This window comes from Pseudomonas sp. PICF141 (assembly GCF_002286815.1).
Taxonomy (GTDB): domain Bacteria; phylum Pseudomonadota; class Gammaproteobacteria; order Pseudomonadales; family Pseudomonadaceae; genus Aquipseudomonas.
This window is the reverse complement of sequence record NZ_MUNM01000033.1, coordinates 54,874-112,544: the sequence shown is the minus strand read 5'-3', so window position 1 is coordinate 112,544 and position 57,671 is coordinate 54,874. Positions and strand designations below refer to the sequence as shown.

General features: G+C 59.2%; 48 protein-coding genes (2 of these 48 only partly in view). 15 read left to right on the top strand and 33 right to left on the bottom strand.

Annotated features, from left to right (window positions below; translation table 11 throughout):
- Positions 1-372: the 3' portion of a cytochrome b gene (locus BZL43_RS06795; protein WP_095631592.1), read on the top strand. It extends 174 nt beyond the left edge of the window; only the last 372 of its 546 coding nucleotides appear in the window; the start codon falls outside the window, past its left edge; it ends in the stop codon at positions 370-372.
- Between the two features lie 294 nt (positions 373-666).
- Here BZL43_RS06795 and BZL43_RS06785 read toward each other — a convergent pair whose 3' ends face one another.
- Both BZL43_RS06785 and BZL43_RS06780 read right to left on the bottom strand, forming a co-directional pair.
- Positions 667-1,818: a M14-type cytosolic carboxypeptidase gene (locus BZL43_RS06785; protein ID WP_095631590.1), complete on the bottom strand. Its 1,152-nt coding sequence runs from the start codon at positions 1,816-1,818 to the stop codon at positions 667-669.
- A gap of 492 nt (positions 1,819-2,310) precedes the next feature.
- Complete coding sequence (locus BZL43_RS06780) at positions 2,311-2,643, bottom strand: DUF6124 family protein (protein ID WP_095631589.1); 333 nt, start codon at positions 2,641-2,643, stop codon at positions 2,311-2,313.
- A 129-nt stretch (positions 2,644-2,772) separates the two neighbouring features.
- Between BZL43_RS06780 and BZL43_RS06775 the strand changes: the two genes are divergently transcribed.
- Positions 2,773-3,441 carry a LexA family transcriptional regulator gene (locus tag BZL43_RS06775; protein WP_095631588.1) on the top strand — a complete coding sequence of 223 codons (669 nt, stop codon included), beginning with the start codon at positions 2,773-2,775 and terminating at the stop codon, positions 3,439-3,441.
- A 39-nt stretch (positions 3,442-3,480) separates the two neighbouring features.
- On the opposite strand, the gene BZL43_RS06770 is transcribed toward BZL43_RS06775, so the two are convergent.
- The 4 genes from BZL43_RS06770 to BZL43_RS06755 all read right to left on the bottom strand — a co-directional run bounded on the left by BZL43_RS06770 (position 3,481) and on the right by BZL43_RS06755 (position 9,266).
- Positions 3,481-5,436, bottom strand: coding sequence for an acetyl/propionyl/methylcrotonyl-CoA carboxylase subunit alpha (locus BZL43_RS06770; RefSeq protein WP_095631587.1), 1,956 nt, complete (start codon positions 5,434-5,436; stop codon positions 3,481-3,483).
- On the bottom strand, positions 5,436-6,251 hold the full coding sequence (locus tag BZL43_RS06765) for a gamma-carboxygeranoyl-CoA hydratase (protein WP_095631586.1): 816 nt from the start codon (positions 6,249-6,251) through the stop codon (positions 5,436-5,438). Before BZL43_RS06765 ends, BZL43_RS06770 begins: the two co-directional genes overlap by 1 nt.
- Positions 6,252-6,389: 138 nt before the next feature.
- A complete protein-coding gene (locus BZL43_RS06760; RefSeq protein WP_095631585.1) occupies positions 6,390-7,994 on the bottom strand; it encodes a carboxyl transferase domain-containing protein in 1,605 nt (534 codons plus the stop codon).
- A 108-nt stretch (positions 7,995-8,102) separates the two neighbouring features.
- Positions 8,103-9,266, bottom strand: coding sequence for an isovaleryl-CoA dehydrogenase (locus BZL43_RS06755; protein ID WP_095631584.1), 1,164 nt, complete (start codon positions 9,264-9,266; stop codon positions 8,103-8,105).
- Positions 9,267-9,595: 329 nt separating this feature from the next.
- Here BZL43_RS06755 and BZL43_RS06750 point away from each other — a divergent pair, with 329 nt between their 5' ends.
- Positions 9,596-11,293 carry an AMP-binding protein gene (locus BZL43_RS06750; protein WP_095631583.1) on the top strand — a complete coding sequence of 566 codons (1,698 nt, stop codon included), beginning with the start codon at positions 9,596-9,598 and terminating at the stop codon, positions 11,291-11,293.
- 670 nt (positions 11,294-11,963) lie between these two features.
- On the opposite strand, the gene BZL43_RS06745 is transcribed toward BZL43_RS06750, so the two are convergent.
- The 3 genes from BZL43_RS06745 to BZL43_RS06735 form a co-directional block, all read right to left on the bottom strand.
- A complete protein-coding gene (locus BZL43_RS06745) occupies positions 11,964-12,863 on the bottom strand; it encodes a hydroxymethylglutaryl-CoA lyase (RefSeq protein WP_095631582.1) in 900 nt (299 codons plus the stop codon).
- Between the two features lie 65 nt (positions 12,864-12,928).
- A complete protein-coding gene (locus tag BZL43_RS06740) occupies positions 12,929-13,330 on the bottom strand; it encodes a MerR family DNA-binding transcriptional regulator (RefSeq protein ID WP_095631581.1) in 402 nt (133 codons plus the stop codon).
- Between the two features lie 182 nt (positions 13,331-13,512).
- Positions 13,513-14,442: a LysR family transcriptional regulator gene (locus BZL43_RS06735; protein WP_095631580.1), complete on the bottom strand. Its 930-nt coding sequence runs from the start codon at positions 14,440-14,442 to the stop codon at positions 13,513-13,515.
- Between the two features lie 165 nt (positions 14,443-14,607).
- Between BZL43_RS06735 and BZL43_RS06730 the strand changes: the two genes are divergently transcribed.
- The gene (locus BZL43_RS06730) at positions 14,608-15,837 is read left to right on the top strand and encodes an acyl-CoA dehydrogenase (RefSeq protein ID WP_095631579.1); all 1,230 of its coding nucleotides are present in this window, start codon (positions 14,608-14,610) and stop codon (positions 15,835-15,837) included.
- Positions 15,838-15,979: 142 nt separating this feature from the next.
- On the opposite strand, the gene BZL43_RS06725 is transcribed toward BZL43_RS06730, so the two are convergent.
- Positions 15,980-17,320: a substrate-binding domain-containing protein gene (locus BZL43_RS06725; protein ID WP_095631578.1), complete on the bottom strand. Its 1,341-nt coding sequence runs from the start codon at positions 17,318-17,320 to the stop codon at positions 15,980-15,982.
- Positions 17,321-17,526: 206 nt separating this feature from the next.
- The gene (gene xthA, locus BZL43_RS06720; protein WP_095631577.1) at positions 17,527-18,339 is read right to left on the bottom strand and encodes an exodeoxyribonuclease III; all 813 of its coding nucleotides are present in this window, start codon (positions 18,337-18,339) and stop codon (positions 17,527-17,529) included.
- 332 nt (positions 18,340-18,671) lie between these two features.
- Between xthA and BZL43_RS06715 the strand changes: the two genes are divergently transcribed.
- The 3 genes from BZL43_RS06715 (at position 18,672) to BZL43_RS06705 (ending at position 24,779) form a co-directional block, all read left to right on the top strand.
- Positions 18,672-19,322 (top strand): N-acetyltransferase, encoded by a 651-nt coding sequence (locus BZL43_RS06715; protein WP_095631576.1) that lies wholly within the window; start codon positions 18,672-18,674, stop codon positions 19,320-19,322.
- A 64-nt stretch (positions 19,323-19,386) separates the two neighbouring features.
- Positions 19,387-21,114 (top strand): autotransporter assembly complex family protein, encoded by a 1,728-nt coding sequence (locus BZL43_RS06710; protein WP_095631575.1) that lies wholly within the window; start codon positions 19,387-19,389, stop codon positions 21,112-21,114.
- Complete coding sequence (locus BZL43_RS06705; RefSeq protein ID WP_095631574.1) at positions 21,111-24,779, top strand: translocation/assembly module TamB domain-containing protein; 3,669 nt, start codon at positions 21,111-21,113, stop codon at positions 24,777-24,779. The genes BZL43_RS06710 and BZL43_RS06705 overlap by 4 nt, the downstream gene beginning before the upstream one ends.
- Positions 24,780-24,896: 117 nt before the next feature.
- Here the strand turns inward: BZL43_RS06705 and lpxH are convergent, their stop codons facing one another.
- On the bottom strand, positions 24,897-25,625 hold the full coding sequence (gene lpxH / locus BZL43_RS06700; RefSeq protein WP_095631573.1) for a UDP-2,3-diacylglucosamine diphosphatase: 729 nt from the start codon (positions 25,623-25,625) through the stop codon (positions 24,897-24,899).
- Positions 25,622-26,125, bottom strand: a complete 504-nt coding sequence (locus BZL43_RS06695; protein WP_095631572.1) for a peptidylprolyl isomerase — start codon at positions 26,123-26,125, stop codon at positions 25,622-25,624. The genes lpxH and BZL43_RS06695 overlap by 4 nt, the downstream gene beginning before the upstream one ends.
- A gap of 262 nt (positions 26,126-26,387) precedes the next feature.
- Here BZL43_RS06695 and BZL43_RS06690 point away from each other — a divergent pair, with 262 nt between their 5' ends.
- Positions 26,388-28,085 carry a glutamine--tRNA ligase/YqeY domain fusion protein gene (locus BZL43_RS06690; RefSeq protein WP_095631571.1) on the top strand — a complete coding sequence of 566 codons (1,698 nt, stop codon included), beginning with the start codon at positions 26,388-26,390 and terminating at the stop codon, positions 28,083-28,085.
- Positions 28,086-28,103: 18 nt separating this feature from the next.
- Positions 28,104-29,486 (top strand): cysteine--tRNA ligase, encoded by a 1,383-nt coding sequence (gene cysS / locus BZL43_RS06685; RefSeq protein WP_095631570.1) that lies wholly within the window; start codon positions 28,104-28,106, stop codon positions 29,484-29,486.
- Between the two features lie 111 nt (positions 29,487-29,597).
- Here cysS and BZL43_RS06680 read toward each other — a convergent pair whose 3' ends face one another.
- Positions 29,598-31,448, bottom strand: a complete 1,851-nt coding sequence (locus BZL43_RS06680) for a sigma-54-dependent Fis family transcriptional regulator (RefSeq protein ID WP_095631569.1) — start codon at positions 31,446-31,448, stop codon at positions 29,598-29,600.
- Positions 31,449-31,832: 384 nt separating this feature from the next.
- On the opposite strand from BZL43_RS06680, the gene BZL43_RS06675 reads away from it, so the two are divergent.
- The 6 genes from BZL43_RS06675 to BZL43_RS06650 are packed head-to-tail and all read left to right on the top strand — an operon-like array spanning position 31,833 to position 37,770.
- Positions 31,833-32,927 carry an ABC transporter ATP-binding protein gene (locus BZL43_RS06675; protein ID WP_095631568.1) on the top strand — a complete coding sequence of 365 codons (1,095 nt, stop codon included), beginning with the start codon at positions 31,833-31,835 and terminating at the stop codon, positions 32,925-32,927.
- Positions 32,927-34,024 (top strand): ABC transporter ATP-binding protein, encoded by a 1,098-nt coding sequence (locus tag BZL43_RS06670; protein WP_095631567.1) that lies wholly within the window; start codon positions 32,927-32,929, stop codon positions 34,022-34,024. The genes BZL43_RS06675 and BZL43_RS06670 overlap by 1 nt, the downstream gene beginning before the upstream one ends.
- Positions 34,021-34,887: a carbohydrate ABC transporter permease gene (locus BZL43_RS06665; protein ID WP_095631566.1), complete on the top strand. Its 867-nt coding sequence runs from the start codon at positions 34,021-34,023 to the stop codon at positions 34,885-34,887. The genes BZL43_RS06670 and BZL43_RS06665 overlap by 4 nt, the downstream gene beginning before the upstream one ends.
- A gap of 8 nt (positions 34,888-34,895) precedes the next feature.
- Positions 34,896-35,696: a carbohydrate ABC transporter permease gene (locus tag BZL43_RS06660; RefSeq protein ID WP_095631565.1), complete on the top strand. Its 801-nt coding sequence runs from the start codon at positions 34,896-34,898 to the stop codon at positions 35,694-35,696.
- A 10-nt stretch (positions 35,697-35,706) separates the two neighbouring features.
- Positions 35,707-35,979, top strand: a complete 273-nt coding sequence (locus tag BZL43_RS06655; protein ID WP_095631564.1) for a DUF2160 domain-containing protein — start codon at positions 35,707-35,709, stop codon at positions 35,977-35,979.
- Between the two features lie 48 nt (positions 35,980-36,027).
- Positions 36,028-37,770, top strand: coding sequence for an ABC transporter substrate-binding protein (locus tag BZL43_RS06650; RefSeq protein WP_095631563.1), 1,743 nt, complete (start codon positions 36,028-36,030; stop codon positions 37,768-37,770).
- A gap of 180 nt (positions 37,771-37,950) precedes the next feature.
- Here the strand turns inward: BZL43_RS06650 and BZL43_RS06645 are convergent, their stop codons facing one another.
- From BZL43_RS06645 to BZL43_RS06555, 19 genes are all read right to left on the bottom strand, one after another.
- Positions 37,951-38,265: a DNA-binding transcriptional regulator gene (locus tag BZL43_RS06645; RefSeq protein ID WP_095631562.1), complete on the bottom strand. Its 315-nt coding sequence runs from the start codon at positions 38,263-38,265 to the stop codon at positions 37,951-37,953.
- A complete protein-coding gene (locus BZL43_RS06640; protein WP_095631561.1) occupies positions 38,255-38,605 on the bottom strand; it encodes a toxin in 351 nt (116 codons plus the stop codon). Before BZL43_RS06640 ends, BZL43_RS06645 begins: the two co-directional genes overlap by 11 nt.
- Positions 38,606-38,910: 305 nt before the next feature.
- Positions 38,911-40,374: an NADH-quinone oxidoreductase subunit NuoN gene (gene nuoN / locus BZL43_RS06635; RefSeq protein ID WP_095631560.1), complete on the bottom strand. Its 1,464-nt coding sequence runs from the start codon at positions 40,372-40,374 to the stop codon at positions 38,911-38,913.
- Positions 40,375-40,381: 7 nt separating this feature from the next.
- A complete protein-coding gene (nuoM, locus tag BZL43_RS06630) occupies positions 40,382-41,914 on the bottom strand; it encodes an NADH-quinone oxidoreductase subunit M (protein WP_095631559.1) in 1,533 nt (510 codons plus the stop codon).
- A gap of 39 nt (positions 41,915-41,953) precedes the next feature.
- Entirely contained in the window at positions 41,954-43,807 is a 1,854-nt protein-coding gene (gene nuoL / locus BZL43_RS06625; protein ID WP_095631558.1) for an NADH-quinone oxidoreductase subunit L, read from the bottom strand.
- The gene (nuoK, locus tag BZL43_RS06620) at positions 43,804-44,112 is read right to left on the bottom strand and encodes an NADH-quinone oxidoreductase subunit NuoK (RefSeq protein ID WP_007905077.1); all 309 of its coding nucleotides are present in this window, start codon (positions 44,110-44,112) and stop codon (positions 43,804-43,806) included. Before nuoK ends, nuoL begins: the two co-directional genes overlap by 4 nt.
- A 2-nt stretch (positions 44,113-44,114) precedes the next feature.
- Complete coding sequence (nuoJ, locus tag BZL43_RS06615; protein WP_095631557.1) at positions 44,115-44,618, bottom strand: NADH-quinone oxidoreductase subunit J; 504 nt, start codon at positions 44,616-44,618, stop codon at positions 44,115-44,117.
- Positions 44,619-44,627: 9 nt separating this feature from the next.
- Entirely contained in the window at positions 44,628-45,173 is a 546-nt protein-coding gene (gene nuoI / locus BZL43_RS06610; protein WP_218228028.1) for an NADH-quinone oxidoreductase subunit NuoI, read from the bottom strand.
- A gap of 12 nt (positions 45,174-45,185) precedes the next feature.
- The gene (nuoH, locus tag BZL43_RS06605) at positions 45,186-46,193 is read right to left on the bottom strand and encodes an NADH-quinone oxidoreductase subunit NuoH (protein WP_095631555.1); all 1,008 of its coding nucleotides are present in this window, start codon (positions 46,191-46,193) and stop codon (positions 45,186-45,188) included.
- Complete coding sequence (nuoG, locus tag BZL43_RS06600) at positions 46,190-48,904, bottom strand: NADH-quinone oxidoreductase subunit NuoG (protein ID WP_095631554.1); 2,715 nt, start codon at positions 48,902-48,904, stop codon at positions 46,190-46,192. The genes nuoH and nuoG overlap by 4 nt, the downstream gene beginning before the upstream one ends.
- A gap of 137 nt (positions 48,905-49,041) precedes the next feature.
- Positions 49,042-50,397: an NADH-quinone oxidoreductase subunit NuoF gene (gene nuoF, locus BZL43_RS06595; RefSeq protein WP_095631553.1), complete on the bottom strand. Its 1,356-nt coding sequence runs from the start codon at positions 50,395-50,397 to the stop codon at positions 49,042-49,044.
- Entirely contained in the window at positions 50,394-50,891 is a 498-nt protein-coding gene (gene nuoE, locus BZL43_RS06590) for an NADH-quinone oxidoreductase subunit NuoE (protein WP_007905058.1), read from the bottom strand. The genes nuoF and nuoE overlap by 4 nt, the downstream gene beginning before the upstream one ends.
- Positions 50,892-50,893: 2 nt before the next feature.
- Positions 50,894-52,678: an NADH-quinone oxidoreductase subunit C/D gene (gene nuoC / locus BZL43_RS06585; protein WP_095631552.1), complete on the bottom strand. Its 1,785-nt coding sequence runs from the start codon at positions 52,676-52,678 to the stop codon at positions 50,894-50,896.
- A 72-nt stretch (positions 52,679-52,750) separates the two neighbouring features.
- Entirely contained in the window at positions 52,751-53,425 is a 675-nt protein-coding gene (locus BZL43_RS06580) for an NADH-quinone oxidoreductase subunit B family protein (protein ID WP_007905053.1), read from the bottom strand.
- Positions 53,426-53,435: 10 nt separating this feature from the next.
- The gene (locus tag BZL43_RS06575) at positions 53,436-53,849 is read right to left on the bottom strand and encodes an NADH-quinone oxidoreductase subunit A (protein WP_007905050.1); all 414 of its coding nucleotides are present in this window, start codon (positions 53,847-53,849) and stop codon (positions 53,436-53,438) included.
- A gap of 624 nt (positions 53,850-54,473) precedes the next feature.
- A complete protein-coding gene (gene aceA / locus BZL43_RS06570) occupies positions 54,474-55,799 on the bottom strand; it encodes an isocitrate lyase (RefSeq protein ID WP_095631551.1) in 1,326 nt (441 codons plus the stop codon).
- Between the two features lie 511 nt (positions 55,800-56,310).
- Positions 56,311-57,072: a secretin N-terminal domain-containing protein gene (locus BZL43_RS06565; RefSeq protein WP_095631550.1), complete on the bottom strand. Its 762-nt coding sequence runs from the start codon at positions 57,070-57,072 to the stop codon at positions 56,311-56,313.
- A 133-nt stretch (positions 57,073-57,205) separates the two neighbouring features.
- On the bottom strand, positions 57,206-57,631 hold the full coding sequence (locus tag BZL43_RS06560) for a GNAT family N-acetyltransferase (protein ID WP_095631549.1): 426 nt from the start codon (positions 57,629-57,631) through the stop codon (positions 57,206-57,208).
- Positions 57,624-57,671 carry the end of a cupin domain-containing protein gene (locus tag BZL43_RS06555; protein WP_095631548.1) on the bottom strand. Its footprint extends 1,122 nt past the window's final position, so the window shows 48 of its 1,170 coding nt (coding positions 1,123-1,170); the start codon falls outside the window, past its right edge; its stop codon occupies positions 57,624-57,626. The genes BZL43_RS06560 and BZL43_RS06555 overlap by 8 nt, the downstream gene beginning before the upstream one ends.

The window sequence follows — 57,671 nt, the reverse complement described above, 5'->3', positions numbered from 1 at the left end:
GTGATCGTGCGCTTGGCCGTGCGTTTTTCGACCCGCCAACCACCGCTGCCGGCAGACCTGCCAGCCTGGCAAGCGTTCGCGGCCAAGGCTTCGCATGCGCTGCTGTATGCCTTGATGCTGATTTTGCCGCTACTGGGCTGGGCAATGATTTCGGCCGCTGGCGATCCGGTAATGCTCAGTAGTTCGTTGCAGTTGCCGTCGATTCTGCCAGCGAATGCGCAGGTGTTTGCGTTCCTGCGCAAGGCGCATGGGTACCTGGCGTACCTGCTGTTTCTGACCGTGTTGCTGCATTTGGCGGCGGCGTTGTTTCACGGTTGGGTGCGTCGGGATGATGTGCTGAACAGCATGCTGCGGGGTAAGGATCGCGGGTGATCCGGGTTGCTGAAAAATGTGGCGAGGGGGCTTGCCCCCGTTGGGCTGCGAAGCAGCCCTAAATGCGACAGGTCAGGCATACCGCGTTTAATCGGTTTACGACTGCTGCGCAGCCGAACGGGGGCAAGCCCCCTCGCCACAGGTGTTGGGTGTTTTGGTGGCGAGTGTCATCCACCAATAAATCAGCGCCACCGCATTGATGCCCGGAAGATTGTGTGCGGATCGCTGCCCAGTGAAAACTTCAAAAGATCGCAGCTCTCGGCACAAGCCTGCGATCTTTTGACCCAAGGACATTCAGCGCAGGATATCGACCATGTCGGCGATGGTTGTCAGCACATCCTTGCCCAATTGCTTGGAGCGTTTGCCGGACCAGCCGGTCAGTGGGTTCGGTGCGTCATTGTGGTCTTTGAAGGGCATTTCCAGGGTCAGCGACAGGCAGTCGAACTTCTGACCGACGCTGTTACAGGCCAGGGTCATGTTGGCTTTGCCCGGCTCGTCGCGGGTGTAGCCGTGTTTGGTCTGGAAGTCTTTGGTCTGATGTTTCAGATGACTGCGGAAATGCTCTTCGAGTTTTTCGATGCGCGGCGTATAGCCCGGGTTGCCTTCGCAACCGGCGGTGAACACGTAGGGGATTTCTTCATCGCCATGGATGTCGAGGAACAGGTCGACGCCGTATTTTTCCATCTGCTGCTGAACGAACAGTACTTCCGGGGTAGCTTCCTGGCTGGCGCTCTGCCAGGCGCGGTTCAGGTCCTGGCCCATGGCGTTGGTACGCAAATGACCGTGGAAGGCGCCGTCCGGGTTCATGTTCGGCACCAGGTACAGGTCGGCGCTGGCCAGGAATTTTTTCAGCACCGGATCGTCGTGTTTTTCCAGACGCTCGAAAACCCCTTCCATGAACCACTCGGCCATGTGTTCGCCGGGGTGTTGCTGGGCAATGATCCAGACCTTGCGCTGACCTTCGGCACCCGTACCTTTGCGCAATAACTGGATGTCGCGACCTTCAACGCTTTTGCCGGTGGCGAGCAATTCGGCGCCGGCTTTGGTCAATGCCTGTTCGATCAGCCAGTCATGACGGCTCCGGCTGTAAGGTTCGAAATAGGCGAACCAGGCATGGGTGGCATTGGCTTCGAGACTGAAACGCAGGCAGTCACCTTCGAAGATGGTTGGTACTCGGAACCAGTTGACGTGGTCATAGGACGCCACCGCCTGATAGCCATCCCAGGCTTTGTTGTACGAGGACTTACTGGCGTTGTTCAGGCGAAACCAATGCTCTTCACCGACATGCAGACCGCTGGCCTTGAAGTGAAACCACTGGAAATGCTGGCTGCGAGTGTCTGGCTTGATCGCCAGCAGCGCTTGCAGAGGATTGCTGATGTCCAGCACTTCGATGTTGCCACTGTCGAAGTTCGCGCTAATGTCGAAAGAAGATCTAGCCACGGCCATAACCAATTCCTGAATATGATTTTTATGGCTGCTACTTTACACGCAAGGGAGTGAGAAACCGGGGGAAATTGCGAGGGTAAAAAGGGGGGGGCGTCCTCCTTGACGCCGATGCAGCTTAGAGACTGTGCAAGTGATTCTCAAGTGCTATTTTTCGTTAGTTTGGCCCAATGCTGCCGGGCTTCTCTTGCCAACAGATATTCTTTTGATATCATCCGCGCCAATCGAATTTGCAGCACCCACAGACTTCATTAGCCTGAAGCCATAAGCCAGAAAACTGGCAAAAAAAAGACCCGGCAAAAAGCCGGGTCAAAAACCGTGATTAGCCTGATGAGGAGATAGTCCAGGAGACCGACCTAAGGTCCCTGGTCCATCGACTGATCTCGCGACCAGCTGCATGCAATAATAATCATTATCATTTGCAAGTCAAATGTTTTTATCTGCGTGATTGGAAAATTCTTTCCTTTCTCCTCCAGCGTATTCGCCTCAGTCCTGCTATGCCCCTTCCAGGGATCGGTCGACCATCGCCTTGGCCATGTCGATCATGTGCACCGTCGAAAATGCCAGATCCCGGCTTGCGCCCTGCAGCTGGTTGGCTGATTCATGCGCGGTGGCAGCGGCACAGCGCAACAGATCCGAAGCATGGACCAACGCCTCTTCGCTGCTGATGTTACGGTTCACATCGAAGAAACGTTCTTCGCTGGCCTCTTCTGACACAGCTGGTTTCAAGTAATAGTCCAGTGCCCGCTGCGCGGCGGCCGAGCCTTTTGGCGAATTGAGTGTGGTGTCGAATTGCATGTCGGGCAGGGTAATGCTGGGAATGGTCATGACGATGGCAAGCTCCGTGAGAGATTCAAATCCGTGAGCCCAGCTTAGTACTTACTGTATTTGTGTCTTTAATTTAAATACTACAATTTGTGTTTTGTTGGTCGGAGTCCCCCACGTATCGTGCCGCACATGGATAAATGGATTGAATTGGTCAAGGCCAAAATGAGTGAACTCAAAGTCACTCAAGAAATACTCGCCGAGCGCATCGGAATGTCCCAGGGCGGTGTCGGCCATTGGCTGAATAAACGTCGCCAGCCCGGCATTCAAGAGATGAACCGTGTCTTGCAGGCGCTGGGAATGGACTACCTTGAAGTCGCGATGGTGATCCGTGAACCGCAAGCCTCTCAGGATGATGAGCAAATCCCCCTGACGCAAAAGTACAACCCGTACTTTCGCTACCCGGTCAGTGACTGGCGGGAAACCGGGGAGGTGCGCGATGGCGAACTATCGGCTTACGGCGCCTCATCGACTGCCAGCACGCCGCGCTTCGAGCTGTCCGATTACCATGCCCAGGGCGCGGCGTTCTGGTTGGTGGTGGTCGGTGATGCGATGACTGCACCCACGGGGGTGAGCATTGCCGCGGACATGTTGATTCTGGTGGACCCGGCCATCGTGCCCGAGCCCGGCAAACTGGTGATCGCCCAATGGCCCGGCAGCGCCGAGGCGGTTTTTCGCAAGCTGATCGAAGAGGGCGGGCAGCGTTACCTGGTCCCGCTCAATCCGACCTATCCGAAAGCCCTTTTCACCGAGGAATGCCGAATTATCGGCGTAGTGGTTCAGGCGACTGCCAAATTCTAATCAGATCGGTCCTCGCAACGCGTAGGACCGATCTTCATTTCACGCCGGTTCCAACTCCACCAATGCACTGCCTTCGCTGACCATTTCGCCTTCCTGGCAATACAACGCTTTGATAATCCCAGCGTGAGGCGCGCGAATGCTGTGCTCCATTTTCATCGCTTCCAGCACCACCAATTGCGCCCCGGCGTCGACCGTTTGCCCGGCCTCCACCAGCACTCGCACGATGCTGCCGTTCATGGGCGCGGTGAGTCCGCCCTGATGGCTGTGACTGGCTTCGACGGCACTGATCGGGTCATACGGCTCGATGCGGCGCAGCTCACCATCCCATTGCAGATACAGCGTATCGCCCCGGCGGATTGCCCGATGCTGGCGGCGCAAACCGTTGTGTTCGGTCAGCAGGGATTCACCCTTGAGTTGCGCGGTATGAGCATCGGCATCACCCAAAGTCAGCGCCCGGTCTTGCTCTTCGCAACTCAAATGCAGGGTGAATTCTGTAGGCAGCCCAATTCGCAAACCATTGTTAATCGCCCAAGGCGAACTCAAGTCATCGGCGCGTGAAACAGTCGGCTGGCTTTGCGCGAACGCCTGGGCGGCGGCTTGCCAGAATTCATCGCTGAGGTCTGAAGGTGTTGGCAGCAGCTGTTCCTGATATCGCGGAATAAAACCGGTATCCAGTTCTGCCGCGGCAAATGCCGGGTGGCCGATGATCCGGCGCAGGAAGTTGATGTTGGTCTTCAATCCGCCGATGGCAAACTCATCGAGCATGCTCAGCAAACGCAGCCGCGCCTGCTCACGGTCTTCACCCCAGGCGATCAGCTTGCCGAGCATCGGGTCGTAGAACGGCGAAATTTCGTCGCCTTCTTCGACGCCACTATCGACGCGACGCCCCGGCCCTGCGGCGGATTCGCGATACAACGCCAGACGCCCGGTGGCTGGCAGAAAATCGTTGCCCGGGTCTTCGGCATACAGCCGCACTTCGATCGCATGACCGATCAGCGGTACCTGATCCTGGGTTATCGGCAACGCTTCACCACGCGCTACGCGGATCTGCCAGGCCACCAGATCGAGGCCGGTGATGGCTTCTGTCACCGGGTGCTCCACTTGCAGGCGCGTGTTCATCTCCATGAAGAAGAACTCACCGCGCGCATCCAGCAAAAACTCCACAGTGCCGGCGCCGACGTAACCGATGGCCTGTGCCGAGCGCACAGCGGCTTCGCCCATGGCGCGACGCAGTTCCGGGCTCAGGCCTGGGGCGGGCGCTTCCTCGACGACTTTCTGATGCCGGCGCTGGATCGAGCAATCACGTTCATTGAGGTACAGACAGTTGCCATGCTGGTCGGCGAATACCTGGATTTCCACGTGACGTGGCTTGAGCAGGTATTTCTCCACCAGCATCCGCGAGTCGCCAAATGACGACAGCGCTTCACGTTGCGCCGAGGCCAGGGCTTCAGCCAGTTGGCTGACGTCCTCGACGACTTTCATGCCTTTACCGCCGCCGCCCGCCGTGGCTTTGAGCAGCACCGGATAACCGATGCGTGCGCAAGCATCGCGGAAGGTGTCGAGGTCTTGGGCTTCGCCGTGATAGCCGGGAACCAGTGGCACGCCTGCAGTTTCCATCAGGGCCTTGGCCGCGGACTTGCTGCCCATCGCGTCGATGGCCGAGGCGGGCGGGCCGAGGAAGATCAGGCCGGCCGCTTCAATTGCGCGGGCGAACCCGGCGTTTTCCGAGAGAAAACCATAACCGGGATGAATCGCCTGAGCGCCGCTGGCTTTCGCGGCGGCGATCAGCTTGTCGATTTGCAGGTAACTGTCGGCGGCTTTGCTGCCGCCCAGATCAACGCGGATATCGGCTTCGCGACTGTGCCGGGCATCGCGGTCGGTGGCGCTGTGCACGGCCACGGTGGTCATGCCCAGGGCTTTGGCGGTGCGCATCACCCGGCAAGCGATTTCGCCGCGGTTGGCCACCAGCAAGGTGGTGAGTACAGGTGCGCTCATCAACGCGGCTCCTTGAGGGTGGTTTCGGCTTGCCAGGTTGGCGAGCGTTTTTGCAGGAAGGCGCGCAGGCCTTCCTGGCCTTCGGGGCTGACGCGGATTCGGGCGATGGCGTTTTCGGTGTAGCGCCGCAGCGCCGGGGTCAGCGCGCCGTGGCCGACTTCACGCAGCAAATCCTTGCTGGCGCGCATGGCCGCCGGACTGTTGAGCAGCAGGTTGTCGACCCATTGATCGACTTTCTGCTCCAGTTCAGCCATCGGGTAGCTCTCCGACAACAAGCCGATTTCCCGGGCCCGCTGCCCGCCGAACCGTTCGGCGGTCAAGGCATAGCGGCGTGCTGCGCGCTCGCCGATGGCTTGCACCACGAACGGGCTGATGACCGCTGGTGCCAGGCCGATACGGACTTCCGACAGGCAGAACTGCGCGTCGTCGGTACCGATGGCCATGTCGCAGCAACTGATCAGGCCCAGCGCGCCGCCATAGGCCGCGCCTTGCACCACGGCCAGCGTCGGGATTTTCAGCTTGGCGAGGTTGTACATCAATTCCGCCAGTTCCCGGGCGTCGTCGAGGTTGGTGTGGTAATCGAGTTCGGCCGATTGCTGCATCCAGGCCAGATCGGCGCCGGCGCTGAAATGCTTGCCACGCCCACGGATCAGCAGAAAACGCAGGCTGGCATCGCTCGATACTTTGTCCAGCGCGAGGATCAGTTCGCGGATCATTTCGGCATTGAAGGCGTTGTTCTTTTCTTCACGGCTGAGCCACAAGGTCGCAAAACCTCTTGGATCGCTCAGCAGTTCGAGGGTGTTGAAGTCGCTCATGTTTGTCCGTCTCCACAACTCTATTGTGTAGGAGCGAGGCTTGCCCGCGAAGCAAGCGCCGCGGTGTACCTGTTGCACCGCGTCATACCGGTTCGCGGGCAAGTCGGAACACCGCCCGCTCGCTCCTACAAGGTCGGATCACATCCGGAACACGCCGAAGCGGCTCGGTTCGATTGGTGCGTTCAGCGACGCCGACAAGGCCAGGGCCAACACATCGCGGGTCTGCGCCGGGTCGATGACACCGTCATCCCACAACCGGGCGCTGGAATAGTAGGGGTGACCCTGCTCTTCGTATTGATCGAGAATCGGTTGCTTGATCTCGGCTTCCTGCTCGGCGCTGAAACCATGGCCACCGCGCTCGGCTTGCTCACGCTTGACCTGCACCAGCACGCCCGCCGCCTGTTCGGCCCCCATCACGCCAATCCGCGCGTTTGGCCACATCCACAGGAAGCGCGGATCGTAAGCCCGTCCACACATGCCGTAGTTACCGGCGCCGAAGCTGCCGCCGATGATCACGGTGAATTTTGGCACTTTGGCGCAGGCCACGGCGGTCACTAGTTTCGCGCCGTGCTTGGCGATGCCGCCGGCTTCGTATTTCTGGCCGACCATGAAACCGGTGATGTTTTGCAGGAACAGCAATGGAATGCCGCGCTGGCAGGCCAGTTCGATGAAGTGCGCGCCTTTCTGCGCGGCTTCGGCGAAGAGGATGCCGTTATTGGCGAGTATCGCGATCGGGTAACCGTGCAGGTGGGCAAAGCCGCATACTAATGTCGTGCCGAACAATGCCTTGAATTCATCGAACACCGAGCCGTCCACCAGACGCGCAATCACTTCGCGCACGTCGAACGGTTGCTTGGCATCCGCCGACACAACGCCATACAACTCGTCACTGCTGTACAACGGCGCGATTGGCGTGCGTTGTTGCAGTTCGCCCAGCTTGCGCCAATTGAGGTTGGCGACGCTGCGTCGGGCCAAGGCGATGGCGTGTTCGTCGCTCTCGGCGTAGTGATCGGCGACGCCGGAAATCTTGCAGTGGACATCGGCCCCGCCGAGGTCTTCGGCGCTGACCACTTCACCCGTCGCGGCCTTCACCAGCGGTGGGCCGGCGAGGAAAATCGTTGCCTGCTGACGGACCATGATTGCTTCATCGGCCATCGCGGGGACATAAGCACCACCGGCGGTGCACGAGCCCATGACCACCGCAATCTGCGCAATGCCCATAGCGCTCATGTTGGCCTGGTTGAAGAAGATCCGCCCGAAGTGTTCGCGGTCCGGGAACACTTCATCCTGACGCGGCAAGTTGGCGCCGCCGGAGTCCACCAGATAGATGCAGGGCAGGCGATTTTGCTGGGCGATGGTTTGCGCGCGCAGGTGTTTTTTCACGGTCAGCGGGTAATACGAGCCGCCTTTCACAGTGGCATCGTTGGCGACGATCATGCATTCGACGCCTTCCACCCGGCCGATTCCGGCAATTACGCCAGCGGCCGGAACGTCTTCGCCATAGACCGCGTAGGCCGCCAGTTGGCAGATTTCCAGAAACGGCGAACCCGGATCGAGCAGACGATTGATCCGTTCACGCGGCAGCAATTTGCCTCGCGATGTGTGGCGTTCTTGAGCCTTCGGGCCGCCACCTTGCTGCACTTGGGCGAGCAGGGTATGCAGGGCGTCGACCTGTTTGAGCATCGCCGCGCTGTTGGTTGCGAACTCCGCTGAACGAGGGTTGAGCTGGGTATGCAAAATCATGGGGCTACTCCGTAGCAGCTTCAAGTTGCAAGCTACAAGCTACAAGTTCAAAGCATGAGCACGTTTCCCTCTTGCCGCTTGAAGCTTGTCGCTTGCCGCTGACGAAATTCATTTCGTCTCGTTGAACAGTTCGCGACCGATGAGCATGCGACGGATCTCACTGGTGCCGGCGCCGATTTCGTACAGCTTGGCATCACGCAGCAGACGACCGGCCGGGAATTCGTTGATGTAGCCGTTGCCACCGAGAATCTGGATCGCGTCGAGGGCCATCCGGGTCGCGCATTCGGCGCTGTAGAGGATGACGCCGGCGGCGTCCTTGCGCGCGGTTTCGCCGCGCTCGCAGGCCTGGGCCACCGCGTAGAGGTAAGCGCGACTTGCGTTGAGTTGGGTGTACATGTCGGCGACTTTGCCCTGGATCAGCTGGAATTCGCCGATGCTCTGGCCGAACTGTTTGCGGTCATGGATGTACGGAACAATCAGGTCCATGCAAGCCTGCATGATCCCGGTCGGGCCACCCGACAACACAACGCGCTCGTAGTCGAGGCCGCTCATCAGCACTTTCACGCCACCGTTGAGCACGCCGAGGATGTTTTCTTCCGGCACTTCGACGTCATCGAAAAACAGCTCGCAGGTGTTCGAACCGCGCATGCCGAGCTTGTCGAATTTGTTGCTGCGGCTGAAGCCTTTGGAATCACGTTCAACGATGAACGCGGTGATGCCGTGGGGGCCTTTTTCCAGGTCAGTCTTGGCGTAGATGACGTAGGTGTTGGCGTCAGGGCCGTTGGTGATCCAGGTTTTGCTGCCGTTGAGTACGTAATGGTCGCCACGTTTGTCGGCGCGCAGTTTCATCGACACCACGTCGGAACCGGCATTCGGTTCGCTCATGGCCAAGGCGCCGATGTGCTCGCCGCTGATCAGTTTCGGCAGGTATTTGCTTTTCTGTTCGTGAGTGCCGTTACGGTTGATCTGGTTGACGCAAAGGTTGGAATGAGCGCCGTAAGACAGCGCGACCGAGGCCGAACCGCGGCTGATTTCTTCCATGGCGACAACATGGGCCAGATAGCCCAGGCCCGCACCGCCGTACTCTTCCGGCACGGTAATACCCAGCAGGCCCATGTCGCCGAATTTGCGCCACAGGTCAGCGGGGAACAGGTTGTCGATGTCGATCTGAGCAGCGCGCGGGGCGATCTCTTTGGCGACGAAGGACTGAACCTGATCGCGCAGCATGTCGATGGTTTCACCGAGGGCAAAGTTCAGGGATGGGTAGCTCATGGGGCACCTTTTGGCTTTTTTGTAGGGTGGGGAGGGCAGTGATTCGGCTCTCACCTTTACGTTAACGTAAGCCTGTGACGAATGGCTGTCAATCACCCTTTACGTTAACGTCAACTTGAGCGAGAGTAGAGCCAGTTTCGACACGGTAAAGCGGACCGACTCTGTGGGAGCGGGCTTATGTGGCGAGGGGGCTTGCCCCCGTTGGGCCGCGCAGCGGACCCAGGATCTGCGAGCGCTGCGCACTCTAACGGGGGCAAGCCCCCTCGCCACACAAGCCCGCTCCCACTGGTCGCCGGTAAAGCCCACTAATAAAGACAATAGGGGTCATCATGGATCAACCCAGTGCAAGCCCGCAGCGCAGCTATACCCGTGGTTCCCAGGATAAAGCCTTGCTGGCGATAACCATCGGGCAGGCGTTTGATAATACGGTCGCGCAATACCCGAACGGGGAGGCGCTGGTCGTGCGCCATCAGCAATTGCGCTACACCTGGCAGCAGCTGTCAGAAGCCGTCGACCTGCACGCCCGGGCATTTTTGGCGTTGGGCTTGCAGGCCGGTGACCGGCTCGGCATCTGGGCGCCGAACTGTGCCCAGTGGTGCATCAGCCAGTTCGCCAGTGCGAAAATCGGCGTGATCCTGGTCAACATCAATCCGGCTTACCGCAGTTCCGAACTCGAATACGTGTTGAAGCAATCCGGTTGCCAATGGCTGGTCTGTGCCGGGGCCTTCAAAACCTCCGACTATCACGGCATGTTGCAAGGATTGGCACCGGAACTGGCAGAGCAAGCCATCGGCCAGTTACAGAGCGAACGCCTGCCGGAACTGCGCGGCGTGATCAGCCTGGATGCACAGCCGCCATCGGGTTTCCTGCCGTGGTCGCAACTGACCGATCTGGCGGCCAGCGTGTCGGTCGAGCAATTGCGGGAACGCCAGGACAGCCTGCATTTCGACCAGGCAGTGAACATTCAGTACACCTCAGGCACCACCGGTTTCCCCAAGGGCGCGACCCTCAGCCACTACAACATTCTCAACAACGGCTACATGGTCGGCGAAAGCCTCGGGCTGACGGCCAATGATCGGCTGGTGATCCCGGTGCCGCTGTATCACTGCTTCGGCATGGTCATGGGCAACCTCGGCTGCATCACCCACGCCAGCACCATGATTTACCCCAACGACGCCTTCGATCCATTGCTGACGCTGAGCACCGTCGCCGAAGAAAAAGCCACCGCGCTTTACGGCGTGCCGACCATGTTCATCGCCATGCTCGATCAACCCCAGCGCGCCGAGTTTGATTTGTCGAGCCTGCGCACCGGGATCATGGCCGGGGCGACCTGTCCGATCGAAGTGATGCGTCGGGTCATCAATGAAATGCACATGAGCGAAGTGCAGATTGCCTACGGCATGACGGAAACCAGCCCCGTGTCTTTGCAGACCGGTCCGTCAGACGAGCTGGAATTGCGCGTCACCACTGTTGGCCGAACCCAGCCGCAACTGGAAAGCAAAATCATCGACGAGGCGGGCAACCTGGTACCGCGCGGCACCATCGGTGAGCTGTGTACTCGAGGTTACAGCGTGATGCTCGGCTACTGGAATAACCCGCAGGGCACCGCCGAGGCTATCGATGAGGCGGGCTGGATGCACACCGGCGATCTGGCGAGCATGAACGACGAAGGTTATGTGTGCATCGCCGGGCGTAACAAAGACATGATCATCCGCGGCGGTGAGAATATTTACCCACGGGAGCTGGAAGAGTTCTTCTTCACCCACCCGGCGATAGCCGACGTACAAGTGATCGGTATTCCTTGTTCCCGTTATGGCGAAGAGATCGTTGCCTGGATCAAATTCCACCCCGGCCACAGCGCTACCGAACAGGAACTGCAAGCCTGGTGCAAGGAGCGCATTGCGCACTTCAAGACACCGCGTTACTTCAAATTCGTCGAGGAATTTCCGATGACCGTGACCGGGAAGATCCAGAAATTCCGGATGCGTGAGATCAGTATCGAGGAGCTCAGGGTAAACGAACGGTAACCCAATCCCTGTGGGACCGGGCTTGCCCGCGATGGCGTCAGACCAGTCGACATCAATGTTGAATGTTCCGGCCTCATCGCGGGCAAGCCCGCTCCCACAGGAGACGTGGAAACCTGAACGACAGAAAGCACAAAGGGGAGCCGAAGCTCCCCTTTAATTTTGTCGTACGTGCTCTTTTTTTATTATTGAGGGGCGGTCTGTTGTTGTTTTTGGTAACCGTGGCCCTTTACCGCTGTTTTTGTCGATCCCCATCCGGGATCAAGAGCAAACGTATTTTTTTGAGCGCTGATCTACTTTTTCGCCAAGCGATCCAACCAGTTCGGGAGCTACCTGAAGGTAGTTTTATTGTTCTCTGCCCGGTTGCGGGTAACTTCGAAAAGCACCCTGAAAAGCACATCTTCTCCAAAAAAATCTGTTAGCTGCGTCTCTGCCGTGTTGTTCTTGTTATGTCAGAGTCGTTACGTCTTATTTTTATTGGTTTGCAGTTTTTATTCTTGTTATGCCATAGAGATAGCAGAAGCCGTGCCAACTTTTTAAAACCCTTTGAAATCAATGGTTTGAGTTTTTCATGAGGGTTTTTATCCGAGCCAAACCTGACAATTTGTTTCCGTGTTACTCGTTTCCGCCCACGTTTCAGCACACGTGGTAACACCTGGACACATCCACCTTGTCACTGCGCACTGCGGGCTTTGGCCACGCGTGAACCGGTAGGGCGCCCCAGCACTGTGCAAATCTGTTGGCCGGCGCGGATCAAGGCGTCCAGGTCGATTCCGGTTTCGATACCCAGGCCGTTGAGCAGGTAAACCACATCTTCGGTCGCGACATTCCCGCTGGCGCCCTTGGCGTAGGGGCAGCCGCCAAGGCCGGCGACGGAGCTGTCGAACACCGCGATGCCTTCCAGCAGGCTGGCGTAAATGTTGGCCATGGCCTGGCCATAGGTATCGTGAAAGTGCCCGGCCAGTTTTTCACGTGGCACATCGGCCGACACCACTTCGAACATCTTGCGGGTGGCGCCAGCGGTGCCGGTGCCGATGGTGTCCCCTAGCGAAACCTCGTAGCAGCCCATCGCATAGAGCTCACGAGCAACCCGGGCGACGTGTTCCGGTGCAATGTCACCTTCATAAGGGCAGCCCAGCACGCAAGACACGTAACCGCGCACGCTGACGCCGTGTTGTCTAGCGGCGTCCATGATTGGCACGAAGCGTTCCAGGCTTTCGCTGATCGAACAATTGATGTTGCGTTGGGAAAACGATTCGGACGCAGCGGCGAACACCGCGACTTCCTTGACCCCGGCGGCGATGGCATCTTCAAAGCCCCGCAGGTTGGGGGCGAGGGCGCCATAGGTCACGCCCGGTTTGCGCTGGATCTGCGCGAAGACTTCGGCGGAACCGGCCATTTGCGGCACCCATTTGGGCGAGACGAAACTGCCGACTTCTATGTAACCCAGGCCGGCAGCGGTCAGTGCATCGACCAGTTGCACCTTGTCTGCAACGCTGATGGGTTGGGCTTCGTTTTGCAGACCGTCGCGGGGGCCGACTTCGACCAGGCGTACGTGGCTGGGTAGGGACATGGCAATGGACCTGTGCTGATTGTCTGAATGCTGGGAAAACCCTGTGGGAGCGGGCTTGTGTAGACCTATTGGACGGCCTGCTGGCTTTTGATCGTTTGCTCCAAGGCCTGAGTACAGCGCTCTTCGGCCGTATCGAGCTCAAGTTTCATCTGTTCGATGTCCAGCAGTTGCTGTTCGAGTTGTTCCCGACGCTCGGCGATTTTCGCCAGCATGCTGTGCAGTTGCTTGGTGTTACCGCTGGAGGGGTCATAGAGCTCGATCAGCTCGCGGCATTCGGCCAGGGAAAAACCTATGCGTTTGCCCCGCAGGATCAGCTTCAGGCTGACCTTGTCACGGGGCGAGTAAATGCGTTCCTGGCCGCGACGCTCGGGGCAGAGCAGGCCTTGCTCTTCATAGAAGCGAATGGCCCGGGTGGTGATGTCGAGCTCGCGGGCGAGGTCGGAAATGCTATAGGTCTGGCTGCTCATGGAAGCGCTCGAAAAAGGTCATGGCGCTAAGCTAATGGCAGGTTGACGTTTACGTCAAGGGGCATGAATTTATGGTGCTGCTGACGACCTCTTCGCGGGCAAGCCTCGCTCCTACAGGGGAATGCATTTCAACCGTAGGAGCGAGGCTTGCCCGCGAAGAACGATGACGCGGCGCAAAGGCCCTACACCTTGTCCAGCTTCTTCTCATGCGCCGTAACCTGCTGGCACAACTCGATTATTTGCTCGCGCATCCAGCGGTTGGCCGGATCCTGGTCAGTGCTTTCGTGCCAGTAGAGGTGAGTTTCCACCGGCGGAACTTCCTTGACCGGCAGGTTCACCGCGTACAAGTCATGGCGACGGGCGAAGCGTTCCGGCACGGTCATGACCATGTCGGTCTGTTGCAGCACTTGGGAGGCCATCAAGTAGTGCTGGGAGCGCAGGGCGATCTTGCGCTGGATGCCCATTTTGCCCAGGGCCAGGTCGACATAACCCAGACCGCTGCGCCGGCTGGAAATATGGATGTGGGTCAGGGACAGATAATCGTCGAGGGTGAATTTCTCTTTGCCCGCCAAGGGATGGCCCTTGCGCATGGCGCACACGTAACGGTCCTCCATCAACTTGACGTGACGCACCTGGGGGTCAGTGTTGAGTGGCGCATCCACCGCGAAATCAAGACGCCCGGCCGCCAATTCCTTGGTGGTCTCGCGACGTTTGGACAGGAAACTCTCGATGATCACCGTCGGCGCCAGGCGTCGCAGGCGCTGGAACAGCGGCGGCAGGATCACCGCTTCAGTGAGGTCGGTCATGCTGATGCGGTAAGTCTTGACCGCCTGCAACGGATTGAAAATACGGCTTTCCTGCACCGACACCCGCAGCAAGGAGAGGGCGTTGCGCACGGGGCCGATGATGTTCTGCGCCATCGGCGTGGGCACCATGCCTTGGGCGGTACGCACGAAAAGCGGATCGTTGAAGGTCTCGCGCAGGCGGGCCAGAGCGTTCGACACCGCGGGTTGAGTAATGCCGACAATCTGCCCGGCGCGCGTCAGGTTGGCTTCGGTGTAGATCGCGTCGAAGACGATGAAAAGGTTGAGGTCGACCTTGCTCAGATTCATTGCGCTGCGCTCTCTGTTCTTGTTATCAGGAAGGGGGCTCGATCAGTCGATCATATATCGGTGATGAATGTTAATACACGCCGAGAATAGGCTAGGTAAATTATCAATGCTGTTCTAGCATCGATTGCATCACCTGAACAACCTCCCTTCAGAAGGTAACCGCCCATGGATTTCGCTTATTCGCCCAAAGTGCAAGAACTGCGTGAGCGCGTGACCGCGTTCATGGATACCTACGTTTACCCCGCCGAAGCGGTGTTCGAACGCCAGGTCGCCGAGGGCGATCGCTGGCAGCCGACAGCGATCATGGAGGAACTCAAACTCAAGGCCAAAGCTGAAGGTTTGTGGAATTTGTTCCTGCCCGAATCCGAACTCGGCGCCGGCCTGAGCAACCTCGAATATGCGCCATTGGCGGAAATCATGGGCCGCTCGCTGCTGGGTCCTGAGCCGTTCAACTGCTCCGCGCCAGACACCGGCAACATGGAAGTGCTGGTGCGTTACGCCAATGAAGAACAGAAGCAACGTTGGCTCGAACCGCTGTTACGCGGCGAGATTCGCTCGGCGTTCGCCATGACCGAGCCGGACGTGGCCTCGTCCGACGCCACCAATATGGCCGCCCGCGCTGTGCGTGATGGCGACGAGTGGGTGATCAACGGCAAGAAATGGTGGACCTCTGGCGCCTGCGATCCGCGCTGCAAAATCCTGATCTTCATGGGCCTGAGCAACCCGGATGCACCGCGTCATGCGCAGCACTCGATGATTCTGGTGCCGGTGGATACCCCGGGCGTGAAAATCGTGCGGCCGCTGCCGGTGTTCGGTTACGACGATGCGCCTCACGGCCACGCCGAAGTACTGTTCGAAAACGTTCGGGTGCCGTACGAAAACGTCCTGTTGGGTGAAGGACGCGGCTTCGAAATTGCGCAGGGTCGCCTCGGCCCAGGCCGAATTCACCACTGCATGCGTTCGATCGGCATGGCCGAGCGTGCGTTGGAGCTGATGTGCAAACGTGCGGTCAACCGCACTGCGTTCGGTAAACCCCTGGCGCGTCTGGGCGGTAACATCGACAAAATCGCCGACTCGCGGATGGAGATCGACATGGCGCGCCTGCTGACATTGAAAGCGGCGTACATGATGGACACCGTCGGCAACAAGGTGGCCAAGAGCGAGATCGCGCAGATCAAAGTCGTGGCGCCGAACGTCGCATTGCGGGTGATCGACCGGGCGATCCAGATCCATGGCGGGGCAGGGGTTTCCAACGATTTCCCGCTGGCCTACATGTACGCCATGCAACGCACCTTGCGCCTGGCCGACGGCCCGGACGAAGTGCACCGCGCGGCGATCGGCAAGTTCGAGATCGGCAAATATGTGCCGAAAGAGATGATGCGTAGCGGGCACTGACAGGCACCGCGTCATCGTTCATCGCGGGCAAGCCCGCTCCCACAGTTGCAGTGGTGTTCACAGATTTTGTGTACGACACGGACACTGTGGGAGCGGGCTTGCCCGCGATGGGGTCAGCCGACTCACTACATCAGTATCTGATTCAATACACCCAAACCTCCACCCGCCGATTTTTGATCCGTCCCTCATCCCCGCTGTTGGTCGCCACCGGCATCTGGGCGCCGAACCCGCGAATCTCGCGAAACACCACGCCGCTTTTCACCAGTTCTCGCCGCACCGCCATGGCCCGCAGTTTCGACAGCAGATCGGCCCGCGCGGGGTCGCTCTTGGCGTCGCCAAACCCCACCAGTGTCACCTGTCGATTGGTTTTGTGGTGCTGCTTTATATAGTCGAGCACCCGCGACAGGTCTTGTCGGGCCTTGTTATCCAGCGTCGCGCTGCCTTCTTCGAAGCGAAAATTCACGGTCAGGCGCTGGGCATGACGGCTCAGTGCCTGATACCCCTCAGGCATCAGCGCATTCGGCGTGACGGCCATGGCCTGAACCGTTTGTGCAACAAAGCCATTGGCCGCGACGATCGCCTGGCCTTTGCTGCTCTGGGCAAACTTCACCAAGGCCTTGGCCCAAGGGTTTTTCACAGTCGGCGGCAGGTAAAGGAACAGCCGCCGGGACAGCGGGTAGTCTTCCGTCGCGATCAGGCTATTGACCGGCAGCATGGCCTGGGAGTCGCCATCGACAATGGCCACGGCTTTGGCCTGGCGCACATAGGGCAAACCGATGAAGCCAATGCCTTGCGGGTCCAGACTGACCGCGTCGGACAATTGCTCGCTGGATTCGAAGCGTTTCGCGTTGCCGCTCAGGGTTTTCCCACGGGGGCTGAGGACCAGTTCCTTGAATGTGTCATAGGTGCCCGATTGGTCATCTCGCGCGTAAAGATGAATCGTCCCACCGCTGCTGCCGAGTGCCTCCCAGGTTTTCGCTTCGCCGCTGAAGATTCGCGCCAGTTGTTCGGTGTCGAGTTGCTTCAGCGGATGGTGCGGATGAAGGATGATCGCCAGCCCGTCAATGGCGATGACTTGCTCGGCAACCGGGCTTTTCAGATCGCCCAGTGGCTCAAGATTCAGTCGTTCGCTGTCCTTTATCGGGCGCGACGAAGCCGCGAGATCGGCAGAGGCGATTCTCAGGGCTTTGAACCCGGTGCTGGAACCATGGGCCGCGACCTCCACCTCCACTCGGCGTCCCTGAACGGTTTCGCCGACGATGCGTTGTTCGTTGGCTTTGTCCGGGGCTTGCCTGTGAACCTTGAGCAGGCCCTGTTCACGCATCAAGCCCTCGACCAGCGCTGGGCCCAATGCTGCGCCGATGGTGTTGGAGCCCTGGATGCGCAACACCGGGCCCTGTTCGGGCGTCGGCAAATCGCCGGCCGACACTTTTAACGGCACCAGGGCGACGAGTATCGACACAAACAACACGCGCAGCGTCATGCCGGCACCTTATAAGCCTGGGAAAGTGCCGGGAGAATAAGTCAGTAAGGTTTCTGAACGATGACAGTGATCGTTCCCATGCTCTGCGTGGGAACGCCGCCGAGGACGCTCCGCGTTCCGCTCTTGAATGTGACGCAGAGCGTTACGGGATGCATTCCCACGCAGAGCGTGGGAATGATCATTCTGTAGGCTGCGATCTGTTGCTTTTAGCTCAACTCAAGCCAGATCGGTGCGTGGTCGGAGGGCTTTTCCATTGCGCGCAAATCGTAATCCACGCCGGCATCCTTCACGCGCGGCAACAACCCATGGGATGCCATGATCAGGTCAATCCGCAGCCCGCGCTTGGGCTCATCTTCAAACCCGCGGCTGCGGTAGTCGAACCAACTGAAACGGTCGGCAATATCAGGGTTCAGGTGACGGAAACTGTCGACCAGGCCCCAATTTTTCAGGCGGGCCATCCATTCGCGCTCTTCGGGCAGGAAGCTGCATTTGCCGGTTTTCAGCCAGCGCTTCATGTTGTCCGGGCCAATGCCGATGTCACAGTCTTCCGGGGAAATGTTCACATCGCCCATCACCACAATCGGCTGGTCGTTGCTGAACCGGCTTTCCAGCAATTGTTGCAAATCGCTGTAGAAACGTTCCTTGGCCGGGAATTTGGTGGGGTGATTACGGCTTTCGCCCTGTGGGAAATAGCCGTTCATGATGGTCACCGGCACGCCATTGGCGTCGGCGAACGTGCCCCAGATGAAGCGCCGTTGGGCATCTTCTTCGTCAGTAGCGAAACCTTTATGCAGTGCAATCGGTTCCTGGCGCGAGAGCAGGGCCACGCCGTAATGGCCTTTTTGCCCGTGGAAATGCACGTGATAACCCAGAGCCTGAATCTCGTCCAGGGGGAACTGGTCGTCGTGAACTTTGGTTTCCTGCAACCCGATCACGTCCGGATTATGCTTTTCAATCAGCGCCGCCAGCTGATGCGGGCGAGCGCGCAGCCCGTTGATGTTGAAGGAAACGATCTTCATTGGTCGGCAGTCCTGGCAAAAGTGCGATGCTAGCTGACATGTAGGAATGGGGCCAGCCTTGGGGTAAGGCGATTCGTGGTGTTCTGTCAGAGATGTGTTGGCAGATCGGGCCTCTTTGCGGGCAAGTCTCGCTCCTACAAATTGGGTGTTGATCATTTAATCGTGGCTCGACGCGAACCTTGTAGGAGCGAGGCTTGCCCGCGAAGGCGTCAGCCCGGTCGATGAAGCTCCCGGCTTGGTCTATACCTGTCTGGGGAACTGTGAAGCCACCCAAAGGCTCGTACCAATAAGAACGTGGCCTTCTGAGCCGCGCCCAGGGGAGAACGACCGTTATGCCCGAAACCTCGACCGCCATTGCCGATATCCACATGCTCGACAGCGGCTATTCCCGCGAAGCACGCTCCTTGTTGTATCAGGCGTACCGGCACGAGCCGACATTCGGCTATCTGTTCGAGGCCGAGCGCCCCGGTTACGAACAGCGAGTACGGGCGACGGTGCGCGAACTGGTCAAGCAACACTTTCTTCAGGAGTTGCCAGCCATCGGCCTGCTGGTCAATGACCGTTTGATCGGCATCGCCCTGATCGCACCGCCGCAACGCCGCCTGGGCATCACCGAAAGCTGGGCCTGGCGCTTGCGAATGGTGCTCAGCACCGGATTTCGCTGTACCCGACGCTACCTCGATTACCATGCCGCCGTCATGGCGTGCGTGCCGTCCGATGCGGTGCATGTTTTGCCATTGCTGGGGGTTCACCCGCAATTCCAGGGCAAGCATTTCGGCGAACAACTGCTGCAAGCGGTGCACAACTGGTGCGCCGTCGATGAACACTCCCAAGGCGTGATCCTCGACACCGGGAATCCTCGTTATCTGGAGTTCTATAAACGACAAGGCTATGAGGAAATCGGTGAAGTAGCAGTCGGCCCGATTCTTGAGCACGTGTTTTTCCATGCGAATCCGCAGGTGTTACAAACGGCAACGGCATAACAGTAGAACTTTCGCGGCAGGTCAGGCTCTATCAGGCCCCCAGGCTCGTGATAGCATCCGCGCTATGAAGTTTTCCGGAAGATTTACCAGTGGCGTGCTGATGCTGATCTTCAGCGGTGCGGCGCTGGCGCAAAGTGAATTGGATGTGCGGATCAAACCGTCCAACGATGAACTGAAGGCCAATATAGAAGGCTATATCGGTAGCCTCGGCGATCGCGATGAAGAAGCCTTGCTGCGCTTCAGTCGCGGCGCCGAAGAACAGGCGCGCAAGGCCGCCCAGGCCTTGGGTTATTACCAGCCGCAAATCGACAGCGACGTGAAGGGCGGCAAGACGCCACGCCTGGTGCTGAACATCGAACCCGGTGAGCCGATCCATTTGCGCAACGTCACGATGCGCGTCGACGGCCCGGCGGCCTCCCTCAAGTCCTTTCGAATGCCCAAAAGCGATCTGCTCAAACCCGGTGCGGTGCTTAACCATGGCCGTTATGAGGACGCCAAGCGGCTGATCCAGAACCAGGCTTCGCGTTATGGCTTTTTCAATGGGCGCTTCACCCGCCAGAAACTCCTGGTGGACCCGCGCGCCGGTGTCGCCGACATCGAATTGATCTACGACAGCGGCCCGCGCTATGCGCTGGGTAAAGTCAGTTTTGAAGGTGACACGCCATTCGATGAAGACCTGCTGCAACGCATGGTGCCGTTCAAGGCTGGTACGCCCTACGACTCCGAACTGATCGCCGAACTCAATCAGGCGCTGCAATCGAGCGGCTATTTCGAGGGCGTGCGCGTCGACGCGGCGCCGACCGCATCCAAGGACGACGTGATCCCGGTGGCGGTCAAACTCCAAACCCGCAAGCCACGGACCATGGGCCTCGGTCTGGGCTTTTCCACGGATGTCGGTCCACGGGCCAAAGCCAACTGGACCCGGCATTGGGTCAATCCCCAAGGGCACAGTTATGGCTGGGAGGCCGAGATTTCGGCGCCACGGCAGAACGTCGGGCTGTTTTACGACGTGCCGCTGGATCCACCGCTGACCGACAAACTGCGCTTTGCCGGTGGTTATCAGAACGAAGAGATCGCCGGCACTGATACCCTCAGCAAATTGCTGACCCTCGGCCCCGAATGGCACAGCAAGTTGCCCAGCGGCTGGCAGCGGGTGGTGTCCCTCAAATGGCAGCACGAGGAATACAAACTCGGTGACGATTCGGGGCTCAGCACGTTGCTGATGCCCGGTGTGAGTTATTCCTATCTGAAAAGCGACAACCGCATCGATCCGCACAACGGTTATCGCCTGCAATTCGAAACCAAAGTCGCCAAGGAAGGATTGGGTTCGGACACCAACTTGCTCTACGGCACGGCGCTGGTCAAAGGCCTGACCACAGTCTTCGACAAACACCGTTTTCTCGGTCGGGTGCAGGTCGGCGGCAGCGCCACCAACGGGTACAAATCGGTGCCGCCGTCCTTGCGCTTCTTCGCCGGTGGCGATCAGAGCGTGCGCGGTTACGACTACCAGAGCCTGTCCCCGGAAAACTCCGATGGCGACCGTATCGGTGGCCGCTACATGGTGGCCGGCAGCGTCGAGTATCAATACTCCGTCGCCGAAAAATGGCGGGTCGCCACCTTCATCGACCAGGGCAACTCCTTCAACACACTTGAACTGCCGAACCTCAAGACCGGCGTCGGTATTGGTGTGCGCTGGGTCTCGCCGGTAGGGCCGATTCGCCTCGACCTGGCCCACGCGATGGACGACGACGGCGGCATTCGACTGCACTTTTCCATGGGGCCTGAGCTGTGAATCGTGGTTTGAAAATAACGCTGCTGGCGATTCCGGCGCTGCTGATGCTGATCGTGCTGACACTGGTCTGCGTGCTGGGCACTCCGGCGGGCAGTCGTTGGGCGCTCGGGTTTGTGCCGGGTTTGACCGTAGAGAATTTCCAGGGCCGTTTGGGCGGGCAGTGGAGCGCCGATCATCTGGTATGGAAGCAGGACAGCAGCCGGGTTGAACTGGACAAGGCGATTTTCGCCTGGTCGCCGTTGTGCCTGATGCGCATGACGTTGTGCATCGAACAATTGCAGGTCGAGCAGGTCAGCCTGCAATTTCCGCCGGGCGTGGAGGAGGAAAGCAGCGGGCCGATCAGCCTGCCGGACTTGCAATTACCGCTGGCCATTGAATTGGGCGACGTCAAAATCGGCCGCGTGCTGTTCAACGGCAGTGAAGAGCTCAAGGGGCTGCAACTGGCGGCACACTGGACCGAGAAGGGTTTGCAGATCGACTCGGTGCATTTGCAACGTGATGAACTGAGCCTGAACCTGTCCGGCCTGTTGCAACCGAGCGGTAACTGGCCGCTGACCGCCGAAGGCAAACTGACGCTGCCGGCGCCCCAGCCTTGGACACTGGCCCTGAAAGTAGATGGCGATCTGCTGAAAACCCTGAACCTGAAAGCCGACAGCAGCGGCTACCTGAACGGCCAACTCACTGGTGAACTGCAACCGCTGGCGGAAAACCTGCCGGCAAAAGTGCGCATCACCGCCGACGGCTTCAAACCCGCCGCCGATCTACCCGATACCCTGCAACTCAATCAACTGGAACTCACGGGCGACGGCGACCTGAAAAACGGTTACCAGTTGCTCGGCAAAGCCACGTTACCCGCAGAGCAAGGCCCGGTTGCGCTGTTGCTGCAAGGCAAGGTCGACGCTAGGGGCGCGCAGATCGCCGGCCTCGACCTGACGGCCAACGACAAACAAAGCCTCAAACTCTCCGGGCAAATGGACTGGAGCAAAGGCCTGAGTGCTGATGCAAAAATCGACTGGCTGGATTTCCCGTGGCATCGCCTCTATCCGCTGATCGACGAGCCGCAAGTGGCGCTGCGCAGCTTCAACGGTGAAGTCTCCTACACTGACGGCAACTACATCGGTAACTTCAAAGCCGCACTGGATGGCCCGGCCGGGGCGTTCAGTCTGAACAGCCCGTTCAGCGGCGATCTGAGCAAAATCCACCTGCCGCAATTCAAACTCGAAGCCGGGCAGGGCAAGGCCGAAGGACACCTGAATCTGCAGTTCGCCGACGGTGTCGCCTGGGATACGGCGCTGGACCTCTCGGCAATCAACCCGGCGTATTGGCTCGCGGAGTTGCCAGGTACCTTGGCTGGGCCATTGCGCAGCAAAGGCGAGATGAAAAATGAACAACTCAGTCTGACTGCCGACCTGGACCTCAAAGGCAAGCTGCGCGGGCAACCGGCGGTGTTGCAAGCCAAGGCCGAGGGTGGCGGCGAGCAATGGAACCTCAGCGCGTTGCAGATTCGCCTTGGCGACAACAGCATCATCGGTCAGGGCAGCCTGCAACAGAAACTCACCGGCCAGATCGACATCAAGATGCCGCGTCTGGCCCAGCTCTGGCCGCAACTGCGCGGTCAGCTCAATGGTCGGGTCGATGTCGCCGGCACGCTCAAGGCGCCACAAGGCAAGCTCGGTCTGCAAGGCACGCAACTGGCCTTCGAAGACCATCGCCTGAAAAGCCTCAATCTGGACGCTACCCTCGACAGCGCCCAGCGGGCAAAAATCGACCTCAAGGGCAGCGGCATTCAGACCGGCGACACGTCACTGGGCACATTGACCGCCAGCGGTCAGGGCGACATCAAAAACCAGAAACTCGCCCTCGATCTGCAAGGACCGAAGCTGAAATTGGCGCTTGGTCTCGACGGCGCGCTGGACAAGGGCAATTGGCGCGGGCGTCTGGCCAGTGGGCTGGTCCAGGCCGGTGGCCAGGACTGGAAACTGCAAAATCCGGCGAAGCTTGAGCGACTGGCGGACGGCAAAATCAACTTCGGCGCTCATTGCTGGATCTCCGGCCCGGCGAGCCTGTGCGGCGAAGATCAGCGCTTGATGCCCGAGCCGAAGCTGCGTTATCACCTCAAACAGTTCCCCATCGACAGCCTCGCCCAATGGTTGCCGAAGGATTTCGCCTGGCAAGGCAAGCTCAACGCCGACCTGCAACTGGACTTGCCGGCCAGCGGCCCGAACGGCCTGGTCAGCATCGACGCCAGTGGCGGCACCTTGCGTATGCGCGAGAAGGAACAATGGCTGGATTTCCCGTACCAGACCCTGAAACTCACCAGCAAACTCACGCCAAAGCGCATCGACACCGACCTCAACTTTGTCGGCGGCAAACTCGGTGAACTGATGGTTCAGGCGCAGATCAACCCGCTGGCGAAGAACAAACCACTGACCGGTTCATTCCGCCTCAGTGGCCTGGACTTGTCGGTGGCGCGGCCGTTTGTGCCAATGGTCGAGAAACTCACCGGGCATTTGAGCGGCAGCGGCACCTTGTCCGGCGGACTGCTGGCGCCGCTGGTCAATGGCAACCTTGAGCTGCGCGACGGCGAAGTCTCCGGGCCTGAACTGCCCATGGCCCTCGAAGCCTTGCAACTTCAAGCGGTGATTGCCGGCGAAACCGTGCAACTGAACGGCGGCTGGAAAAGCGGCAAGACCGGGCAGGGCAGCCTCAATGGCAACATTGCCTGGGGCCAGGCGTTGGTGGTGGACCTGGCGCTCAAGGGCTCGCAATTGCCAGTCACCGTCGAGCCCTACGCCGCGCTGGAAGTTGCCCCGGACCTGAAGATCTCCGTAAAGGACGACAGATTGGCAATCGTCGGCAAAGTGCTGGTGCCCAAGGGCGAGATCATCGTGCGCGAGTTGCCGCCATCGACTGTCAAGGTCTCCGATGACACGGTGATCGTCGGCCAGCAGACCGAAGAGGGCAAACCGCCGATGGCCATGGCAATGGACATCGACGTCGTGGTGGGCCAGGACAAACTGAGTTTTGCCGGCTTCGGCCTGACCGCCAACCTGCAAGGCCAGGTGCATATCGGCGACAACATGGATACCCGTGGCGAGCTGTGGCTCAACGAGGGGCGTTATCGCGCCTACGGTCAGCGACTGACGGTGCGCCGGGCACGATTGTTGTTCGCAGGTCCCATCGATCAGCCGTACCTCGACATCGAAGCGATTCGTCAGACCGACGATGTCATCGCCGGCATCCGCTTGAGTGGCAGTGCCGAGCAGCCGACCACGCAGATCTTTTCCGAACCGGCGATGAGTCAGGAGCAGGCGTTGTCTTATCTGGTGCTGGGGCGTCCGCTGAGCACTACCGGTGAAGACAACAACATGCTCGCCCAGGCTGCCCTCGGGTTAGGTTTGATGGGCAGTTCGGGGGTGACCAGCGGCTTGGCCAAGAACCTGGGCATTCAGGACTTTCAGCTCGATACCGAAGGCAGCGGCGCCAACACCGCCGTGGTGGCTAGCGGCAACATTTCGGAAAAACTCAGCCTGCGTTATGGCGTCGGGGTATTCGAACCGGCCAACACCATCGCCTTGCGCTACAAACTGAGCAAAAAGGTCTACCTCGAAGCCGCCAGCGGCGTGGCCAGTTCGCTGGACATCTTCTACAAGCGGGATTTCTAACTCCCCAAGATCAAAAGATCGCAGCCTTCGGCAGCTCCTGCAAAGGCCGCGTACATCCATATTCATGGGCGTACGCAATACCGTAGGAGCTGCCGAAGGCTGCGATCTTTTTGGTTTTTAGGGCGTAACGAAATCAAACGGCGCCAACGCAAACCCTTGTTCATCCACCTGCAACGCCCAGCCCTGACGATCCCAATCCCCCAACACGATGCGTTTGGCCGCCTGTTCGCCAATCTGCAACTTGTGGATGGCGGGGCGATGGGTGTGGCCGTGGATCAAGGTTTTCACGCCATAGGCCTGCATGACCCGCGGCACTTCTTCCGGCGTGACATCGACAATGTCATTGGCCTTCATCCGCGTCTGCGCCCGGCTTTCACTGCGCAACTTGCGCGCCAGTTTATGACGAGTGCGCAAGGGCAGGTGCCGCAGGATGAACAGGGTGATCGGGTTACGCAGGTAGCGTCGTAGCTTCATATAAGCTTCGTCGCGGGTGCAGAGGCTGTCGCCGTGCATCAACAGCACCGGCTCGCCGTAAAACTGCACGACACTCGGGTCTTTCAACAACGTGCAGCCGGCCTGTTTGCAGAAGGCCTGGCCAAGCATGAAGTCGCGATTGCCGTGCATCAGAAAAATGGCCGTGCCGCTGTCGCTCAAATCCCGCAGGGCCTGGCAGATGGAACGCTGGAAGGGCGTCATGGCATCGTCGCCAATCCACGCCTCGAAAAAGTCGCCCAGAATGTACAACGCACTCGCTGAGCGGGCACGTTCAGCGAGCAAATCCAGAAACGCCCGGGTAATGTCCGGGCGCTCCTCTTCCAGATGCAAGTCTGAAATCAGCAGTATCACTCAATGATCTCGGCTTTCTCGATGATCACGTCTTCTGCGGGTACGTCCTGGTGGCCGGCTTTGGATGTAGTCGCCACGCCTTTGATCTTGTCGACCACGTCAGTACCGGCAACCACTTCTGCGAATACGGCGTAGCCCCAGCCCTGAACGGTCTTGGCGCTGTGGTTCAGGAAGCTGTTGTCAGCCACGTTGATGAAGAACTGGGCGGAAGCCGAATGCGGTTCCATGGTACGGGCCATGGCGACGCTGTACTTCTTGTTCGGCAGGCCGTTGTCGGCTTCGTTCTGGATGCTTGGGCGCTTGTCTTTCTTTTCTTTCATGCCTGGCTCGAAACCACCGCCCTGGATCATGAAGTTGCCGATGACACGGTGGAAAATGGTGTTTTCGTAGTGACCGGCTTTGACGTATTCGATGAAGTTGGCAACAGTCAGTGGTGCCTTTTCAGCGTTCAGCTCCAGGACGATGTCGCCGAAGTTGGTGGACAGTTTGACTTGGGTCATGATGAGTACTCATTCTAGGAATTCGTGGGTTTCGGGGCTCTACAGCCCTCAACCGGTCCGGCCAGTGTCGGCCAAGGTGCGCAGTTTAGCGTGCCGGGCGCGAATTTCGAGGCTGTTTTTCATTGGCAACCGATTAAATGCAACCGATTGCCGGCCTGCTCTGTCAGCCACTTGACAGCATCGGCTATGATAAGCCCCTTTGATTTATAACAGCCGCTTTGATTTGGCCAACTGGCCGCGCACTTGTACGTTCAAGGATCCTATGAGCAAGCCCACTGTCGACCCGACCTCGAATTCCAAGACCGGTCCTGCCGTACCGGTCAATTTCCTGCGCCCGATCATCCAGGCGGACCTGGATTCGGGTAAGCACACGCAGATCGTCACCCGTTTCCCGCCTGAGCCCAACGGCTACCTGCACATCGGTCACGCCAAGTCGATCTGTGTGAACTTCGGCCTGGCCCAGGAATTCGGCGGCGTCACGCACCTGCGTTTCGACGACACCAACCCGGCCAAGGAAGACCAGGAATACATCGACGCAATCGAAAGCGACGTCAAATGGCTGGGCTTCGAATGGTCCGGTGAAGTGCGCTATGCCTCGCAGTATTTCGACCAGTTGCACGACTGGGCGGTAGAGCTGATCAAGGCCGGCAAGGCCTACGTCGACGACCTGACCCCCGAGCAAGCCAAGGAATACCGTGGCAGCCTGACCGAACCGGGCAAAAACAGCCCGTTCCGTGACCGCTCGGTTGAAGAAAACCTCGACCTGTTCGCCCGCATGAAGGCCGGCGAATTCAAGGACGGCGCACGCGTGCTGCGAGCCAAAATCGACATGGCTTCGCCGAACATGAACCTGCGCGACCCGATCATGTATCGCATTCGTCACGCGCATCACCACCAGACCGGCGACAAGTGGTGCATCTACCCGAACTACGACTTCACCCACGGTCAGTCGGATGCCATCGAAGGCATCACGCACTCGATCTGCACCCTGGAGTTCGAAAGCCACCGTCCGCTGTACGAATGGTTCCTCGACAATCTGCCCGTGCCGGCGAAGCCGCGTCAGTATGAGTTCAGCCGCCTGAACCTGAACTACACCATTACCAGCAAGCGCAAGCTCAAGCAGCTCGTGGACGAGAAACACGTCAATGGCTGGGACGATCCGCGCATGTCCACGCTGTCGGGCTTCCGCCGCCGTGGCTACACGCCGAAATCGATCCGCAACTTCTGCGAAATGATCGGCACCAACCGTTCCGACGGCGTGGTCGATTTCGGCATGCTCGAATTCAGCATCCGTGACGACCTCGACCACAGCGCCCCACGTGCCATGTGCGTGTTGCGTCCGCTGAAAGTCGTGATCACCAATTACCCGGAAGGCCAGGTCGAAAACCTCGAATTGGCGTGTCACCCGAAAGAAGACATGGGCGTGCGCGTTCTGCCGTTCGCCCGTGAAATCTACATCGACCGTGAAGACTTCATGGAAGAGCCGCCGAAGGGCTACAAGCGCCTGGAGCCAAACGGCGAAGTGCGTCTGCGCGGCAGCTACGTGATCCGTGCCGACGAAGCGATCAAGGACGCCGATGGCAATATCGTCGAACTGCGTTGCTCCTACGATCCTGAAACCCTGGGCAAGAACCCGGAAGGCCGCAAGGTCAAAGGCGTGGTGCATTGGGTGCCGGCCGCCGCCAGCGTCGAGTGCGAAGTGCGTCTGTACGATCGTCTGTTCCGTTCGGCCAACCCTGAAAAGGCCGAAGACAGCGCCAGTTTCCTGGACAACATCAACCCTGACTCGCTGCAAGTTCTCACTGGTTGTCGTGCCGAGCCTTCGCTGGGCAATGCACAACCGGAAGACCGTTTCCAGTTCGAGCGCGAAGGCTACTTCGTCGCGGATATCAAGGACTCGAAACCGGGCGCTCCGGTATTCAACCGTACCGTGACCTTGCGTGATTCGTGGGGCCAGTGATTCAAGGAACAACATAAAGTGCTAACGATCTACAACACGCTCACCAAGAGCAAAGAAGTTTTCAAGCCGCTGGATGGCAATAAGGTGCGCATGTACGTCTGCGGGATGACCGTGTACGACTACTGCCACCTGGGCCATGGCCGCAGCATGGTCGCATTCGACCTGGTGACCCGCTGGTTGCGGTTCAGCGGTTACGACCTGACGTACGTGCGTAACATCACCGATATCGAAGACAAGATCATCAATCGGGCCAAGGAGAACGGCGAGCCGTTCAACGTGCTGACCGAGCGCATGATCACCGCGATGCATGAGGATGAGGCGCGCCTCAACATCCTCAAACCGGACATGGAGCCGCGGGCCACCGATTACATCGCTGGCATGCAAAGCATGATCCAGACCCTGATCGACAAGGGCTACGCCTACGCCCCAGGCAATGGCGACGTGTACTACCGCGTCGCCAAGTTCATGGGCTACGGCAAGCTGTCGCGCAAGAAGATCGAAGACCTGCGCATCGGCGCGCGCATCGAAGTCGACGAGTCCAAGCAGGACCCGCTGGACTTCGTGCTGTGGAAAGGCGCCAAGCCGGGCGAGCCGAGCTGGCCTTCGCCGTGGGGTGACGGTCGTCCGGGCTGGCACATCGAGTGCTCGGTGATGTCCACCTGCTGCCTGGGTGAGACTTTCGACATTCATGGCGGCGGCAGCGACCTCGAGTTCCCGCACCATGAAAACGAAATCGCCCAGAGCGAAGCGGCCACCGGCAAGACCTACGCTAACGCGTGGATGCATTGCGGCATGATTCGCATCAATGGCGAGAAGATGTCCAAGTCCTTGAACAACTTCTTCACCATTCGCGACGTGCTGGAAAAGTACCACCCGGAAGTCGTGCGTTACCTGTTGGTATCGAGCCACTACCGCAGCGCGATCAACTACTCGGAAGACAACCTCAAGGACGCCAAAGGTGCGCTCGAGCGTTTCTACCATGCGTTGAAAGGCCTGCCGAACGTGGCGCCTGCTGGCGGCGAAGCCTTTGTCGAGCGTTTCACTCAGGTGATGAACGACGACTTCGGTACGCCGGAAGCCTGCGCGGTGCTGTTCGAGATGGTCCGCGAGATCAACCGTCTGCGCGAGAGCGATCTGGATGCGGCGGCCGGTCTGGCGGCTCGTTTGAAAGAATTGGCGAGCGTGCTGGGTGTGTTGCAGCTTGAGGCCGATGATTTCCTGCAGGCCGGTGCTGAAGGGCGGGTCGATGCGGCTGAGGTTGAGGCTTTGATCCAGGCGCGGCTGTCGGCTCGTGCCAACAAGGACTGGGCCGAATCCGACCGCATCCGCGACCAGCTCACCGCCATGGGCGTGGTGCTGGAAGACGGCAAGGGCGGCACGACCTGGCGATTGGCTGACTGATGATCGCTCCCACGCTCTGCGTGGGAATGCAGCCCGGGGCGCTCTGCGTCTCTTTCGAGAGCCAAACGCGGAGCGTCCGTTGAGGCATTCCCACGCGGAGCGTGGGAATGATCAGTCACCTGCCTGGCGCAATCGCTTGTAAAGGGTATTACGACTAACCCCAAGTCTGCGGGCTAAATGGGAAATATTCCCTCCAGCCGCCTGCAACTGCCGATTCAATTCCTCGGCATCATTGAGGTCGACGATTATCGGCTCCGGCGAATCCACCGGCTCCATCTCCAGATCGACAAAAAAATCATCCGGCAAATGCTCCGGCCGCACGGGTTGTTCCTCGGCCATGGCCAATGCCACCTGCATCACACTGCTGACCTGGCGCAAATTCCCCGGCCACGGATGACGACTGAACAGCGCCATTACTTCACGGCTCAAGCCGGCCCATTGGCTCGGTTCGCGGTGCTGTTCCCACAGCCGTTTGAACAACGCTTCCTTATCGCTGCGTTCCCGCAGTGGCGGCAGTTCCAGGGTCAATCCGCCGATGCGGTAATACAGATCCTCACGAAACCGCCCCAGCTGAACCTGTTCGCGTAGCGAGCGGTTGGTCGCTGAAATGATTCGAATGTCCACCGGGAACAACTCGCTGCTGCCCACCGGTTGCACACAACGCTCTTGCAATACCCGCAGCAGCCGGGCCTGGGTCGGCAGCGGCATGTCGCCGATTTCATCGAGGAACAGGGTGCCTTTGTCGGCCTTGCGGATCAGTCCGATGCTGCCTTTCTGATTGGCACCGGTGAACGCGCCTTTTTCATAGCCAAACAATTCGGACTCCACCAGTTCGGCGGGGATCGCTGCACAGTTGACGGCTATGAACGGTTGTTTACTGCGCGAGCTGGCCTGATGCAGCGCTTTGACGAAGACTTCCTTGCCAACCCCGGTTTCCCCATGAATGAGCAGCGGAATGTCCTTTTCCAGCAAGCGCTCGGCCTGGCGCACGGCTTTTTCCACGCGGCTGTCGCCAAAATGCAGGGTGTTGAGGCTGATGGCGGCGGGCGCGGGTACCGTGGGTTCAGCCCGCTCAGGTTCAGAAAACAGACGGGCCCGAATCGGCGCCTGTTTCGGCCGTTTCAGCAGGCACTGGAACCGGTTACGTCCCGAGGCTTGCAGGGCAAATGGCACATCGTCCGGTTGGTTCAGCAATTCCAGCAATGAGACTTTGAACAGGCTTTCGACACTGACCCGCGACAGGCTGATGCCCAGCAGATTGTCGGCCCGGCGATTGGCCGACAGCACCTGACCGGTTTCGTCGAAGATCAGCAACCCGGCCCATTGGCTGTCGAGGTTGTTCAACCCGGTGTTGAAGGTCAACTGGAAATGCTGGCCGTGGAACAGGTTGAGGATCAGCCGGTTCTCCACGGTCTGGCTCATCATCTTGACCATGCCCAAGGTATGCGACGGCGGCAGATAGCTGTCGCTGGACACATCCAGCACCGCGATCACCTTGCGCTCGGCATCGAAAATCGGCGCGGCGGACCCAGTCATGAAGCGGTTGGCCTTGAGAAAATGTTCATCGTGCTCGATGTGCACTGCCTGTTCGCACGCCAACGCGGTGCCGATCGCATTGGTCCCGCTGCAACGCTCCATCCAGCTGGCGCCGGCGCTGAAACCGCGAGTCAGGCTCGGCTCGATGAAACGCTGGGTACCCCAGGACGTCAGCACCTGGCCCTGATTGTCGGCGAGCATGATCAGGCAATTGGAGTTGCTGAGGATGTTCTCGTAATACGGCAGCACTTCCTGATGGGTGGTCTGCACCAGTGCATGCTGGCTCTCCAGCAACTGGGCGATGCCATCGGCGGGTAGCTGATCGAACGCTGGCGTACTTTGGTGATCGAGCCCGAACGCGCGGCAGCGTGACCAGGAATCCTGGATGATGGCGTCGTGGGAGAGCGGCGGGGCAGGTGCGGCCATGGCAGTCGATCTCTGAGCAAGCTTTTATTGTTTTTATGGGTTTCACGCACAAGAGCACATTTCGCACGTGTTTCTGGCACGACGCATACCTGTAGGAGACAGGCTTGCCGGCGAAGGCGATTTCGACGACGCCTTCGCCGGCAAGCCTGGCTCCTACAGGGCAATGTGTGGCTGAAACGTCTGTAGAGTGTTGTTCACTATTGTTCATTGTCAATCTTTGAACTGTTCAATTGTTCAGTCGCGGTTGTTCATTTCTGTTCAGCTACGAACGCGGTTGTTCCTCCATTTGAAGGATTTTCAAGCCAGATCAATCGCTTGGGATTTCTGGCACGAATGTCGCTGTAGTGCACCGGTCGCTTGACTCAATAATAAAAAGGCCGAGCCATGTCACTAGTCCTGGAGCACGTCAGCCGTACCGTCGAAGGGCAAACCTGGATCGACGATGCGTGCCTTAACTTCGAACCCGGATCGTTCAATGTTTTGCTCGGTCGCACCCTGTCCGGCAAAACCAGCCTCATGCGCCTGATGGCAGGTCTGGACAAGCCCGACAGCGGTCGCATCCTGATGAACGGCGTCGACGTCACTCAACGTCCGGTGCGTTTACGTAATGTGTCGATGGTCTATCAGCAGTTCATCAATTACCCGACCATGACGGTGTTCGAGAACATCGCCTCGCCGCTGCGCCAGTCCGGCGTTTCCAACGAGCTGATCCAGAGCAAAGTGCTGGACACCGCGAAGATGCTGCGTATCGAGAAGTTCCTGCAGCGGTATCCTTTGGAACTTTCTGGCGGTCAGCAACAGCGCACGGCCATGGCCCGGGCGCTGGTCAAGGATGCCGAGCTGATTCTGTTCGACGAGCCGCTGGTCAACCTCGACTACAAGCTGCGCGAAGAGCTGCGCCAGGAAATGCGCGAGCTGTTCAAGGCCCGGCAGACCATTGCGATTTATGCCACCACGGAACCCAATGAAGCTCTGGCGCTGGGCGGCACCACCACGATTCTTCACGAAGGTCGGGTGATTCAGAGCGGCAAGTCCTCCGAGGTGTACCACCAGCCGCAAACCGTGCTGGCGGCGGAGCTGTTTTCCGAGCCGCCGATCAATCTGATGCCGGGGCGCATCGCCGGCAATGAAGTGAGTTTCGCAAATTTCGTGCACTTCCCGTTGAACGTCGATCTGCGACCGGTGGGCGAGGGCGAGTTCCGTTTCGGTGTGCGCCCCAGCCACATTTCACTGGTGCCGAGCAACGACGACGATCTGGAATTGGCGGTGACCGTCGAGGTGGCCGAGATCAGCGGTTCGGAAACTTTCTTGCACGTGCGCAACGAGTATTTCCTGCTGGTGCTGCACTTGCCGGGTGTTCACGAATACGACGTCGATGCGCCGATTCGCATCTATATCCCGACCCATAAACTGTTTGTGTTCGATAGTCAGGGGCGGCTGGTCCAGGCGCCTGGTCGACGCATTGCGAGGGTTGCCTGATGGCCGAGATCCGTTTGCAGAACCTTGCCCACAGCTACACAGCGACGCCGGCCGGCCCTGAGGATTACGCGATTCGCGAGATGGACCACGTCTGGGAGCAGGGCGGTGCCTATGCGCTGCTAGGGCCTTCGGGGTGCGGCAAATCGACCTTGCTCAACATCATTTCCGGGTTGCTCAGCCCGTCTCAGGGCCAGGTGCTGTTTGACCGTAAAGTGGTCAACGAGCTGACTCCGGAAAAGCGCAACATTGCTCAGGTTTTCCAGTTTCCGGTGGTCTACGACACCATGACGGTGTTCGATAACCTGGCCTTCCCGTTGCGCAATCAAGGCATGGCGGAAGCGAAAATTCACACCAAGGTGCAGGAAATCGCCGAAGTCCTCGACCTTCAGGCACTGCTGTACAAAAAGGCGCGCAACCTTACCGCCGATGAAAAACAGAAAGTCTCCATGGGCCGTGGGCTGGTGCGCGATGACGTGTCGGCGATCCTGTTCGATGAACCGCTGACGGTGATCGACCCACACCTGAAATGGAAGCTGCGGCGCAAGCTCAAGCAGATCCACGAGCAGTTCAATATCACCATGGTCTACGTCACCCATGATCAGCTCGAAGCTTCGACCTTCGCTGACAAGATCGCGGTGATGTATGGCGGCCAGATCGTGCAGTTCGGTACGCCACGGGAATTGTTCGAGCGACCGAGCCATACCTTTGTCGGTTATTTCATCGGCAGCCCGGGAATGAACCTGATCGAGGTCCAGTCACAAACCGGCGGTGTCGGTTTTGCCGGGACTCATTTGCCATTGTCCGACGCGATGCAGAAACGAATCGCCGAGTCCGAATGGAAAACCCTGAAGGTCGGCATTCGTCCGGAGTTCGTTCACGTGTGGGACGAACCCTGTGATGACGCGATGCAGACACAGGTCGTACACGTCGAGGACCTTGGCACCTACAAGATCATGACCCTGAATCTCGACGGCGCTGCGCTCAAAGTTCGCCTGGCTGAAGACAAACCCGTGCCCGAAGGCACGGCGTACATCAGTTTTCCGGCGCAATGGCTGATGGTCTATGCCGATGATTACCTGTTGGAGGTGCGGCCATGAACAAGGTGCAGAACAACAAGGCTTGGTGGCTGGTGTTGCCGGTGTTCCTGTTGGTGGCGTTCAGTGCGGTGATCCCGATGATGACCGTGGTCAACTACTCGGTGCAGGATATCTTCGATCAGTCCAGCCGCTACTTCGTCGGTGCCGACTGGTACAGGCAGGTGCTGCTCGATCCACGGTTGCATGACTCGCTGCTGCGTCAGTTCATCTACTCCGGCTGCGTGTTGTTGATCGAAATCCCGTTGGGTATCGCCATCGCCCTGACCATGCCGACCAAGGGCCGCTGGTCGTCGCTGGTGCTGATCATTCTGGCGATCCCGCTGCTGATTCCGTGGAACGTGGTTGGCACCATCTGGCAGATTTTCGGCCGGGCCGACATCGGTTTGCTCGGCTCGAGCCTAAACGCCATGGGCATCAACTACAACTATGCGGCCAACACCATGGATGCCTGGGTCACGGTGTTGGTGATGGACGTCTGGCACTGGACGTCGCTGGTGGCGCTGTTGTGTTTCTCCGGTTTGCGGGCGATTCCGGACGTGTATTACCAGGCGGCGCGGATTGATCGGGCGTCGGCCTGGGCGGTGTTCCGACACATTCAATTGCCCAAGCTCAAAAGCGTGCTGCTGATCGCGGTGATGCTGCGGTTCATGGACAGCTTCATGATCTACACCGAACCCTTCGTGCTGACGGGGGGCGGTCCGGGTAATGCCACGACCTTCCTGAGTCAGACGCTGACCCAAATGGCCATCGGGCAATTCGACCTCGGCCCGGCGGCTGCATTCTCGCTGGTGTACTTCCTGATCATCCTGTTGGTGTCGTGGCTGTTCTATACCGCCATGACTCACGCTGACGCCAATCGGTGAGGCCTGCCATGAGCAAGAGAAAGCTTATCCCGTTGCTGATCTACATCCTGTTCCTGCTGGTGCCGATCTACTGGCTGCTGAACATGTCCTTCAAGAGCAACACCGAAATCCTCGGCGGTCTGACCCTGTTTCCCCGGGATTTCACCTTCGCCAACTACACGGTGATCTTCACTGACCCGAGCTGGTACACCGGTTATCTCAACTCGCTGTATTACGTGAGCCTCAATACGGTGATCTCCCTGAGCGTGGCGCTGCCAGCGGCGTATGCGTTTTCGCGCTATCGTTTCCTCGGCGACAAGCACCTGTTCTTCTGGCTGCTGACCAACCGCATGGCACCACCGGCGGTGTTCCTGTTGCCATTTTTTCAGCTGTATTCCTCGATCGGGTTGTTCGATACCCACATCGCGGTGGCGTTGGCGCACTGTCTGTTCAACGTGCCGTTGGCGGTGTGGATTCTTGAAGGCTTCATGTCCGGCGTTCCCAAGGAAATTGACGAAACCGCCTACATCGACGGCTACAGTTTCCCCAAGTTCTTCGTGAAGATCTTCGTCCCGCTGATCGGCTCCGGGATCGGTGTCACGGCGTTTTTCTGCTTCATGTTTTCCTGGGTCGAGCTGCTGCTGGCGCGAACCCTGACCTCGGTGAACGCCAAACCCATCGCGGCGGTGATGACCCGCACGGTCTCGGCGTCCGGCATCGACTGGGGCGTGCTGGCGGCGGCGGGAGTGTTGACCATCCTGCCGGGCATGCTGGTGATCTGGTTTGTTCGCAACCACGTGGCCAAGGGCTTTGCCTTGGGCCGGGTATGAGGAACTGATGATGGAATGGATGAGTTGGACTGGCCCCACGGCGGCATTCTTCAGCGTCATTGCCTTGATCCTGGCGGGTATGACGACCTGGGAATTGCGTTCGCCGAGCATCCCTCGGCGTGGTTTTTTGCCGATTGCCACGACCCGTGGCGATCGATTGTTTATCGGTCTTCTCGGCAGCGCCTACCTGCATTTGCTGGTAATCGGCGTCACCGACTGGAGCATCTGGGTGGCGTTCGCGTTGTCCCTGGTGTGGCTGTTGGCTGTGATGCGTTGGGGCTAGTCGAAATCGATCGGCATGCATGTCCCGAAACCTAAACAGGAGGTCTCTATGTTCGACAAGAACAATAAGCTGCGACATAGCGTTTCATTGGCAGCCATGCTGGCACTCAGTGGTTTGAGTGCTGCGGCCTGGGCCGATGCCTATGAAGACGCCGCCAAGAAATGGATTGGCAGCGAATTCAAACCGTCCACCCTGACCCCGGAACAGCAGCTCGAAGAGTTGAAATGGTTTATCAAGGCGTCCGAGCCGTTTCGCGGGATGAGCATCAAGGTGGTTTCGGAAACCATCGCGACCCACGAATATGAATCCAAAACGCTGGCCAAGGCCTTTACCGAGATCACCGGGATCAAGCTGACCCACGACCTGCTGCAGGAAGGCGACGTGGTGGAAAAGCTGCAGACCCAGATGCAATCGGACAAGAATATCTATGACGGCTGGGTCAACGACTCCGACCTGATCGGTACGCATTTTCGCTACGGCAAGACCGAATCGATCACCGACCTGATGGCCAACGAAGGCAAGGCCTACACCTCACCGACCCTGGACCTCAAAGACTTCATCGGTATCTCGTTCACCACCGCGCCGGATGGCAAAGTTTATCAACTGCCCGACCAGCAGTTCGCCAACCTCTACTGGTTTCGCGCCGACTGGTTCGAGCGGGCGGATCTGAAAGCGAAATTCAAAGAAAAATACGGTTATGAACTGGGCGTACCGGTGAACTGGTCGGCCTATGAAGACATCGCCAAATTCTTCAGCGAAGACGTCAAGGAAATCGACGGCAAGCGTATCTATGGGCACATGGACTACGGCAAGAAAGACCCGTCCCTGGGCTGGCGCTTTACCGATGCCTGGTTCTCCATGGCGGGTGCCGGCGATAAAGGCATTCCCAACGGCTTGCCGGTAGATGAGTGGGGCATCCGTGTCGAGGATTGTCATCCGGTGGGCTCCAGCGTGACCCGCGGCGGCGATACCAACGGCCCGGCGGCGGTGTATGCGACCACCAAGTACGTGGACTGGATGAAAAAATACGCGCCACCGGAAGCGGCGGGCATGACCTTCTCCGAATCCGGGCCGGTGCCGTCCCAGGGCAACATCGCCCAGCAGATCTTCTGGTACACCGCGTTTACCGCCGACATGACCAAACCGGGCCTGCCGGTGATGAACGCCGACGGCACGCCGAAATGGCGCATGGCACCCTCGCCGAAAGGCCCGTACTGGGAGGAGGGCATGAAGCTCGGTTATCAGGACGCCGGTTCCTGGACCTTCCTCAAGTCCACGCCTGAAAAGCAAAAACTCGCAGCCTGGCTGTACGCGCAGTTCGTGACCTCGAAAACCGTATCCCTGAAGAAAACCATCGTCGGCCTGACGCCGATCCGCGAGTCGGACATCAACTCGCAAGCCATGACCGACCTGGCACCGAAACTGGGTGGTCTGGTGGAGTTCTATCGCAGCCCGGCCCGCGTGCAATGGACCCCGACCGGGACCAACGTGCCGGACTATCCACGTTTGGCCCAACTGTGGTGGAGCCACATTGCTGAAGCGGCCAGTGGCGAGAAAACACCGCAACAGGCACTGGACGGTCTGGCCAAGGATCAGGATGCAATCCTGACCCGTCTGGAGCGCTCCAAGGTACAACCGACCTGTGGGCCGAAAATGAATCCTGAGCGGGATGCCCAGTACTGGTTCGATCAGCCGGGTGCGCCGAAAGCGAAACTGGCGAACGAGAAGCCGAAGGGCGAAACCGTGAGCTATGCCGAACTGCTGAAATCGTGGGAGGCGGCGCGTAAGTAAACAGCGGGACCGCGTGAGGCAAAACGGCACCGCAACAGGTGCCGTTTTTATTTGTCTCTGTGCCACCGCCATCGCGAGCAGGCTCGCCCCCACATTGAACCGCATTCTTTCTGACAGAACGTCGTCCCCTGTGGGAGCGAGCCTGCTCGCGATGGCGTCATTGAATACGCCGCAAACACTTCAGGTCAGCGCCGCCAGTTGTTGAACCGTGTCCGGAAAACGCTCAACCAGCCGGATCAGCGTTGTCGCCTGAGCATTAGGTTTCGCCCGCCCTTGCTCCCAGTTCTCCAGCGTCCGGGTGTTGGTGCGCAAGTACATCGCGAATACCGAACGGGAAAGGTTGAGCTGTTGGCGTATAGCTACCACTTCCTCGGCAGTGATTGGCACCAGTTTTGGCAGTTTGACCTTGTGGGTTCGCAGCGTGACCTTGCCTTGGCGCTCGTCGGCCAAGGCTTCAAGGCCTTCCATCAGTTCGGCAAAAATGTCACGTTTCATAGTGGGATCTCGTGTTGATTTCGCTATATAGAGTTTGTCTGAAAAGTTTCTTCTGGGAAGGCGACAAGTCGTTTTGCTCGTGTTTGCTATATACGGTGAACAGCCAGAATTGATCAAAACCCGACCACCAGTAATAAATCACCCTTAGTCCACTGCGCTTGCCTTTGCCTCGTCGCTGGTCGGAGAAACGGACCTTTCGCAACCCGCCCATACCTTCCACCAGGTCGCCGGTTTCCGGGTTTTTCAGCAGCTCCAGTTGAAAGCTGCGAAACAGTTCGTCGTCCAGGTAGTCATTTCGATGCTTTTGAAATGCGGGTAATTCGATAAAAAGAGCGTCCATGTTCTGTACGTTACCTGCGTATATTTCTATCACAAGAATCGAATAGGTCAAGGCTTCTGTGCCTGCCAATTCGGTCAAGCCATTACATTAAAGTCAAAGGCGGGATCGGGATGTAGGACGCGGCTGATTCATCCGCGAGGCGATTCTGGATATCGGGGAGGAGAGGGGCGAGCAATAAGGATCAAAAGTTTACGCAATACCCTGTAGGAGCTGCCGAAGGCTGCGATCTTTTGATCTTGTCCCCAAAACGCAAAAACGGCACCCGAAGGTGCCGTTTCTGTTTTCTACCGAGTGTCGCTAAGCGATCAACCCGCCAACCCCGATTGCTGAACCAGGTTCAGCAGCGGCTGTGGATACAGGCCGAGGAAGAACGCCAGTACGGCAATCGCCAGCAGCATCACGCCGCCTGCACGTTGTTCCCAGTGCAGTTGCGCATCGTGGCGACGCAGGTTCGGTTCGATCAGGTACAGGGTGACCATCACTCGCAGGTAGTAGAAGACGCCAATGGCGCTACCCAGTACCAGGGAGCCGACCAGCCACCATTGCTGCGACTCGACACCGGTGGCGATGATGTAGAACTTGCCGATGAAGCCCGCGGTCAGCGGGATACCGGCCAGGGACAGCATCATCACGGTCAGGACGGCGGTCAGGTACGGACGGCGCCAGAACAGGCCGCGGTATTCGTACAGGGCGTCCGCGTCACGGCCGTTGTATGGCGAGGACATCAGGGTGATCACACCGAACGCACCAAGGCTGGTGATCACGTAGGTGACCAGGTACACGCCGATGGCTTCCACGGCCAGGCCTTTGCTCGCCACCAGGGCGATCAGCAGGTAACCGAAGTGAGCGATGGACGAATAACCCAGCAGACGCTTGAGGTTGCTCTGGGTCAGTGCCAGCAGGTTACCGAACAGGATCGAGGCGATGGCGATGAGGGTCAGCACGTCGCTCAGCACGCCACTGCTCGCCGCTGGCGAGATCTGGAACAGACGCACCATCACCGCGAACACAGCGACTTTCGAGGCGGTGGCCAGGAACGCTGCCACCGGCGCCGGAGCACCTTCGTAAACGTCCGGGGTCCAGAGGTGGAACGGTACCAGCGACAACTTGAACGCCAGGCCGATCAGCATCATGCCCAGGCCCAGTTGAGCCAGCGAACTTGGCAGGCCGGTGGCCGCCAGGGCCTGACCGATGCCGTTGAAGCTCAGGCTGCCGGAATCGGCGTAGAGCAGGGCCATGCCGAACAACAGGAACGCGGAACCGGCAGCCGACAGCACCATGTACTTGATGCCGGCTTCCAGCGAACGCTTGTTGAAGAAGGCATACGCCACCAGACCGTAAACCGGTACCGAGAGCAGTTCCAGACCGACGAACAAGCCGGCCAGATGCTGCGCGCTGACCAACACCAGGCCACCGGCGGCGGACATCAGGATCAGCAGGTAAAGTTCTTCACGGTTGCCCGGGTAACCCGAACCGCCATCGCCCAAATAGGCGTGGGCGAGGGTCACACAGGCGAGGGTGGCGACCAGGATCAGCGCCATGTACAGGCAAGCGAAGGTGTCGATCTGCAGCAATGGCGTCACGGCCAGTGGCGCGACTTTCAGGGCTGGCAGGATCGACAGCAGCGCCAGGTTCAGACCTGCCACCGACAGCAGGAAGGTCTGTGAGTGGTTGCGGCGCCATGCGATAGCCAGCATCACCACGATGATCGTGGCGCTGGTGATCAACAACGGCGCAAGCGCGATAAAGTGTTGAGTCGTGAATTCCATAGCGCTCTTACCGGGCCGAAGCGAGTTGAGTGAAGGCGGTGCCGAGCCACTGCTGCACGCCATGCATCGTCGCGGCAGAGGTATCGAGGAACGGTTGCGGGTACACGCCGATGTAAATCAGCAGCGCCGCAAGCCCGACCACCATGATCAGTTCGCGACCGTCCATGCCATGCAGCACCGCGTCCGATTTGGACGGGCCGAAGAAGGCACGGTGGACCATGATCAGCGAGTAGACCGAACCGAACACCAGCCCGGACGTCGCAATCACGGTAATCCATGGGGCGCTGGCGAAGGTGCCGATCAGGATCAGGAACTCACCGACGAAGTTACCGGTCGCCGGCAAGCCCAGGGACGCGGCGGCGAAGAACAGGCTCAGAGCCGGCAGGTAGGCAATCTTCGACCACAGGCCACCCATTTCACGCATATCGCGGGTGTGGGTACGCTCGTACAGCTGACCGGAGAGGATAAAGAGTGCCGCGGCCGACAGACCGTGCGCCAGCATCTGCATCACTGCGCCCTGCAGCGCCAGTTGGCTGCCGGAGTAGATGCCGATCAGTACGAAGCCCATGTGGGAAACGGACGAGAAGGCAATCAGACGCTTGATGTCGGTTTGTGCGAAAGCCAGGAACGCGCCGTAGAAGATCCCGATCAGACCCAGGGTCATCGCGAACGGCGCGAATTCGGCCGAGGCGTTCGGGAACAGCGGCAAGGCGAAACGCAGCAGGCCATAGGCCGCAGTCTTCAACAAGATACCGGCCAGGTCCACGGAACCCGCGGTCGGCGCCTGGGCGTGAGCGTCAGGCAACCAGGAGTGAAACGGTACGACTGGCAGCTTGACCGCGAAGGCGATGAAGAAGCCGAGCATCAGGATGTACTCGGTGGTCGTCGACATCTTGGTTTTCAACAGGTCGGCGTAGTTGAAGGTAATCACGCCGGTGTCGTTGAAGTTGACCAGTACCAGACCCAGGATCGCCACCAACATGATCAGGCCGGAAGCCTGGGTGAAGATGAAGAACTTGGTTGCCGCGTAGATCCGGGTTTTCTTGCCGTCCGAAGAACTGTGACCCCAGAGCGCGATGAGGAAATACATCGGCACCAGCATCATTTCCCAGAAGAAGAAGAACATGAACAGGTCGAGGGCGAGGAACACGCCGACGACGCCGCCCAAAATCCACATCAGGTTCAGGTGGAAGAAGCCCACGTGACGCTGGATCTCTTTCCACGAGCAGAGTACCGAGAGGACACCCAGCAGGCCGGTCAGCAGGATCATCAACAGCGACAAGCCGTCGAGGGCCAGGTGCACGTTGATGCCGAAACGCTGGATCCAGACGTGTTTGAACTCAATCACCCAGGTCGGATCGGCGCCAGGCGCCGGTGCAAATGAATAGTCACCGTTGGCCCACAGCCAGAGGCCAAGGGAGAGCAGCAGGGACATGGTGATCAGCGCAATCCAGCGGGGGAGGGTGGCGCCGAAGCGCTCACCCATCCAGCACAGCAGGCCGCCGATGAAGGGGATCAGGATTAGCCAGGGCAGAATCATGACGGGCTCGTTTCCTTTCGCAAGTTCGCAAGGTTCATATCAGACCGCTACCAGCACGACGGCGCCGACTACCAGCACGGCACCAGCAGCCATCGAGGCGGCATACCAACGCAATTGACCGGTCTCGGTACGGCTCAGGGCGGTGTGACCGCCTTTGGCCATACGCGGGATCAGACCGATGGTCTGGTCGAGCGGGTCTTTGCGCAGAATGTGGCTGATCGCAAGGTAAGGCTTGACGAACAGTTTGTCGTAGATCCAGTCGAAGCCCCAGGCAGCGAACCACCAGGCCGAAAGGAAGCGGCCGACGCCGCTGTTGGCGATGGCGGTGACGAAGCGACGCTTGCCGAGGAACAGCAGCGCGGCCAGCAGGATACCGGCCAGGGCGATGGCGCCCGAGGCGATTTCCAGACTGTGCTTGGCGTCGCCGCCGGCATGGCCGACGCTTTGTGGCAGTACACCGTGCAGCGGCGGAACGATCATCGCGCCGACGAACGTCGACAGTACGATCAGCACCGACAGTGGCAGCCAGTGAGCAATGCCGTGACCGGCGTGCGCTTCGGTCTTCGCTTCACCGTGGAACGCGATGAAGATCAGGCGGAAGGTGTACAGCGAGGTCATGAAGGCACCGACCAGACCGGCATAAAGCAGACCCTGGTTACCGCTGGCGAACGCTTCCCAGAGGATTTCATCCTTGGAATAGAAGCCCGCGGTCACCAGAGGCAAGGCCGCCAGGGCCGCGCCGCCGACGATGAAACTGGCGTAGGCCAGTGGCAGCTTCTTCCACAGGCCGCCCATCTTGAAGATGTTCTGCTCGTGGTGGCAGGCAACGATCACCGAACCGGACGCGAGGAACAACAGCGCCTTGAAGAAGGCGTGGGTCATCAGGTGGAAGATCGCGCCTTCCCACGCACCTACGCCCAAGGCCAGGAACATGTAGCCGATCTGGCTCATGGTCGAGTAGGCGAGGATACGTTTGATGTCGGTCTGAACCAGTGCGGCAAAACCTGCCAGTACCAGCGTCACACCACCCACGACACCGACCAGGTGCAGAATGTCCGGCGCCAGGGCGAACAGGCCGTGGGTACGGGCAATCAGGTAGACACCGGCGGTCACCATGGTCGCGGCGTGGATCAGTGCCGAAACCGGGGTCGGGCCGGCCATCGCATCCGCCAGCCAGGTTTGCAGCGGCAGTTGCGCGGATTTACCGACAGCGCCACCCAGCAGCATCAGGGTCGCCAGCACGATCCAGAAGTCGCCGGCCTTGAAATGCTCAGGCGCCTTGACCAGCAGTTCCTGAATGTTCAGCGTGCCCAACTGCTGGAACAGGATGAACAGGCCGATGGCCATGAACACGTCGCCAACGCGGGTCACGATGAAGGCTTTGAGTGCCGCGTTACCGTTGTTGCGGTTGCTGTAGTAGAAACCGATCAACAGGTAGGAGCACAGGCCCACGCCTTCCCAGCCGAAGTACACGAACAGCAGGTTATCGGCCAGGACCAGGAACAGCATGCTGGCGATAAACAGGTTGGTGTAGGCGAAGAAGCGCGAGTAACCGGCTTCACCGCGCATGTACCAGGATGCGAACAGATGGATCAGGAAGCCAACGCCGACCACCACACCCAGCATGGTCAGGGACAGACCATCCAGGTACAGCGCGAAGTTAGGCGTGAAGCCTTCCACCGCCATCCACTGCCACAACACTTGGGTGTAGTGACCGCCTTCAGGGGGCGCAACGTTGAACTGCCAGATGATGTAAGCCGTGACGATTGCCGACAGGCCAATGGAGCCGACGCCGATCAGCGCCGAAAGGTTTTCCGAGAGGCGTCCACGGGAGAACGACAGCAGCAGGAAACCGATGAGAGGGAATACGAAAGTCAGATAGAGAAGGTTCATCCGCGCATCTCGCTGGCAGCGTCGATATCGAGAGTGTGGAAGCGGCGATACAGCTGCAACAGAATCGCCAGGCCAATACTGGCCTCGGCGGCTGCCAGGCTGATCACCAGGATGAACATGATCTGTCCATCCGGCTGTCCCCAGCGGCTACCGGCAACGATGAACGCCAACGCGGAGGCATTCATCATGACCTCCAGGCTCATCAGCACGAAGAGAATGTTGCGCCGGACCATCAGGCCGACCAGACCGAGGCAGAACAGGATGCCGGCGACCGCCAGACCATGCTCCAAAGGGATAGCAGGCATCGTCATTGCTCCTTGGCTTCGTTGCGGCCCAAGTGGAACGCCGTGACGGCTGCGGCGAGCAGCAGCATCGAGGCGAGTTCGACCACCAGCAGATACGGGCCGAACAGGCTGATGCCCACGGCCTTGGCGTCTACGGTGGTGTGGCCGATGGCCTGACCGCTGGCATCGCTGAACAGTACGTACAGCAGTTCAACCAGCAGCAGGGCGCCGAGGGCGACGGGGCCCAGCCAAATGCCGGGCTTGAGCCAGACGCGCTCTTGCTGAACCGAGGCCGGGCCCAGGTTCAGCATCATCACCACGAACACGAACAGCACCATGATGGCGCCGGCGTAGGCGATCACTTCCAGGACACCGGCAAACGGTGCGCCGAGGGCGAAGAACGTCATGGCCACGGCGATCAGCGAAATGATCAGGTAGAGCAGGGCGTGCACGGGGTTGGTGTTGGTGATCACGCGAAGCGTGGACACAACAGCGATACCCGATGCGAAATAGAAAGCGAATTCCATCTTTCTTCCTTAAGGCAGCAAGCTCTTCACGTTGATCGGCTGGGCTTCATTCTGCGCGGCGCCTTTAGGCTTACCGGCAATCGCCATACCTGCAACACGATAGAAGTTGTAATCAGGGTTTTTGCCGGGGCCGGAGATCAAAAGATCTTCTTTCTCGTACACCAGGTCCTGACGTTTGAACTCGGCCATTTCGAAATCCGGTGTCAGCTGGATCGCGGTGGTCGGGCAGGCTTCCTCGCAGAGGCCGCAGAAAATGCAGCGCGAGAAGTTGATGCGGAAGAAGTCCGGGTACCAGCGACCGTCTTCGGTTTCAGCTTTCTGCAGCGAGATGCAACCCACCGGGCACGCCACGGCGCACAGGTTGCAGGCTACACAACGCTCTTCGCCGTCGGGGTCGCGGGTCAGCACGATACGCCCACGGAAGCGCGGCGGCAGGTACACGGGTTCTTCCGGGTATTGCAGCGTGTCGCGCTTGCGAAAGGCATGGCCGAAGATCATCACCAGGCTGCGAAGCTGGGTGAAGAAGCCATGCACGATGTCAAAAATGTACTTCATGATTCTCTATCCTCACTGAGCCGCGACGGCGGGCGTGTTGAGCAACACGACCGCAGCGGTCACCAGCATGTTGACGAGGGTCAGCGGCAGGCAGAACTTCCAGCTGAAATCCATCACTTGGTCATACCGTGGGCGCGGAATCGAGGCGCGCAACAGGATGAAGAACATGATGAAGAACGCGGTTTTCAGCGCGAACCAGATGAACGGGATCTGCGGCAGAATGCCGAACGGACCGTGCCAGCCACCGAAGAACAAGGTCACCAGCAGCGCCGAAATCAGCACGATGCCGATGTACTCACCGACGAAGAACATCCCCCATTTCATGCCGGCGTATTCAATGTGGTAACCGTCGGCCAGTTCCTGTTCCGCTTCCGGCTGGTCGAACGGGTGACGGTGAGTCACGGCGACACCAGCGATGAAAAAGGTCAGGAAACCGAAGATCTGCGGAATGATGAGCCACATGTTCTGCGCTTGGTATTCAACGATGTCGCGCATGTTGAACGAGCCGACCTGGATCACGATGCCCATCAGCGACAGGCCCATGAACACTTCGTACGACACGGTTTGTGCCGAGGCCCGCAAGCTGCCCAACAGGGCGAACTTGTTGTTACTCGACCAGCCGGCGAACAGCACCGCGTAGACCGACAGACCGGCCATGGCGAAGAAGAACAGGATGCCGATGTTGATGTCCGCCACGCCCCAGGTCGGGGTGATCGGGATAATCGCGAAGGCCATCAGCAAGGCGCTCATGGCCACGACCGGCGCCAACGTGAAGATCACTTTGTCGGCGAACGGCGGGGTCCAGTCTTCCTTGAAGAACATCTTGATCATGTCCGCGGCGATCTGGAATGCGCCGAACGGGCCGACGCGGTTCGGACCGTAACGGTCCTGCCAGAGGGCGAGCAGACGACGCTCGACCCAGCTCAACAGCGCGCCGCACACCACCACGGCGAGCAGAATCACGATGGCCTTGAGGACCGCGATGATTACGTCGATCACTTCAGGAGTGAACCAGGTCATAGCGCTGCCTCCTGCAGACCGTCAACGGATTGGCCAAAGATCGCTGGCGGGATGCCGGCGATACCGGCCGGCAATGCGACCAGACCGGCGCCCAGCTCCTCATTGATACGCAGTGGCAGACGCAGGGTCTGGCCGGCCACGTTCAGGCTCAGCAGGGCACCATCATTGACGCCCAGACGATCGGCTTCGGACTTGGCCAGCGACAGGTAAGGGGCTGGAATGCGTTCCTGGACCGGCGCGGCTTTGGAAGAGTTTTCTTCGCTGCCGAACAGGTGGAAGAACGGCACGACCTGCCAGGTGCCCGGAGCCGGGTTGAACGCGCGCGGAACACTGGCGAACCAGTTCAGCGAATCACCGGTGCTTTCGATCAGGCGAATGCCCGGGTCGCCGGCGCGGAGGTGACCACCGACTTCGTCCTGGAACTTGTTCCAGGCTTGCGGCGAGTTCCAGCCCGGAGACCAGGCGAATGGCACTTGCTGACGCGGTTCGGCCGAGCCCGAGTAACCTTCCATGGAGAACGAGAACGCCGTGTCGTTGTCTTGGGACGTACGCGGTTCATGCACGCTGATATCGGCGCGCATGGCGGTCCGGCCGCTGTAACGCAGCGGTTCGCGAGCCAGTTTCAGGCCCTTGATACGGAACGCGGCAGACGGTGCGGCCTCGACGATGCGCGCCAGTTGCGGTTTGCTCGCAGCAACGGCAGCGGTGACGTGGTCCAGTTGGGTCCAGTCGATCGGCTGGTTCAGCAGGGTCGAACGCAGGGCATGCAGCCAGCGCCAGCCTTCGTGAACCAGAATGCTTGCGTCGAGGTAAGTCGGGTCGAAGACCTGGAAGAAACGCTGGGCGCGGCCTTCCTGGCTGACCAGCGTACCGTCGCCTTCAGCGAAGCTGGCCGCTGGCAGCACCAGGTGCGCGCGATCGCTGGTGGCGGTCTTCTGATGGTCGGCCACGATCACCACTTTTGCGGCGTTCAGGGCAGCATCGACACGGGCTTTGTCGGTACGGGTGTACAGATCGTTTTCCAGCACGACGATGGCGTCGGCCTTACCGTCGATCACCGCTTGCAGGGCCGCGTCGACCGAGTCACCACCGAGCATGGCCAGGCCGAGGCTGTTGGCTTCTGGCACGATCAGGCTGATGGAGCCGTTCTTCTCGCGCAGCTTCAGGGCTTTGGCAATGTTTGCAGCAGCTTCGATCAACGCCTTGGAACCCAGCGAGGTGCCGGCAATGATCAACGGACGCTTGGCAGCGAGCAGGGCGTTGGCGATGCGCTGAGCCAGTTCGAGGGCTTCAGCGTCCAGGCCTTCAACGGCCGGCGCGCTGGCATCGAGGGCGTGAGCCACGGCGAAACCGATGCGAGCCAGGTCGTCGGGAGCGGCGTGAACGCATTCTTCAGCCACGTCGTCGAGCTTGGTTTCAGCCAGGCTGGCGATGAACAGCGGGTTCAGCGCGTCCTGACCGATGTTCTTCACCGCGGCATCGAGCCACGGCTGAACGCGCATGGCGTCGGCCATGTCTTCGGCCTTGCCCTTGACCGATTGACGCAGGGCCAGGGCCATACGCGCAGCCGTCTGGGTCAGGTCTTCGCCGAGGACGAAAATCGCATCGTGATCTTCGATGTCGCGCATGTTCGGGATCGGCAGCGGGCTGTCTTTGAGCACCTGCACAACCAGGCGAATGCGCTCAAGTTCAGCAGCTTCGATACCGGAGTAGAAATGCTCGGCACCGACCAGTTCCAGCAACGCGTAGTTGCTTTCGAGGCTGGCGCGCGGCGAACCGATGCCGACGATGTTGCGACCACGCAGCAGGTCAGCGGCTTTATCCAGCGCTTCGTCGAGGCTCAGCTTGGCGCCGTTGGCCAGCAGTGGCTGACGCGGGCGGTCTTCGCGGTTGACGTAGCCATAGCCGAAACGGCCACGGTCGCACAGGAAGTACTGGTTCACCGAACCGTTGAAGCGGTTTTCGATGCGACGCAGTTCGCCGTAACGCTCGCCCGGGGAAATGTTGCAACCGCTGGAGCAGCCATGGCAGATGCTCGGCGAGAATTGCATGTCCCATTTACGGTTGTAGCGCTCGGAGTGGGTCTTGTCGGTGAACACGCCGGTCGGGCAGACCTCGGTGAGGTTGCCGGAGAACTCGCTTTCCAGCACGCCGTCTTCAACGCGACCGAAGTACACGTTGTCGTGGGCGCCGAATACGCCGAGGTCGGTGCCGCCGGCGTAGTCCTTATAGAAGCGCACGCAGCGATAGCAAGCGATGCAGCGGTTCATTTCGTGGGAAATGAACGGGCCCAGTTGCTGGTTCTGGTGAGTACGCTTGGTGAAGCGATAACGGCGCTCGTTGTGGCCGGTCATCACCGTCATGTCTTGCAGGTGGCAGTGACCGCCTTCCTCACAGACCGGGCAGTCGTGAGGGTGGTTGGTCATCAGCCATTCAACGACGCTTGCGCGAAACACTTTCGCTTCTTCGTCGTCGATGGAGATCCAGCTGCCGTCGGTGGCGGGGGTCATGCAGGACATGACGATCCGACCACGCTTGTCGTTCTCGTCGGTGTACTGCTTGACCGCGCACTGGCGGCAAGCGCCAACGCTGCCAAGGGCTGGGTGCCAGCAGAAATAAGGGATATCGAGGCCTAGCGACAGACACGCCTGTAACAGGTTGTCTGCCCCATCGACTTCGAGCTCTTTGCCGTCTACGTGGATAGTGGCCATGGTTCAAAGTTCTTCGTTGGCCCGGTGTCAGCGGGCGTGGCTAATGGAATCTTGTTATTCGCGTGAATCAACACAGCCGTTTACGGCGTCATCACACGACAAAGCGAAGGGCACGGACCCTTCGCTTTTTTAAGCGTTTACGCGCCGACTACGATCGGCTTTGCCAGAGGCGGGACGACGGCGCTGGTGGGCGCGATGCCGGCTTCGAACTCTGGACGGAAGTATTTGATGGCGCTACCCAACGGCTCCACGGCACCCGGTGCGTGTGCACAGAAGGTCTTGCCAGGGCCGAGGAAACCGACCAGACCCAGCAGGGTCTCGATATCGCCGGCTTGCCCTTCACCGTTCTCGATCGCGCGCAGCAGCTTGACGCTCCACGGCAGACCGTCACGGCACGGGGTGCAGAAGCCACAGGATTCGCGGGAGAAGAACTCTTCCATGTTGCGCAGCAACGACACCATGTTGATGCTGTCGTCCACCGCCATGGCCAGGCCGGTACCCATACGGGTGCCCACTTTGGCGATGCCGCCGGCATACATTTGTGCGTCCAGGTGCTCCGGCAACAGGAAACCGGTACCGGCACCGCCTGGCTGCCAGCACTTGAGCTTGTAACCGTCGCGCATGCCGCCGGCGTAGTCTTCGAACAGTTCGCGACCGGTGATGCCGAACGGCAATTCCCACAGGCCAGGGTTCTTGACCTTGCCGGAGAAGCCCATGAGCTTGGTGCCCATGTCTTCGCTGCCTTCGCGGGCCAACGATTTGTACCAGCTCACGCCGTCGGCAATGATTGCCGGCACGTTGCACAGGGTTTCAACGTTGTTCACGCAAGTCGGCTTGCCCCACACGCCTACGGCGGCAGGGAAGGGCGGCTTGGAGCGCGGGTTGGCGCGGCGGCCTTCGAGGGAGTTGATCAGTGCGGTTTCTTCACCGCAGATGTAGCGCCCGGCGCCGGTGTGCACGAACAGCTCGAAATCAAAGCCGCTGCCCAGGATGTTCTTACCCAGCAGGCCTGCTGCCTTGGCTTCTTCCACGGCACGGTTGAGGTGCTTGGCGGCGGTGGTGTATTCGCCACGCAGGAAGATGTAGCCACGGTAGGTTTTCAGCGCGCGAGCACTGATCAGCATGCCTTCGATCAGCAGATGGGGCAGTTGCTCCATCAGCATGCGGTCTTTCCAGGTGTTCGGCTCCATCTCATCCGCGTTGCACAGCAAGTAGCGGATGTTGATGGATTCGTCCTTTGGCATCAGGCCCCACTTCACGCCCGTGGGGAAGCCTGCACCGCCGCGGCCCTTGAGGCCGGAGTCTTTCACGGTCTGGACGATGTCGTCCTGGGCCATGTCGGCGAAGGCTTTGCGCGCAGCGGCGTAACCGTTCTTGGCCTGGTATTCGTCGAGCCATACGGCTTCGCCGTCGTCACGCAGACGCCAGGTGAGCGGATGAGTCTCGGCCGAACGCTTGATGCGGTTGGCAGGACCGAAGGAAGTCAGGGTCATACGTAGCCCTCGAGCAGTTTGGCAACACCGGCAGGCTGCACATCACCGAATGTGTCGTCGTCGATCATCAACGCCGGCGCCTTGTCGCAGTTGCCGAGGCAGCAGACCGGCAGCAGGGTGAAACGACCGTCGGCAGTGGTCTGGCCCAGGCCGATGCCCAGCTTGCTCTGGATTTCGCTGACCACCGACTCGTGGCCGCCGATGTAGCAGACCATGCTGTCGCAGACGCGAATGATGTGACGGCCCACGGGCTGACGGAAGATCTGGCTATAGAACGTTGCCACGCCTTCAACGTCGCTGGCGGGGATGCCAAGGATTTCGCCAATGGCGTAGAGCGCGCCATCAGGCACCCAGCCACGTTCCTTCTGGACGATCTTCAGGGCTTCGATCGACGCCGCGCGCGGGTCTTCGTAGTGATGCAGCTCATGCTCGATGGCCGAGCGCTCGGTTTCGCTCAGGGCGAAACGGTCTGTCAGGATAAGCGTGCTGTTCATGCTTAACGGTCCACGTCGGCCATAACGAAATCGATACTACCCAGGTACGCGATCAAGTCCGCGACCATGCTGCCTTTGATCACCGAAGGGATCTGCTGCAAGTGCGGGAAGCTTGGGGTACGAATCCGGGTGCGGTAGCTCATGGTGCCGCCATCGCTCGTCAGGTAATAACTGTTGATGCCCTTGGTCGCTTCGATCATCTGGAAAGATTCGTTGGCCGGCATGACCGGGCCCCACGAAACTTGCAGGAAGTGCGTGATCAGGGTCTCGATGTGTTGCAGCGTGCGCTCTTTGGGCGGCGGCGTGGTCAGCGGGTGATCCGCCTTGTACGGGCCTTCCGGCATGTTGCGCATGCACTGCTCGATGATCTTGATGCTCTGGCGCATTTCTTCGACGCGAACGATGCAACGGTCGTAGGCATCACCATTGGCCGCCAGCGGCACTTCGAATTCGAAGTTCTCGTAACCCGAGTAAGGGCGCGCTTTACGCAGGTCGAAATCGCAACCGGTCGAACGCAAGCCTGCACCGGTGACGCCCCATTCCAGGGCTTCCTTGGTGTTGTAGGCGGCGACGCCGATGGTCCGGCCACGCAGGATGCTGTTGTCCAGTGCGGCTTTCTGGTATTCGTCCAGACGCTTGGGCATCCACTCGACGAAATCCTTGACCAGTTTTTCCCAGCCGCGCGGCAGGTCGTGGGCGACGCCACCGATGCGGTACCAGGCCGGGTGCAGACGGAAACCGGTAATGGCTTCGATCACCGTGTACGCCTTCTGGCGGTCGGTGAAGGTGAAGAACACCGGGGTCATGGCGCCGACGTCCTGGATGTAGGTCCCCAGGAACAACAGGTGGCTGGTGATCCGGAAGAACTCGGCCATCATGATGCGGATGACGTCGACCTTCTCGGGCACCTTGATGCCGGCCAGCTTCTCGACCGAGAGCACGTACGGCAGGTTGTTCATCACGCCGCCGAGGTAGTCGATCCGGTCGGTGTACGGAATGAAGCTGTGCCAGGACTGACGCTCGGCCATCTTCTCGGCACCACGGTGGTGGTAACCGACGTCCGGCACGCAGTCGACGATCTCTTCACCGTCCAGCTGCAGAATGATGCGGAACGCCCCGTGCGCCGAAGGGTGGTTGGGGCCCAGGTTGAGGAACATGTAGTCCTCGTTCGCACCGGAACGCTTCATGCCCCAATCTTCAGGCTTGAAGCGCGCGGCTTCTTCCTCAAGCTGTTGCTTGGCCAGCGTCAGGCTGAACGGGTCGAATTCGGTGGCGCGGGCCGGGAAGTCCTTGCGCAGCGGGTGGCCTTCCCAGGTCGGCGGCATCATGATGCGCGTCAGGTGCGGGTGACCGGCAAAGTTGATGCCGTACATGTCCCACACTTCACGCTCGTACCAGTTGGCGTTTGGCCACAGACCGGTAACGGTCGGTACGCTGAGGTCGCTCTCGGACAAGGCGACCTTGATCATTACGTCACTATTACGTTCGATCGACATCAAGTGATAGAACACAGTGAAGTCGGCGCCGCTTGGCAGCCCTTGACGCTTGGTGCGCAGACGCTCGTCCACGCCGTGCAGGTCATAGAGCATGACGTACGGCTTGGGCAGGTTGCGCAGGAAGGTCAGGACTTCGACGAGTTTGGCGCGGGCAACCCAAAGCACCGGCATGCCGGTGCGGGTCGGCTGGGCGCTGAACGCCTCCGGGCCAAAACGATTGTTCAGTTCGACGACCACATCCTGGTCGTCTGCCTTGTAAGGCGGGATGTACAGAGCACTGCCTGTAGTCATGGTTATTTATCGCTTTCGGTCAACGTAAAGAATGAAGCCAGTTTCTCGTTTCTTTGTAAGAACAGATCTGGATCAGACTTCGTCGGGGCTGCGCAGGTTGGTTACCTGAATACGCTGTTCGCGGCGCTTTTCCTTTTCGGAAGGCATCTCGGCGCGATAGACGCCTTGATCACCAACGACCCAGGAAAGTGGGCGACGCTCCTGGCCAATCGACTCCTGCAACAGCATCAAGCCTTGCAGGAAAGCTTCAGGGCGGGGCGGGCAGCCAGGCACGTAGACGTCCACGGGCAGGAACTTGTCCACCCCTTGAACGACGGAGTAGATGTCGTACATGCCACCGGAGTTGGCGCACGAACCCATGGAGATGACCCATTTAGGCTCGAGCATTTGCTCGTAGAGACGCTGAATGATCGGCGCCATCTTGATGAAGCAGGTACCGGCGATAACCATGAAATCCGCCTGACGCGGCGATGCCCGGATAACCTCGGCGCCAAAGCGCGCGATGTCGTGGGGCGCCGTGAAGGCGGTGGTCATTTCCACGTAGCAGCACGAAAGACCGAAGTTGTACGGCCACAGGGAGTTCTTGCGCCCCCAGTTGATCGTGCCGTTGAGCACGTCTTCGAGCTTGCCCATGAAAATGTTTTTGTGGACTTGATCTTCTAACGGATCGGAAACGGTTTCCCGTTTGCCAATCGGATACTGCTCGTTAGGAGCATCGGGGTCGATCCTGGTGAGATTGTATTGCATTGCCAAAGCCTCATTGTTTCAGCTTCGCTTGCCGCTTGCGCCGAGCTTCCGGAGCCCAGTCAAGGGCGCCCACTCGGAATAGGTAGACAAGACCTGCCAACAGAATTGCTATGAAAACGAGAGCTTCGACGAATCCGGTCCAGCCGCTTTCGCGGACGGACACAGACCAGGCAAAGAGAAAAAGGGCTTCGATATCGAAGATCACGAAGAGCATCGCGACCAGATAGAATTTGGCTGAGAGCCGCAAGCGGGCGCCACCGGTAGGTAGCATGCCGGACTCGAACGGTTCGTTTTTGCTGCGGCCCCAGGCTTTTGACCCGAGGAGGCTGGAGACGCCGAGCATGAAGGCGCAAAGGCCGCCGACACCCAGAAGGAAAATGGCAAAGCCCCAGTTGTGGGCCATGAGTCCGGTCGCTTCGGGCATGCTGGAAATCCTTAACAGAGAGCAAAGGTCTCTGAGCTTGAAAAGAAACAAAGCAGTGACGATATGTCGCAGCAATCAATCGCGGTGATTTTATGGCTAAACACCGAGCAAGTAAAATTCAGATAGCGAAATTATTTACAAGAATAAGGACATAGCATGCCTCCAAAGACCTGTAGCCCATGCCGCTCGGGCATTAGCGGGGGTTTTGTCAAATATGTTTTGTAGGGAATGTAACGAACATACTTGCCGCTAAATGATAATCAATATTATTTGTCGCGCTTTTCAAACTGTTTAACAGGTGAGTGGCTGGGAAGTTGTCTTATATGCGCGTTACTGCAAGTAGCAGGCGCCCCCGTTTTACCCTCTTTTTCTGATCGCGACACCGCTCTGGATCAATGTTTTTGTCCGCCTGAGTCTGTAGGAGCGAGGCTTGCCCGCGAAGAATGCGCTGCGGTTTTTCAGGCATTACCGCCTCATCGTTCTTCGCGGGCAAGCCTCGCTCCTGCAGAGGAGAGGGGAATCGCAGGCAAAAAAACGCCCCGAACCAGTCGGGGCGTCAGATGTGCAGCGCTGCGGTTAGCTTTCTGTTCGGCCCGCAGCGGCTGATGTCTCAGGCGAAGCAGATCAGTGGAACTGTTCTTCTTCGGTCGAACCGGTCAGCGCGGTTACCGAGGACGTGCCACCCTGGATCACGGTGGTCATGTCATCGAAGTAGCCGGTGCCCACTTCCTGCTGGTGAGCCACGAAGGTGTAACCCTTGGCGGCGTCAGCGAATTCCTGCTCTTGCAGCTTCACGTAGGCGGTCATGTCGTTGCGGGCGTAGTCGTGCGCCAGGTTGAACATGCTGTGCCACATGTTGTGAATGCCGGCCAGGGTGATGAACTGGTGCTTGTAACCCATGGCGGACAGTTCGCGCTGGAACTTGGCGATGGTCGCGTCGTCCAGGTTTTTCTTCCAGTTGAAGGAAGGCGAGCAGTTGTACGACAGCAGTTGGTCCGGGTATTCCTTTTTGATCGCTTCAGCGAAGCGACGTGCTTCTTCCAGATCCGGCTTGGCGGTTTCGCACCAGATCAGGTCGGCGAACGGCGCGTAGGCCAGGCCGCGAGCGATGGCCTGGTCGAGGCCGGCGCGCACTTTGTAGAAGCCTTCCTGGGTGCGTTCACCCGTCACGAATGGCTGGTCATACGGGTCGCAATCGGAAGTCAGCAAGTCGGCTGCGTTAGCGTCGGTACGGGCCAGGATGATGGTCGGTGTACCGGCCACGTCAGCGGCCAGACGAGCAGCGGTCAGCTTCTGTACGGCTTCCTGGGTAGGAACCAGTACCTTGCCGCCCATGTGACCGCATTTTTTCACGGAAGCCAGTTGGTCTTCGAAGTGAACGCCGGCGGCGCCTGCTTCGATCATGCTCTTCATCAGCTCGTAAGCGTTCAATACGCCGCCGAAACCGGCTTCAGCGTCAGCCACGATCGGTGCGAAGTAATCGATGTAGCCTTCGTCGCCCGGGTTCTTGCCGGCTTTCCACTGGATCTGGTCGGCACGACGGAACGAGTTGTTGATGCGCTTGACCACGGTCGGAACCGAATCCACCGGGTACAGCGACTGATCCGGGTACATCGATTCGGCGGAGTTGTTGTCCGCAGCTACCTGCCAGCCCGACAGGTAGATCGCCTGGATACCGGCCTTGACTTGTTGCACAGCCTGGCCGCCGGTCAGGGCGCCCATGCAGTTGACGAAATCTTTCTCAGGACGGAAGGACGGCTTGGCACCCTGGGTGACCAGGTTCCAAAGCTTTTCGGCGCCCATTTTTGCAAAGGTGTGCTCAGGTTGAACCGAGCCACGCAGACGGACGACGTCAGCAGCGGAGTAATTGCGTGTCACGCCTTTCCAGCGCGGGTTTTCAGCCCAATCTTTTTCGAGGGCTGCAATTTGCTGTTCGCGTGTCAGTGCCATGGAGATAAACCTCGTCGCGTCTTTGATAAAAGTCGTTCTTGGTGAAAATTCCTGCTCCTGCCAAATACGCCTTTTTAAGGGGAATAAAAGGCTGCTCGCTGACCAGAAGCTTAGGCGCTCAAGGCGGGGTTTGGCGGGGAGGGCGACGGGATGAACGATGGGCTCGAGGGGAAGTGAGCAGGTAAGGGCGAACTGGCGAGCGCATTCGGGCGTCGTGGGCCTTGGTGCGAACTTCAGTGTGGAGCCGGGTTACCTATTACGCTTCCGTCCCTCGGGACAACTTCGTTCCAGTCGGCAACCTCGTCAAACACACCTTGTGGGCGGTACAGACACGAATCGGCTCGCGGGGTAGGGTGCGAACAGCGACTCGAAAGCCCTTGCCAGGGCCTCTGATTAGCGGGAGCGAGGCCATCATGCCTTTGCTTTTTTGGCTCGTCAAACGTTTTGTAGTGCTTTTTTTCAGGCACTACATCTTTGGTCTAATACGACTAATCAGTCAGTTTTTGGTGCTTTAGTCCAACGTATCGACTTTCACCCGCAGCGTCATGTCATCCCGGCCCTGGGTCGAGTAGCTGCGGGTCAGGCCTTGTTTGTCGGCCTGAGTCTGGCGATTCACGCCGGCCAGGGTGATCCACTCGCCCAGGCGACCGCTGACGGTTGTGTCGGTACTTTGCACGTTCACTACATCGGAACGTTCCTGGCTCATCCGGTCACGGTTAGTGCTGATTGCCAAATGAACGATGTCACCGGTGACGCTGGCGGTGACGTAGAAGCCTTGGGTGACATTGCGGTATTCAGTCTCACTGCGCAGGTCGCCATAGGAATCGGTCTGTGTGCTGGTGAGCGGCACACTCTGGCCAACCTGGATCAGCGCCGGTGTGCCTTCGCTGGCCTGAACCTGTTGAATGCCGCCGTCACGGCTGTCGGTGCTGTGATTGATGATGCGCGTCTGGCTCGGCCTGGCACCGTTCACCGAGTAACCCTGATCGCCCTGGAAGTTGTTTTCGTTGGTGTCGACGGTGATCAGCAGGCGCTTGGCGGCCACGTCGAGTTGGTTGATCACGGCCTTAAGTTCATCGATCTTGCGTTGTTCTGCGTTGACAATCAGCTGATTGCCATAGGCGCTGACCTGTCCGTCCTTGCCGATGAAATTCTGCGCCACCGGCAGCAGGTCGGCGCTGGTGCGATAGTTCAGGGGCACGATCTCGGTGGCGGCCATGACTGAAAAACTGCAGGTCAGTAGCAACATGGTGAGCAGGGTGCGTAGGGACATATCCGTTATCTCCGCCTTCAAAGTCTTGATATTGCCAGTTTGTCGGCCTGCGGTGGGGCAAGTTGAATCGTAGACAGCAAAACGCCCCGGCATCGGAGGATGGCGGGGCGTGGGAACGATCAGTTACAGGGTCTCAGGCGGAGTGACGCACCATGTCCACATGCGGAATCCCGGCTTCCAGGAATTCCTCACTGACCATGCTGAAACCCAGACGCTCATAGAACGCCGTGGCCTGCACTTGCGCGCTCAGCATCTGCTGCTTCAGCCCGCGCTTCTCGGCTTCACCGATCACCGCTTGCATCAGCGCATCGCCGACTTTCAAGCCGCGCCAGTCCTTCAGTACCGACACCCGGCCAATGTGACCATCGGGCAACAGCCGAGCGGTGCCGATCGGAAAGTCACCTTCAAAGGCCAGAAAGTGGACCGCCGTTGCGTCATCGGCATCCCATTCCAGCTCAGGCGGAACGGATTGCTCGGCGATGAACACCGTCTCACGAATGCGCCGGATCTCGGCGTTGTCCTTTTGCCAGTCTGCGACACGTACGTGAATTTTATTCATCAGCAAACCCCAGGCTGCCTTGCTTGACCAACTCGCACAG

Excerpts from the sequence above, each read along its gene's own strand:
- BZL43_RS06565 (WP_095631550.1), bottom strand. The coding sequence starts at position 57,072 with ATGTCCCTACGCACCCTGCTCACCATGTTGCTACTGACCTGCAGTTTT.
- nuoK (WP_007905077.1), bottom strand. The coding sequence starts at position 44,112 with ATGCCTGCTATCCCTTTGGAGCATGGTCTGGCGGTCGCCGGCATCCTG.
- BZL43_RS06735 (WP_095631580.1), bottom strand. The coding sequence starts at position 14,442 with ATGAATCTGAGCAAGGTCGACCTCAACCTTTTCATCGTCTTCGACGCG.
- nuoL (WP_095631558.1), bottom strand. The coding sequence starts at position 43,807 with ATGAACCTTCTCTATCTGACTTTCGTATTCCCTCTCATCGGTTTCCTG.
- nuoE (WP_007905058.1), bottom strand. The coding sequence starts at position 50,891 with ATGAACAGCACGCTTATCCTGACAGACCGTTTCGCCCTGAGCGAAACC.
- BZL43_RS06755 (WP_095631584.1), bottom strand. The coding sequence starts at position 9,266 with ATGAGCTACCCATCCCTGAACTTTGCCCTCGGTGAAACCATCGACATG.
- nuoH (WP_095631555.1), bottom strand. The coding sequence starts at position 46,193 with ATGACCTGGTTCACTCCTGAAGTGATCGACGTAATCATCGCGGTCCTC.
- BZL43_RS06655 (WP_095631564.1), top strand. The coding sequence starts at position 35,707 with ATGGAATGGATGAGTTGGACTGGCCCCACGGCGGCATTCTTCAGCGTC.
- BZL43_RS06710 (WP_095631575.1), top strand. The coding sequence starts at position 19,387 with ATGAAGTTTTCCGGAAGATTTACCAGTGGCGTGCTGATGCTGATCTTC.
- BZL43_RS06650 (WP_095631563.1), top strand. The coding sequence starts at position 36,028 with ATGTTCGACAAGAACAATAAGCTGCGACATAGCGTTTCATTGGCAGCC.
- BZL43_RS06765 (WP_095631586.1), bottom strand. The coding sequence starts at position 6,251 with ATGAGCGACTTCAACACCCTCGAACTGCTGAGCGATCCAAGAGGTTTT.
- BZL43_RS06680 (WP_095631569.1), bottom strand. The coding sequence starts at position 31,448 with ATGGCCGCACCTGCCCCGCCGCTCTCCCACGACGCCATCATCCAGGAT.
- nuoM (WP_095631559.1), bottom strand. The coding sequence starts at position 41,914 with ATGATTCTGCCCTGGCTAATCCTGATCCCCTTCATCGGCGGCCTGCTG.
- BZL43_RS06785 (WP_095631590.1), bottom strand. The coding sequence starts at position 1,818 with ATGGCCGTGGCTAGATCTTCTTTCGACATTAGCGCGAACTTCGACAGT.
- BZL43_RS06730 (WP_095631579.1), top strand. The coding sequence starts at position 14,608 with ATGGATTTCGCTTATTCGCCCAAAGTGCAAGAACTGCGTGAGCGCGTG.
- BZL43_RS06740 (WP_095631581.1), bottom strand. The coding sequence starts at position 13,330 with ATGAGCAGCCAGACCTATAGCATTTCCGACCTCGCCCGCGAGCTCGAC.
- BZL43_RS06645 (WP_095631562.1), bottom strand. The coding sequence starts at position 38,265 with ATGAAACGTGACATTTTTGCCGAACTGATGGAAGGCCTTGAAGCCTTG.
- xthA (WP_095631577.1), bottom strand. The coding sequence starts at position 18,339 with ATGAAGATCGTTTCCTTCAACATCAACGGGCTGCGCGCTCGCCCGCAT.
- BZL43_RS06745 (WP_095631582.1), bottom strand. The coding sequence starts at position 12,863 with ATGTCCCTACCCAGCCACGTACGCCTGGTCGAAGTCGGCCCCCGCGAC.
- nuoF (WP_095631553.1), bottom strand. The coding sequence starts at position 50,397 with ATGACCCTGACTTCCTTCGGTCCTGCCAACCGCATCAAGCGTTCGGCC.
- nuoG (WP_095631554.1), bottom strand. The coding sequence starts at position 48,904 with ATGGCCACTATCCACGTAGACGGCAAAGAGCTCGAAGTCGATGGGGCA.
- BZL43_RS06660 (WP_095631565.1), top strand. The coding sequence starts at position 34,896 with ATGAGCAAGAGAAAGCTTATCCCGTTGCTGATCTACATCCTGTTCCTG.
- BZL43_RS06675 (WP_095631568.1), top strand. The coding sequence starts at position 31,833 with ATGTCACTAGTCCTGGAGCACGTCAGCCGTACCGTCGAAGGGCAAACC.
- BZL43_RS06715 (WP_095631576.1), top strand. The coding sequence starts at position 18,672 with ATGCCCGAAACCTCGACCGCCATTGCCGATATCCACATGCTCGACAGC.
- nuoI (WP_218228028.1), bottom strand. The coding sequence starts at position 45,173 with ATGAAGTACATTTTTGACATCGTGCATGGCTTCTTCACCCAGCTTCGC.
- BZL43_RS06665 (WP_095631566.1), top strand. The coding sequence starts at position 34,021 with ATGAACAAGGTGCAGAACAACAAGGCTTGGTGGCTGGTGTTGCCGGTG.
- BZL43_RS06780 (WP_095631589.1), bottom strand. The coding sequence starts at position 2,643 with ATGACCATTCCCAGCATTACCCTGCCCGACATGCAATTCGACACCACA.
- nuoN (WP_095631560.1), bottom strand. The coding sequence starts at position 40,374 with ATGGAATTCACGACTCAACACTTTATCGCGCTTGCGCCGTTGTTGATC.
- BZL43_RS06695 (WP_095631572.1), bottom strand. The coding sequence starts at position 26,125 with ATGACCCAAGTCAAACTGTCCACCAACTTCGGCGACATCGTCCTGGAG.
- nuoJ (WP_095631557.1), bottom strand. The coding sequence starts at position 44,618 with ATGGAATTCGCTTTCTATTTCGCATCGGGTATCGCTGTTGTGTCCACG.
- BZL43_RS06770 (WP_095631587.1), bottom strand. The coding sequence starts at position 5,436 with ATGAGCGCACCTGTACTCACCACCTTGCTGGTGGCCAACCGCGGCGAA.
- nuoC (WP_095631552.1), bottom strand. The coding sequence starts at position 52,678 with ATGACTACAGGCAGTGCTCTGTACATCCCGCCTTACAAGGCAGACGAC.
- BZL43_RS06760 (WP_095631585.1), bottom strand. The coding sequence starts at position 7,994 with ATGATTTTGCATACCCAGCTCAACCCTCGTTCAGCGGAGTTCGCAACC.
- BZL43_RS06560 (WP_095631549.1), bottom strand. The coding sequence starts at position 57,631 with ATGAATAAAATTCACGTACGTGTCGCAGACTGGCAAAAGGACAACGCC.
- BZL43_RS06775 (WP_095631588.1), top strand. The coding sequence starts at position 2,773 with ATGGATAAATGGATTGAATTGGTCAAGGCCAAAATGAGTGAACTCAAA.
- BZL43_RS06670 (WP_095631567.1), top strand. The coding sequence starts at position 32,927 with ATGGCCGAGATCCGTTTGCAGAACCTTGCCCACAGCTACACAGCGACG.
- BZL43_RS06575 (WP_007905050.1), bottom strand. The coding sequence starts at position 53,849 with ATGCCCGAAGCGACCGGACTCATGGCCCACAACTGGGGCTTTGCCATT.
- BZL43_RS06690 (WP_095631571.1), top strand. The coding sequence starts at position 26,388 with ATGAGCAAGCCCACTGTCGACCCGACCTCGAATTCCAAGACCGGTCCT.
- BZL43_RS06725 (WP_095631578.1), bottom strand. The coding sequence starts at position 17,320 with ATGACGCTGCGCGTGTTGTTTGTGTCGATACTCGTCGCCCTGGTGCCG.
- aceA (WP_095631551.1), bottom strand. The coding sequence starts at position 55,799 with ATGGCACTGACACGCGAACAGCAAATTGCAGCCCTCGAAAAAGATTGG.
- BZL43_RS06750 (WP_095631583.1), top strand. The coding sequence starts at position 9,596 with ATGGATCAACCCAGTGCAAGCCCGCAGCGCAGCTATACCCGTGGTTCC.
- BZL43_RS06640 (WP_095631561.1), bottom strand. The coding sequence starts at position 38,605 with ATGGACGCTCTTTTTATCGAATTACCCGCATTTCAAAAGCATCGAAAT.
- BZL43_RS06580 (WP_007905053.1), bottom strand. The coding sequence starts at position 53,425 with ATGCAATACAATCTCACCAGGATCGACCCCGATGCTCCTAACGAGCAG.